Below are 54,789 nucleotides of genomic sequence, written 5' to 3'. Positions count from 1 at the left end.
GCGTGCCCCAATTCGCTGGCGCCAACCACCTCCACCACGATCCAGATGGCCTTCGGGGACGCGCTCGCCATCGCGCTCATGGAAATGCGCGGCTTCTCGGCGGACGACTTCCATAAATTCCATCCCAATGGCCGGCTCGGCGCGCAGCTCGTCAAGGTGCGCGAACTCATGGCCTCGGGCGGCGACGTCCCCCGCGTGGAGGAGGACGCCTCGCTGCTCGACGCCACCATCGAAATGACCCGCGCCCGGCTTGGCGGCACGGCGGTGGTCAACGGCAAGGGCGAACTGATCGGCGCCTTCACCGACGGCGACCTGCGCCGCACCGTCACCGGCACCCGCCACATGAACGAGCCGGTCGGCCGCTACATGACGGTCAGGCCCGTGTCGGTCGGCCCGGAAGAACTGGCTTCCGAAGCGCTCCGCCTGATGCACGACCATAATATCACGCTCCTCTTCGTCTGCGAAAAGGACCGCCTGGTCGGCGCGCTCCACATGCACGACCTCCTCCACGCGGGCGTCGCCTGAGCGCCATTCGCCCCAGGGACGACCGCACTCCCGCAAAGGCGGAAGCCGGGGCGGGCAAATTCGGGGTTCTTCAGCCTGATCGATTTGGGTGGAAAGCCGCCATTAAGCCCCTCCCCTTCAGGGGAGGGGTTGGGGTGGGGGCGTGCCTCTACAGGCTGAGTTTGCGCGTGGGGCACGCCCCCACCCTTGAAGGGGAGGGCAACACCGCGCGTCCGCTCCTGGCCATGTCCCCCATCCCGATCCGTCCACCCAGCCCGGTCCCGCCCCCTGACCGCCTTTCCGCACATGCCCCTTCACGCAGCTCCTCAACGGCATTGCTCCTGAAATGACCCCGCCCACCCTCATCGTCATCCCCGCCCGCGCCGGCTCCTCCCGCCTCCCGCGCAAGCCGCTGCGCCTGATCGCGGGCCGCACGCTGCTGCACCGGACCATCGCCATGGCCCGCGCGGCCACGACCGGCCTCTCCGACATCCAGCTGCTCGTCGCCACCGACGACGAGGAAATCGCCGCCCACGCCCGCGCCGCGGGCTGCGACGCCGCCCTGACCGACAGCGCCATCGCCACCGGTTCCGGCCGCGCCCTCGCCGCCGCCCGCCAGTGCGACAGCCAACCCCGCTTCATCGTCAACCTCCAGGGCGACAGCCCCTTCCAGCCTCAGGACGCCCTCCGCGCCGTCATCGCCGCGCTGGAATCCGGCGCACAGGTCGCCACCCCCGTCATCGCCCTCGACTGGCCCGCGCTCGACGCGCTGCGCGACCACAAGACCCGCTCGCCCTTCAGCGGCACCACCTGCGCCCGCGCGCCCGACGGCCGCGCCCTCTGGTTCTCGAAAACCATCATCCCCGCCATCCGCAACGAGGACGCCCTGCGCCAAAGCCAGCCGCTTTCCCCAGTCTGGCGCCATGTCGGCCTCTACGGCTACACGCTCGAAGCCCTTACCCGCTTCGAAGCCACGCCCCCCACGGCGCTCGAAAATCTCGAAGGCCTCGAACAGCTCCGCCTGCTCGAACTCGGCATCCCCGTCACCACCGTCCCGGTATCCCCGCCGGTCTTCGACAGCTCCGGCATCGACACCGAAGCCGACATCGCCCGTGTCGAGGCGCTGATCGCCGCCCATGGCGACCCCACCCCCTGATCCTCAACATCTTCCGTTCGTTTCGAGCGAAGTCGGGAAACATCATCAGTCCATGCGCCGCATCTTCATCATCCGCCACGGCAACACCTTCGAAAGCAGCGCGCAGGCCCGCCGCATCGGCGCGCGCACCGATATTCCGCTGGTGGAAAGCGGCCATGCCCAGGCCGACCGCCTCGGCGTCTGGTTCGCGGCGCAGAACTTGCCGATCCGCCGCCTCCACAGCAGCCCGCTCCTCCGCGCCCGGCAGACCGCCGCCAGCATCGCCGCCGCCACCGGCCACGCCAGCGACGGCTCCCTTCCCTGGCTCAACGAGATCGACCACGGCCCCGACGAAGGCCAACCCGAAGCGCAGGTCCTGACCCGCCTCGGCCCCCAGGCCCTAGCCGCCTGGGACGAACAGGGCATCCCGCCCAAGGACTGGAAAGTCGACGCCGAACCGCGCATCGCCGCCTGGAGGCAATGGTTCGCGCAAGCAGGGGAGGGCGCCGACCTCCTCATCACCAGCAACGGCGCCGCCCGCTTCGCGCTCCTTGCGCTAGGCCTGCCGCTCGCCGACCTCAAACTCCGCACCGGCGCCTTCGGCGAACTGACGGTGGGGGGAGGGGGCGAGGTCGATCTCATCCGGTGGGACGTCCGCCCATAACCGCCGCCGAAAGCCCAAAACGGCAACCAACGGCAGTCAGCAAACCCCCATTATCCCTCTCCCTCAAGGGAGAGGGCTGCGCAGACTTGGCAGCTTGCTGCCTAGTCGTAGCTGGGTGAGGGGGATGCGATCCAACGGATCGCGCGGGCCACAGGCCCGCCCCCTTCATCCAACTCCGCCCAGGCTCCTTACGTCGCCCCGGCTCAATCCTTCCGCTGCGGCACCGTGAAAGTCCCCGACACGCGCCCGCCCGAGCCGCTCCCGGAAATCCCCGGACCGCCGCCCCCGGCAGCCCGCCCGTCCACGGTCGAGCGCCCGCTGGTCAGGTCGATCACCAGCCGCCCCCCGGTCAGCCGGTTCGCCCCCTGCGTCAGCGACACATTGCCCAGCATGGTGATCAGCCTGCTGTTGAGGTCGTAGATCGCGACATTGCCCTTCGCCGTCTGGTCCGCCTTGCGCACCACGACATTGCCGGACGCATCGATCCGGTCGATCTCCACGCCGCCCGGCCCGGTCCCGCCCCCCGGCTGGTTCCGGTAAGCCACCGTCATCCGCGCCGCATTCAGCGTCATGCCCGCCTGCGTCACCTCGACATTGCCCGACACCACGACGCGGTCGGCGCGGTCCTGCACCTCGATCCGGTCGGCGGTGAAGTTGACCGGCGCATTGCTGTCATGATTCTTCAGCACCTGCGCGTCCGCCCCCGCATACAGGAGGCCCGCCGCGCCCAACGCGCCCAGCGACAGCAAAAGAAGGGGCTTTCTCATCACCTTTGCCCTTTGAGACCATTTTGTTCGATACGCAAGCTCGCCCGCCCGTTCAGCGTCACCGTCCGCGCGCTCAGGTCAGCCTCCAGATGGTCGCCGCTGAACGTCCCGATGGGTATCCGCCCGTCGACCCGCCCCGCGCTCTGCATCCGCCGCGTCTTCAGGTCCACGCCCACGTCCCGCGTGGTCATCCGGTATCCGCCCTCCGACTGGAACTGCACCGGCCCGTCGATCGCGACCCGTTCCGTATCCATGTCGTACCGCCCCTTCTGCGCCCGCAGCAGCGCCTGCCCGTCGGACAGCAGGATCCGCGCCGACATGTCGTTAAGGTCGACGATCGGCTCGCGCGAACTCTTCTGCACGGCAGAACCCGCCCGCAGGGAAAAGGGCTGTCCCTTGCTGTCCTCCCCGCGATAGAGCGCCTCGGTCACGCGCATCCGCTCCTTCGCCACCTCGACCTTGTTCTTGTCGAGCACGAAGCTCACCTTGTCCCCCCCGGTGAAGGGCGCCGTCGCCAGCAACGCCGCCAGCACGCCCACCGACACCGGCAACCAGTTCTTGAGCAGCCCGACCAGCCGGTCGTGGCTCCCCCCCGGCCGCGCCCAGTGACGGCGCACATTGCGTTGCTGATCGGCCTGTATCGACATGGGTTCAGCCCTCACATATGCGCGAAGATGTCGATCTCCGGCCAACCCGCCAGGTCCAGCTCCGCCCGGTGCGGCAGGAAATCGAAACAGGCCTGCGCCAGTTCCATCCGCCCCTCGCGCACCAGCCGCTTGTCCAGCTCCGCCTTCAACGCATGCAAGTACCGGACGTCCGACGCCGCATAATCCTTCTGCGCGTCCGACAGCACGGGCGCGCCCCAGTCGCTCGACTGCTGCTGCTTGCTGATCTCCTGCCCCAGCAGCTCGCGCACCAGTTCTTTAAGGCCATGCCGGTCGGTATAGGTCCGCACCAGCCGCGACGCGATCTTGGTGCAATAGACGGGCGCCGCCACCACGCCCAGATAATGGCGGATCGCCGCAATGTCGAAACGCCCGAAATGATAGAGCTTCAGCCGCTCCGGATCGGCCAGCGCCGCGCGCAGGTTCGGCGCGGCATAATCGCTGCCGGGGTTGAAGCGGACCAGATGCTCGTCCCCCCCGCCGTCGCTGATCTGCACGACGCACAGGCGGTCGCGGGGCGTGATCAGCCCCATGGTTTCGGTGTCGACGGCGATCGGGCCGGGGGCAAGGACGCCCTCGGGCAAATCCTCTTCATGGAAATGGACGGTCATGACTCCCCTCTATGGCCAAAGCCGCCGGTTCGCAATCGCCCCTTGGCGACCGGGAACGAAAGGCGACCGGGGCGGTCGCAAAGCCGCCATTTTCAGGCCTTTTACCCGCCTCAAAAATCATTCGCCTGTCCCGGAAAAGTTGATATAGTGATTCCCAAACCGCGCGTGAGCGGTGGATTCTGCATGTCATTCGCCCGACATGCTTGTCTGGTTTAGTCTGGGGCGAAGCGAAAGTGACCAACAGGGCATGAGTTTTGATAGAGGTCGCCGCGGCGGGCGCGGCAAGGACAAGCGCGACAGTTTCGGCGACGACAGTTTCTATGAAGGCGGCCGTGGCGGCTTCGGCGGTGGGTTCGACCGCGGCGGTTTCGGTGGTGATCGTGGTGGCTTCGGCGGCGGCGACCGCTTCGGTGGCGGCGGCGGTGGTGGCTTCGGCGGCGACCGTGGCGGTTTCGGCGGCGGCGGCGGTGGCGGCGGCTTTGGCGGTGGTCGCGGCGGCGGCGGCGGTTTCGGCGGCGGTGGCCGCGGCATGCCCGCGCAGGTCGTCGGTGAAGGCACCGGCGTGGTCAAATTCTTCAACGGGCAGAAGGGCTTCGGCTTCATCGTCCGCGACGATGGCGGCGAAGACGTGTTCGTCCACATCAGCGCCGTCGAGCAGGCGGGCCTGACGGGCCTGGCCGAAGGCCAGCCGCTCGGCTTCACCCTGGTGGATCGCGGCGGCAAGGTGTCGGCCACCGATCTCAAGATCGAGGGCGAACCGCTCCCCGTCACCGAACGCGCCCCCCGCGAACCCCGCGCCGGCGGCTTCGGCGATCGTCCGGGCGGCGGCGACCGCGGCCCGCAGCGCCAGCTCACCGGCGAACGCGCCAGCGGCACGGTCAAGTTCTTCAACGCAATGAAGGGCTTCGGCTTCATCCAGCGCGACGACGGCCAGCCCGACGCATTCGTGCACATCAGCGCCGTAGAACGCGCCGGCATGAGCGCCCTGAATGAAGGCGACCGCCTCGACTTCGAACTGGAAGTAGACCGCCGCGGCAAATATGCGGCCGTCAACCTTCAGACGAAGGCCGACTAAAGAACGGCCTGCCCGCTTTAGGGAGAGGATAAAAGGGGTCGCCTGCCCGGCGGCCCCTTTTTGTTTGCCTGCTAACTTGGGCTTCGGCAGCTTTGCGCCCGTCTTCGCCGTTCGGACCGCTTGCCGCTATTCCCGAAAGCTGCCACCATTTTTGGAAGCATTGCTATCGCGTCTTAGAACAGAAAATTGGTTGCTGTTGCAGTCGATGATGGCGTCACAGGTGGAATTTTCGTGGAAGCCAGATGAAAGACACATTACGGATAGAACGCCTGCGATTTGTAGCTGGCAGTGCACCTGACCAACCTCCTCTTGAAATTGAATGCCCAAATGTGACCATACTGGTTGGACCGAACAGTGCAGGCAAAAGCCAGACCTTGCGCGAAATTGAGGCGTATTGCTCGGGCCTAGAAGTGTCGTCTGTCCTTTTAGACCAAATCGAAATTGCCATGCCCCAAAACGGTGAGGCGATTGATCGAATGATGATGGTGTACCGGACGGAAGCCCCCCAAGGGCAGGGAGTGCAACCAGGAATTCTCTGGTTTTTTCGCCCACGATCTAGAAATAACGAGCAAGAGCTTAGAACTCAAATACAGAGTACGAGCTTTGTTGATTGGCATAAAAACAATCAAATTTTACAACTTCGTCAGTATTTTGTTCGATTTTTCACTACTCGACTTGATGGTCGCACGCGGTTTGAGCTGATCGACCCAAAGCCAACGGGAGATCTTGATCGCCCGCCCGAAAATCTGCTGTGGCATCTCTTTAAGTCGAAAAAAATTCGCGAAGCAGTTCGTAAGTTCACTGAGCAAGCTTTTGGGAAATTTTTTGTTGTTGATCCAACCGGTATGACTACTTTCCGTGTTCGTCTGAGCAACCGGGCTCCAAAAAGTGACACTGAAGAGCAGGCGCTTGATGATAGTGCACGTCGGTTTCATGGGGATGCCCCGATTATTCAATCGCTCGGTGATGGCGTTCAAACATCGGTTGGTCTTGTTGCCGCAGTTTTGGGATTGCCAGATAAGATCATTTTAATTGACGAGCCGGAGGCATTCTTGCATCCGACGCTCGCTCGGCGCGTCGGAAAAGTGCTCGCAAAAGCGGCACGGGACCGCGAAGCTTCACTGATTATGGCAAGTCACAGTTCAGAGTTGCTGCTGGGCTGTATGCAATCTGAACCTAATCTTCGAATTGTGAGGCTGACCTATACCGGTGGATTAGCAAGTGCACGCTCGCTCGATCCCACGGAAATTCGGCAGTTAATGAATGACCCGCTTCTTCGTTCGGCACATAGCTTGAGGGCACTTTTCCATCGCGGAGCAATTATTTGCGAAGCCGATGCGGATCGGGCTTTTTACGAAGAAGTCAATGCGCGCATGAGCGCTGATGATCGAGGCATCGAAGATTGCATCTTTATGAATGCACAGAACTGGCAAACAATACCTCGTCTAGTGGAACCGCTGCGACGTTTGGGGGTGCCTGCACTCGCTGTATTCGACTTTGATGTTCTTATGAGCAAGGATTTTGCATCGATTTGGCAATTGGTGAATTTAGATGCCGCATCGCTTCACGGTCTACAAGAAGAGCGGGCATCGATAAAATTAGCTATGGAGAAAGCTGGTCGCGCCAACTGTAAAAAACTTGGTCTTGATGCCTTAGGTTCCGACAAAAGCGCTGCGGAAGATTTACTCAGTCGATTTGCATCCTTTGGCGTCATGTTTGTACCGGTCGGCGAATTAGAGTGTTGGCTGAAGACTAAAATTCCGGAACAGGTTTCAAAGCAAAATTGGTTGATGGCCATGTTCGAAGCAATGGGGGCCGACCCAGAAGATGCGCTTTATCTGAAAGCCGGGGTTGATGATGTGTGGGCATTTATTGAGACGGCTCGACTCTGGGTTGACAATCCTGAGCGTCAAGGCATGCCAAACTGAGGAGATGAGAGATTTTCCTAATTGAATTAGAGGAGGGCGGCTTTCTGCTAAACGGCGCCCTAAGCCGACATTCCGCCACCGGCCAAATCCCCCCTCAAACCCGCCGAAACGGAAACGGCGCCACCGTCCGCTCATAGCCATGCAGATCCAGCGCCCGCGTCACCGGCGGCAGGGCGCGATCCGGACACCCCCGCCGCTCGCACAGATGGCAGGTCGGCCCCACCCCGGTCGCCGCGCCCTTCTCCAGATCGATCCCGTCGGCATGCACGATCCGCGCCCCATGCTTCGCCTCGCAGCCCAGCGCGATCACCGACCGCCCCCGCGCGCCGCCCTCCTTGGGCAAGCCCACCGTCAGGCTGACGAAGCGCCGCCCGTCCACCGTCTCGATCAGTTGCGTGTGCACCGCATCCGGCGCCTGCCCCTCATGCGCGTCCCAGCGCGGACAGGTGCCCCCCAGCCGCGCAAAGGGCCACGCCTCCCCGTCGAAGCGCTTCGACACGATGCCCGCCCGGTCCACCTTCGCCATGAAGAAGGGCACGCCCCGCGCCCCCGTCCGCCCCAGGCTGGTCAGCCGATGCGCCAATTGCTCCATCGACACGCCGAAGCGCGCCCGCAGCAGCGGCAGGTCGTGCCGGCTCTGCTCCGCCGCCTTGGCGAAACGGTCATAGGGCATGATCAGCGCCGCCGCCGCATAGTTGGTGAGCGCGATTCCGGCGAGGCGGCGGCTGTCCTCGTCCGGCGGCCCCGCCCGCGCCACCTGCCCGCTTATCGCGTCCGCCAGTTCCTGCGCGCAAAGCTGATAGGCCACCGCGAACAGCCGCCCCGAAGAGGCCAGCCGCTCGCTCAGCAACAGCCGCCGCCGGTGCATGTCATAATGGCGCAGCGTTCCCGCCAGCACATCCTCCCGCACGATCTGCACGGCCATGCCATGCCGCTCCTTCAGCCGCGCCCGGATGCCCGCCTGCAAGGCCGATGGATCGTCGCCCAGTTCCCCCGCCAGCGACTCCGCCGCCGCATCCAGCTCCGCGAAATGATTGCCCGCCCGCGCGATCGTCTCGCGCAGCCAGTCGAGCGGCGCATGCAGCGGCGCCACGCTCCCCGGCGCCCCCGCCAGTCCGGACGCCACCTGCTCCGGCAGGCGCCGCAAATCGCTGAGCGCCCGGTAAAATCGTCCGATAGCCTCGCTCACCCCCGGATAATTTTCCGCGACCTCCAGCACTTCGTCGCGGGCGATGCCGATGTCGCGCACCAGCGCGTCGGACAATATCTCCCCCAGCGCGCTGGCGGCCCCTTCCTGCGTGCTGGCGACGAAATCGCGAATATCGATGTCATAGACATTGGCCAGCCGCAGCAGCATCTGCGCCGTCAACGGCCGCTGGTTACGCTCCAGATGGTTGAGGTAACTGGGCGACACCCCCAGTTCCTCCGCCATCCGCGTCTGGTTCAGCCCCAGCTCCCGCCGCAAAACCCGCAGCTTCGGCCCCAGATAAAGTTTCCGATCATCCGCCATACTGTCATTATGTCAAAAAATGACAATATGAACAAGTCACCGCATGACACCGCTTCACTAATCGGCCTTCATTGACCGACTCGTTCATGGTTTGATGCGTCATCCCAACGGAAAGGAAGACCCATGGAAACGACCGAAGCACCCCAGCCCGCCCGCTCCCGCGCGGTTTTCTCCCAGGAGGATTTCGGCCTGATCCGAACCGCCATCGCCCATTATCTGCGCGAGGTTCAGGACAAGCCGGAATCTGTCAAATACGCCAATCTCTACCACCGCCTCGGCCGGGTGAGCTGAGCGTTTCAGGGTTCAGGAGAGGGAAGGGCGCGGCGGAAAAACCGACCGCGCCCTTTTCCCGTCAGAACAGCCGCGTCAGCCCGTAAAAGGCCGCGCCGATCACCGCCGCCGCCGGCAGCGTCACCACCCAGGCGACGATGATGCTCGACGCCACGTTCCACCGCACCGCCGACAGCCGCCGCGAAGCCCCGACGCCCACGATCGCGCCGGTGATGGTGTGGGTCGTCGACACCGGCACGCCCAGATGCGTCGCCAGGAACAGCGTCAGCGCCCCGCCGGTCTCCGCGCAAAATCCCTGTCCGGGCGTCAGCCGCGTAATCTTCGACCCCATGGTGTGGACGATCTTCCACCCGCCCAGCAGCGTCCCAAGGCCCATCGCCGCCTGACAGCTCAGCACCACCCAGAAGGGCACGTGGAACCCGCCCGTCAGCATGCCCTGCGAATAGAGCAGCACCGCGATGATCCCCATCGTCTTCTGCGCATCATTGCCGCCATGCCCCAGCGAATAGAGCGACGCCGACACAAGCTGCATCTTGCGGAACACCCGGTCCGCCCCCTGCGGCGTGAAGCGCCGGAAAATCCAGCTCACGACCAGCACCAGCAGCAATGCCAGCACCAGCCCGATGGCGGGCGACAGCACGATGGCGGCGCTGGTCTTGAACACCCCGCTCCACACCACGGCGGAAAGTCCCGCCTTGGCGGTTCCCGCACCCAGCAACCCGCCGATCAGCGCATGGCTGCTGGAGGAGGGGATGCCCAGTCCCCAGGTGATGAGGTTCCAGGCGATGGCCCCCATCAGCGCGCCGAAAATCACCGCCGGATCGATGATGCTGGCATCGACAATGCCCTTGCCCACGGTCTCCGCCACATGCAGCCCGAAGAAGAGGAAGGCGATGAAGTTGAAGAACGCCGCCCAGGCGACCGCATATTGCGGCTTCAACACCCGCGTCGACACGATGGTCGCGATCGAATTGGCGGCGTCGTGCAGCCCGTTCAGGAAATCGAACAGCAGCGCGACCCCGATCAGCGCGATCAGCAGCGGAAAGGCGATATGGGCTTCCATCTATCTGCTCTGGCCGGATCAGGCGTGGTCGATGACCAGGCCGGAAATCTCGTTGGCGACATCCTCGAACCGGTCTGTCACCTTCTCCAGATGGCTGTAGATTTCGTTGCCGACGACGAAATCCATCGGATTGCCCTGCCGCGCCTGGTTGTAGAGCGCTTTCAGCCCCGCCTCATGCAGGATGTCGGCATGCCCCTCCAGCTTCACCAGCCGTTCGGTCAGGTCATGCAGCCGCGCCGAATTCAGGTTCAGCGACCGCAGCAGCGGCATCGCCTCCGCCGTGATCCGCGCGCATTCGACGATCAGGGCGCTCATGTCCTGCATCTGCGACGGAAATTCCTTCACCTCGAACAGCGCGATGGCTTTCGCCGTCTGGTTCATCTGGTCGATGGCGTCGTCCATCACCCCGATCAGCCCCGTAATGGCGCTGCGGTCGAACGGCGTCACGAAGATGCGGCGCACATCCTGCAGCACTTCGCGGATGATGTCGTCCGCCTCATGCTCCCGGTCCGAAATCTCCTTGATGTGGGCGTCGATGTCCGGCCCGCCCTTCAGCAGCTTGGCGAGCGCATCGGCGCCGGCGACCAAAGTCGCGGCATGATCCTCGAACTGCTCGAAAAAGCGCCCTTGCTTGGGCATCAGCGCGTGAAACCAGCGCAGCATTCCAGTCCTTTCGCTTTGCCATTCCTTGACCCGCAGCAACGTCCGCACGAACAGGCCCGGGTCCCGGGGCGGTTCGCGGAAAGCGGCGATGATGGATTGCAGATCGGGTTCGTCGACAGCCTTTGCAGCTTCGGCAACGGGGAACCAACGCAGTTCCCGCTGCCCTTGTTCGGGCCATTGCGACAACTGGCCCGTCACCGCAAGCGGGAAAACCTCGACCGTCGCCTCTTTCGTGTCGCCCCGCCGCCGTTTCTTGTCATAGCGATAGCGGCCGAGCGGCGCGGGGCAGGCAATGCCGTGAATGCCCGCCTCTTCATAGGCCTCCAGCTCTGCGGCGCGGTGGCCGGCCATGCCCTTGATGCGATTGCCCTTGGGAATCACCCAGCGCCGCGTATCGCGAGAGGTGATCAGCAGGATACGCATCGACCCGTCGGGGCCGGTCGAATAGGGAAGGGCGGCGATCTGACGCATTCAGCCGCCCTTATACGCCCGCCGGCGCATCCGATCGAGTTTCGCCCACCCCTGGTCCATCCGCGCCTTGTAACGAAATCGTCACATTGCGCAATCAACCAGGTTATCAGATCGACAGGCGGGCCGTCAGGCGGATGTCCCGTCCCGCCAGGGGGGCGTAATCCTTCAGGAAACTGGCCGCCCGCCGCGCCTCCACATCGAAGATGTTGTTGGCGGAAAGGGTGATGGTGGTCCGGTCGTTGCCCTTGAGCGGCTTGAAGGAGAGCGAGGCGTTGACCAGCGTGAAACCGTCGGTCGGCGTTTCGGTGTCCGCGATGCGGTTCTGGGCGAAGCTACGCTCGACCTCGCCCCGCAGGCTCAGCCGGTCGCCCTGCAATTCCACGCCGCCCAGCAGGCGGAGCGGGGGTATGCGCGGCGCCGGACCCGATCCGATGATGGTGGCGCGCACATAGTCGGCCACGCCATCCAGGTTGAGGGCATAGCCGCCGATCTGCCCCAGCTTCACCGTGCCTTCCGCCTCAAAGCCGAGATAGCGGGCATTCGCCTGCAGATTCTGGTAGCAGGGGAAATCCAGCGGTTCTCCGCCATTGGCGGCCATGCAGACGCTGTCGTCGGCCAGCGTATCGTAGATATAGCCGTCGAACCAGTTGTGATAGGCGGAAAGCGAGAGGGTATAGCCATTGCCCTGGCCGCGCAGCGTGCCTTCGATGCCCCAGCTCTTTTCCAGCCCGAAATCGGGATTGCCGAGTTCAAAGGCCTGCGTTCCGGCATGGTTGCCGCGGGCGAACAGCTCCTCGGCCGAAGGAGCGCGCTCCGTGCGGGACAGGTTCAACCCGACCCGCCAGCCAGGAGCGAGTTCCTGGCTGATCCCCAGCGAACCGGAAAGTGCATTGAAGCTGCGATGATAGGCGGGATTGAGCAGCGTCTCGTCCGCATCGGCCCCGACCCGCGTATGTTCATAACGCCCGCCCAGCTCGATCCGGGTGGTGCCGAGGTCGAAGGATTGCAGCGTGAAGAAGCCCAGTTGCTCCGTCTCGTTGCGCGGCAGGAATTTTTCTTCCCCCACCACGTGGAAGTTGCGTGCAAAGAACTGCGCGCCGATCGCGCCGTCCCAGCCGCCGCGCCTGGCCTGAACCAGTTCCAGCCGGGATTCGATCGACTGGTTGTAGAATGTCGTGCCGACCTCGCCCGTCTCCTCTATCTCCTGATGCTGATAATCGGCGAAGCCCGCGCGCAGGCGGATCGATTCCAGGAAGCCGCCATTGACGGGCAGTTCGGCGCGCAGGTCGGCCCGATCCTGCTTCATGTGCAGCCGCACCTTTTCCGCTTCGCCATCGGGATCGAGCGAATAGCGGACCGGCACGCCGTAGAAATTGTCGGTATGCGCCACCGAAAAGCCCAGATTGCCGCCATCGGTGATGAGCGCCGCGCCGCCCGCCACCTCCCATGTCCGCGCCGCGCTGTTGGGCAACTTGTCGCGCAGGGTGGCAAGGTCGCGGATTTCCGGATCGCTGCTGGCGTTCGCCTGGGCCCGCAGGGCGGGGGTCAGGATATAGCTGCCGGTGTCCAGATCGCCGCTCTTGGAATAGCTGCCGTCGAAATGGACTACGAACTTGTCACCGATGGGGGCCTCGATCTCGCCCGATCCAGTGCGTTCATTGGCTGCGCTGCCATGGGTGGCGATGCCGTCGACGTGGATCGGTTCGTCCGGCACGCGGCGGGGGATGCGGCTGTCGATCACATTGACCACGCCGCCAATGGCGGAGGAGCCGTAGAGCAGCGCCGCAGGGCCGCGCAGCACCTCGATCCGGTCGGCGGTGAGGGGGTTGATCGCCACGGCATGGTCGACGGAGGTGTTCGACACGTCGAAGCTGCCGATGCCGTCGGTCAGGATGCGCACGCGCTCGCCCTGGAAGCCGCGCAGCACGGGGCGGGAAGCATTGGGACCGAAGGAGGTTGCCGAGACGCCTGGCTGGTGCGCCAGAGTGTCGCCGATGGTGGGGCGCAGCGCCCGGGTCAGTTCTTCGCCGGATACGACCGACGTTCCTGAAAGAATATCGCCCTGCCGGCGTGGAATGATGGCGGTGACGACGATGTCCGCTCGTTGATCATGATAGGCTTGGGGCGCCGCGTCGGCAGGTGCGTCCTGAGCAAAGACGGGAAGGGCGGCAGACAATGCGGAAAAGGCGCAACCGGCACGCAACAGTGCGGAACGATACATTCGGTTCGTCATCCTTCAATGGGAGGAGATGCGCTCTCCTATCTGAAATGATATAGCATATCAATACTGCTTGGCGCGGGATCGATCGCTTGCCCGCGAAATCGGCTCAGCCAGTCGCAGCGGATGATCAGAGAAAGAGGAATTCCGCCAGCGCGGCAGCCGCGGCCGGGCTTTCGGGGCGGAGAGCCTGCCGCACTTCGATGGCCGGGAGCGGACGTTCGAGCGCGATCCGCCTGATCCCGGTCATCCGGCCCAGATCGCGGGCAAGGGGGCCGAAGGCGGCGAAGCAGCCCGCCCCTTCGCGCAATATGGTCATGATGTCGAACAGATTGTCGGTCTCCAGCACCGGATCGCCCAGCCGGACGCCGCCGCGCAGCAGCGCCTCGTCGATGATCCGCCGCAGGCCGTTGCGCGGCTCCATCGCCAATGTCGGCATGGCGGCAAGCTCTCCGGTCGCAACGCTGTCGCGGCGGGCGAGCGGATGGTCCGCGCCGGCATAGAGGTTGATCTGCTCCGACCAGCCATAGCGGGAGGATGGCTCATCCGTCTCGCCCAACGCATAGAAATAGGCGATGTCGGCCTTTCCCCGGCGGAGCGTCCAGGCAGCTTCGTCGGCCAGGTGGATCGTCAGGTCGAGCGTGATGGCGATGTCGTCATTCGCGGCCTCGAACGCGGCCAGCGCTTCCTGGAAATGGCCGAAGACCGGGGCGGGCGCGGCCAGGACGATGCTTTGCCGCGATGGCGCCGATTCCGACGGAGGGGCGGCGGGGATCATGCCATCCGCCTGATCGACCCCCCAGTTTTCCGGCTGATCCTGCGACAACAGGGTCATGGCCTCCGCCGTTTTCCGACCGGCGGCGGTCAGGCGGGGGGCGCCGGCAAGATCGTCGAAGAGGCGGTAGCCCAGACGCAGCTCCAGCGAGGCCAGATCGCGCGCGACATCATCGGGTGTGATCCCCAGATCGCTGGCGCAGCGTGAGAGGCTGCCCGATGCCACCATCTGCGCGAATATATCCAACTGGCGCAGGGAAGGCGTGGCCATGGCCCCTGATAGTGCAAATATCGCGCGGGGTTAAGGCCGATATTGGGTGAATATCGCTTTGGCATATTGACGAAGGCCGCCCAAAGATGGCAGGGCGCTCAGCCTGACGGGCGGGTATAGCTCAATGGTAGAGCACTAGCCTTCCAAGCTTGTGATGCGGGTTCGATCCCCGCTACCCGCTCCATCCCCTCAGGGAGGCCCGTCCACGCCCATGGGCGACATCGTCAATCTACGACAGGCGCGCAAGGCGAAGGCTCGGGCGGACAAGGAACGCCAGGCGCAGGGCAATCGCATCAAATTCGGTCGCACGAAGGCGGAACGTCTGGCGCAGTCAGCGGAAGAAGAACGGAACAGGCGGCTGATCGAAGGCGCGCGCCGTGACAATAGGGATGATAGTCCCAAATAATAGATCGCTGATTCTGAACCACAGGCAAGAATATAAAGACTAAAACATCATCCATCAAAATGAACGAATGTTCATATTGGCCATGTTCGGATCGTTTCGTCGGCCCTTTGGCTCGCTTGATCGGGAATAGCCTTCAGGCTTTGCGCTGAATCGTGAGGCTCGCGGGTTTGATCATGGCTATGACTGGAAACATTCGCTCACTTCGCCCCGCCAGGGCCGCGATTGCCGCTGTTCTGGCTTTCAGTTCGCCTCCGCTGCTCGCGCAGACCATCGTGCCGCCGAGCCAGCCGGTGATTGTCAATCCAGCCGCGGAACCGGAGCAATCGCCGGCTTCGTCCGCTCCAGCATTTGCGCCCGCTCAGCCTGTGGTTCAATCGACGCCTTCGGTCGAACAGCGGCTGGATGCCGCCATTGCGGCGTCGCAGGCGGAGGAGAAGGCGCAGACTGCGGTAGCGGCTCCGGTGGAGCGGCGCGCACCAAGGCCAGCGACCCGAACGGCAGCGCGGACCGAGCCTGTCGCGTCCCCGCAACGCGCTACGGCCCCGGTACAAAGCGAAGCGCCTGTCCCGGCGCCTGTACAGGCGGCCGCTCCGCCGGCAGCCGCCGCTCCTGTCAGGCCGGCGCCAGTTCCTCCGTCGCAAGCCGGGATCGATCCCGCGCTGCTTTGGGCGCTGGGCGGCGGCTCGCTGCTGATGGCGGGCCTCGCGGGCGCTGCCCTGTTGCGCAGGCGCAAGCGTCGTGAGGAGCAGTGGGAAGGCCAGGAGCATTGGGAGGGCGAGGTGATCCAGCCCATGCCTGCGGCACCAGCTCCCGCCATGCCGCTGATGACGCCACCGCCCGTGATTGCTCCTGCGCGGAGCGAGGAGGAAAGCAGCTTGGAAGCGATGGTTGCTGCGCCGCCCAGCCCGGAAAACCCGTTCCGAACCCACGCCAAGCGCATGACTCGCGCAAAATTCCTCCTCGCGCAGCGGCAGAAGCAGGCGGCGACCCCGGCGGCGGAGGAAACCATGGCAGCGCCGCCAGTATCGGCCAGGCCCGCGCCTGCGGCCACGCAGACGGTCTATCGTTTCGGTTCCGACCGGCGCCGCGACAGCGTCTTCAAGCCGCGGACGAGCTGAGCCCGATTCGATTCCTTGAGGGAAGGGGATGCCGGTTCCGATCGGCATCCCTTCGTCATGCGATAGTTCCGCCGTTGCGGTTGCGTTGGATCGCCCGGCCTGATACCGGCCCGCCGGTAATTGCATGGCCGCCCAGGCCCGCTTCAAGGAAAGTTGCCCATGTCCGACCAGATCAACCGCATCGTTCTTGCCTTCTCAGGTGGGCTGGATACCAGCGTGATCCTGAAATGGCTGCAACAGACCTACCAGTGCGAGGTGGTGACCTTCACCGCCGATCTGGGACAGGGCGAGGAACTGGAGCCCGCCCGCGCCAAGGCGCGTCTGATGGGCGTCAAGGAAGAGCATATCTTCATCGATGACCTGCGCGAGGAATTCGTGAAGGACTATGTCTTCCCGATGATGCGCTCCAACGCGCTTTATGAAGGGCTTTACCTGCTCGGCACGTCCATCGCCCGGCCGCTGATCGCCAAGCGGCAGATCGAGATCGCGAAGCAGGTCGGGGCGGATGCCGTCAGCCACGGCGCGACCGGCAAGGGCAATGACCAGGTGCGCTTCGAACTTGGCTATTACGGCCTCGCGCCCGACATCAAGGTGATCGCACCCTGGCGCGAATGGGACCTCACCAGCCGCACCAGGCTGATCGAATTCGCTGAGAAGCACCAGATTCCGATCCCCCGCGACAAGCGCGGCGAAAGCCCATTCTCGACGGACGCGAACATGCTGCACACCTCTTCGGAGGGCAAGGTGCTGGAAGATCCGTGGGAAGAAACCCCGGACTATGTCTATTCGCGCACGGTGAATCCGGAGGATGCGCCCGACGCGCCCGAATATATCACCATCGATTTCGAGCGCGGCGACGGCGTGGCGATCAATGGCGTCGGCATGTCGCCCGCGACCTTGCTGGAAACGCTCAACGACTATGGCCGCAAGCATGGCATCGGCCGCCTCGATCTGGTCGAGAACCGGTTCGTCGGCATGAAGTCGCGCGGCATGTATGAGACGCCGGGCGGCACCATCTACCACCTCGCCCATCGCGGGATCGAGCAACTGACGCTCGACCGGGGGGCCGCGCACCTGAAGGATGAACTGGCGCCGCGCTATGCCGAACTCATCTATAACGGCTTCTGGTTCTCGCCCGAGCGCGAGATGCTGCAGGCGGCGATCGACTTCAGCCAGGAGAAGGTGACCGGCACGGTTCGCCTGAAGCTCTACAAGGGCGGCGTCTATGTCGTCGGCCGCAAGTCGCCCTATTCGCTCTACAGCGAGAAGGTCGTGACCTTCGAGGACGATGCGGGCGCCTATGACCAGCGCGACGCGGCGGGCTTCATCAAGCTGAACGCGCTTCGCCTGCGTCTGCTGGGACGCCGGGATCGTTGAATTTGATTGTCGTTCCCGCGAAGGAGGTTTGGAACCGAAGCCAAGCCTCCGCTCGATACAAATTGCGACATTTTATCGGGTGACGTGACAAAATTGCGGGACAAAATTCCCCGATAAGCATCCGCAAGGACGGCAGCGCGCCGTTCGTGACAGACGCTTTGAAGGAAGATTTCCATGATCCGCAAATTCATGACCACGGTGGCGCTGGGCTCGCTGTTCGTCGGCGGGCTTGCTGCCTCGCACCTTGCTTTCGCTCAGGACGACAGCGCCGGACCGCGCGGCGGTGGCATGCTGATGATGGCCGACGCCAACAAGGACGGCGCCGTCACAAAGGTGGAACTGACCGCCGCCCTCGAAGCCCGCTTCGCCAGGCTGGACGCCAACAAGGACGGCAAGCTCGACCAGGCGGATCGCGACATCCTCCGTCAGCGGAGGCTCGATGAACGCTTCGCCGCGCTGGACACCGACAAGAATGGCCAGATCAGCAAGGCGGAATTCGCCGCCGGGCATCAGGGCCGGGACGGCATGCACGATCGCATGGGCAAGCCCGGCGGGCCGGACGGCCATGGCTGGGGTCATCGCGGTTGGGGAAAGCATGGTGGCGGACAGTATGGTGGGGCACAGGGCATGCGCGGCGGTTCGGGCGATGAAATGAAGAAGGACGGCACCATCACCAAGGCCGAATTCATGGCCCGCCCGCTCGCCATGTTCGACAAGGCCGACGCCAATCATGATGGCAAGGTGACCGCCGATGAGATGAAGGCGGCGCGGCAGGCCTTCCGCGACGGCTGGCGCGACCGCAAGGGGCCGCCGCCCGCCAATTGAGGCAGGGGTGAAGGCGTCGATTGCGCGCCTTCGCCCTTCCCACCCGCATCCAGCCATGACAAGAACCGGACCATGAGCGAACGACCCCATCTGCTGCTCGTCGACGACGAGCGCTCGATCCGCGAGCCGCTGGCGCAATATCTCGGCCGCAACGGCTTTCGCGTGACGGCCGTCGAAAATGCGTCGGAAGCGCGGATGCGCCTTAACGCCAACGCCATCGACCTGGTGATCCTGGACATCATGATGCCGGGCGAGGACGGGTTGTCGCTCTGCCGCCACATCCGTGAGACCAGCGAGATTCCGGTGATCCTGCTGACTGCGAAATCGGAGGAGACGGACCGTATCGTCGGGCTGGAAATGGGCGCGGACGATTATGTGCTGAAGCCCTTTTCCCCGCGCGAGCTGGTCGCCCGCATCAAGGTGATCTTCCGCCGCGTCGCGACCGGCGGGCAGCGGGTCACGGCCCCCGATGGCGCAACCTATGCCTTCGCCAACTGGCTGCTCAAGACGCAGGAACGCACGCTGGTCGACGGCGAGGGGGTGGCGTTGCCCCTATCCACGGCGGAATATAATCTGATGCTGGCCTTCGCCACCCGGCCCAATCAGGTGTTGAGCCGCGACCAGTTGCTGGACATCACCCAGGGGCGGGAGGCCAATGCCTTCGACCGGGCGATCGACAACCAGATCAGCCGCCTGCGCAAGAAGATAGAACCGGACCCGAAGAACCCGACCCTCATCAAGACGGTCTGGGGCGGCGGCTATACCCTGTCCGCGGATGTGCGGAAGCTGTGAGGCGGCTGCGCCTTTGGCCGCAGAGCGTCGTCGGCCAGATCATCATCCTCGTCGCGCTGGCGCTGTTCGTGGCGCAGGCGATCAATTTCACCCTGTTGCTGCGCGAGCGCCAACGGATCGAGCTGACCGCGCAGACCGCGCCGGGCGTCTATCGCATCGTCGACGCGCTCGACAACCGGCCGGACCGGCGCGGCGGCGGCGAGGCGGATCGGCGGGGAAGGGTGCGCTTCCTGAATGCTGCCCCGCCCTTGCCGGGGCAAGCCCGGCCGGACGTCGAGCGCCGCGCGAGGGCGATGTTCGACGATGTCGGCCTTTCGGTCCGCTCCATCCGTGCGGCTGAGCAGCCGCAGCTGCTGCCGCTGCGGCGCTGGGACAATTTCCGCATGCGCGCGGCCGGCGGCAGGCATGATCATGTGCATATGACGCGTCTGGCGATGGCGGTCGAATATCAGCCGGGCAAATGGGCGCTGACGCAGACGCGCATCGGGGACCGGCCGCCCCGCTTCGGCGGATGGCTGGTGGGGCAGACGCTGATCCTCTACGCGATCGTGCTGCTGCCGCTGCTCTGGGTCGGGCGCAGGCTGGCGCGGCCGTTGAAGCAGTTGACCCTTTCGGCGGAGCAGTTCGCCCGCACCGGATCGGCCGACCCGGTGGAGGAACGCGGCCCCGGCGACGTGCGGCAGCTCACCATAGCCTTCAACGCGATGCGCAGCCGCATCTTTGCGATGTTGAACGAAAAGGACCGGATGCTGGGCGCCATCGGCCATGACCTGCGCACGCCCCTGGCCTCGCTGCGCGTGCGCGCCGAATCGGTGGAGGACGAGGGCGAGCGCGCCCGCATGTCCGAGACGATCGACGAGATGAACCGGATGCTGGAGGATATTCTCTCGCTCGCCCGCGCGGGGCGCAGCAGCGAAGCCCGGCAGAAGGTCGATATGTCGGCGCTGGCGGACGCCGTGGTCGAGGATTTTCTGGAACTCGGATCTCCGGTCGATCTGGCCGACAGCGATCGCGCGGTCGCCAATGTGCGTCCGCAACAGATTCGCCGCGCGCTGCGCAACCTGATCGAGAATGCCATCGTCTATGGCGAGCGGGCTCATGTCTCGGTCGAAAGAGGGGATGGCACCATCCGGCTGATCGTGGCGGACGATGGACCCGGCATATCGGAAGACCGGATGGAAGAGATGATGGAGCCCTTCACCCGGCTGGAGGGCTCGCGCAATCGGGACACTGGCGGGGCCGGCCTGGGGCTGGCGCTGGTTCGGGCGATCATGACCGAACATGGCGGCGCGCTGAAGCTCGCCAACCGGGCGCAGGGCGGATTGGAAGCGAGTCTGGTCCTACCGGCCTGAAAATGGCGATTTTCAGCCGAAGTTCACAGTGTATGCGCGCGCATGCCCGGGCGCGCGTAGGCGCGTCGCGCAATGCGTCGGACGTTTCAAAGAGGGGTGGGCGATAGGCCGGCCGGCGGACAATAGGACAGGCCGAATTGGGTCATGTCGGGGAAATAGGATATTTTGTCAGGAGTCTGTTGCGCTTGAGTCACATGCTCCTGCGGGGGGCTTGGCGCAAGGTCGGGAGCAGAATGGCTGGAAATTGGCCAATCCAAGACATTCCCCTCCCGTAAACGGGAGGGGTTAGGGGTGGGCGCGAGCGTAGCGAGCTTCTGACTTAGCCGTTGCAAAACAGCGCAGATGCCGCGCCAGCCCACCCCCTAGCCCCCTCCCGCCTGCGGGAGGGGGAATGTCCGCAATCCACCCAAGGCAGCCGGGTCGGTTCAATGCTTGCCGGGCTTGTTCGACGTCCCCGGTGCTGTCGGGTTGATCAACTGCGCGCCTGCGGGGAGGCTGGTGCCGCCCATGTCGAGCTTGCGCGCTTCGGTCCGCGCCATGGTCATCGGGTTGTCGCGTTCCTTGATCGCGGCCCTGGTTTCGGCGTCGGGCTGTTCGTCCGCATCGCCGTCGTTCGCGCCGCGGCTCCACCCCAGGATGATCGACATGCGCCGGTTGCGCGGGTCGTAGACGTCGCCCTTCGCGAAGGGTTCGCGATCGGCCACGCCCTCGATCCGGGCGAAGCGGTCGTTGCCGATGCCGCTGGCGGCGAGCGCCTTGCGCGTCGCTTCGGCGCGGGCGGAGGAGAGCATCCAGTTGTTCATCGTCTGGCCCGCGCTGTATGGCAGGCCGTCGGTGTGCCCGCGCACGATCAGCGGATTGGGCATGGTCCCGATCGTCGCCGCGACCTCGTTCACCAGTTCCCGCGCCTGCGGCAGCAGGCGGTCGGTGCCCATGGCGAACATCGCGAAGTCCGCCTCGTCTATCAGGTCGATGCGCAGTCCTTCGCGCGTTTCGGTGAAGCGGATGTTCTTCAGCAGCTTGCGGATGCCCTGGCGGCGGGCCATGCGCGCCTCCAGTTCCTTCCTGATCGATTCGAACTTCACCCGGTCGGCGGCCTTGGTGGCCTTGCCGCCCTGGTCCTTCGTGCCCGATGCGTCGCGCGGGATGGTGATGGCGAGATTGCCCTGACCGCCCGTGGTCGGATAATTTTCCTTCGCCGTCATGCTGTCGCCGCCGAACATGCCGTTCGACCCGGCCGAACCTTCCTTGAGCTGCACCAGGGTCGGCGTGAAATAGTCGGCCAGCCCCTTGCGCTGCTTTTCCGTGGTCGCGCCCAGCAGCCACATCAGCAGGAAGAACGCCATCATCGCCGTCACGAAGTCGGCATAGGCGACCTTCCACGCGCCGCCATGATGGCCGCCATGACCGTCGACGACGATCTTCTTGACGATGATCGGTCTGGGTTCGGGCTCGTTCGCGCCGCGCTTCTTCTCGGCCATGGCTTATTTGCCCCGCATGCCGTCGAACACTTCGGCGAAGGCCGGCTGGTTCGCATGGGTCAGGCTGGAACGCGCGGCCTCGATCACCAGCGGCTGCGGATGGCCGTGCAGGGAGGCGACGATGATCTGCTTGACGACATGGTACATGGACCCGTCCGCCTCGATCACGGCGCGGCAGCGGTTGGCGAAGGGATTGACCATGCCATAGGCGAGCAGAACGCCGAGGAAGGTGCCGACCAGCGCCGAACCGATCATGCCGCCCAGGATCGCCGGGGGCTGGTCGATCGAGCCCATGGTCTTCACCACGCCCAGCACCGCCGCGACGATGCCGAGGGCAGGCAATGCGTCCGCCAGCCCCTGGAGGTTGTCCGCGGGACGCAGCGCTTCATGATGATGGGTCTTGAGCGCATTATCCATGACTTCCTCGACCGCATGGGGATCGAGCGTGCCGGAGGAGACGACCACCAGACGCAGCGTGTCGCTGATCAGGTGGATCAGGGTCTTGTCGCCCATCAGGCGCGGATATTCGGAGAAGATGGTCGAGCTGGCCGGGTCCTCGATATGCGGTTCCAGCGCCACGGGCCCTTCGACGCGCAGCGTCTTCATCAGCTTGGAAACGAGGAAGATGCAGTCGAGAAAGTCCTGCTTCTTGTATTTCGGCCCCTTGAACACCTTGCCCAGGCCGCCGCCCAGCGCCTTCAGGTCGGACCCCGAATTGCCGATGATCAGCGCGCCGACGGCCGCGCCGCCGATGATGATCATTTCATGTGGAAGCGCGTGCAGAACCGGGCCGATGTCGCCGCCTGTAAAGATGAAGCCGCCGAACACCATGGCGAGCAGCACGACCAGGCCGATGATTGCGAACATGATTATCCCCGAAATTCTGCCCGAAGGCGCCGTCTTGATCGAAGCATCGCATGAAAGACGCTCTCGATTGGTTAATACGGCTTGGCGATGCCGTGGTTTAGGGCGCGACCGAAAAATCGATGGCGATGTTTCCGGGCGAAAGATCCTTCTGTTTCGGAAGGTTCGTCCAAGCCATGGCGTGTTCCTGCCCGGGCAGGAACATGATGCCATGGGATCGCTTCAGGCGCCTATTTGATCAGGTCGAACAGGGTCTGCTGGTTGATCCGGGCGAAGGCGGACTGCGCCGCCTCAAGCTGGAGCAGCTTGGCCGATACCGAGGAGATCACATCCTGCAGGTCGGTCGATTCCAGGCCTGCGCGCCGTTCCTTGAGGTCGAGGTCGACATTGGTGAGGCGCGTGCCGATCACGTCCAGCCGGTCGCTGCGCACGCCCTGCTTGGTCTGTTCCAGGACGATGTGGTTCTGGGCCGCCTTGATCGCGTCGAGCCCGGCCGCGACGTCGCTGTCGGTCCCGCTTTGCAGCGCGGCGATGCTCTGGCCCAATATGGCGTCGAGCGTCATCGGCGTGCCGTTGACGTCGATCCCTTCGGACACTTCCTGCCGCGTGCCGACCACCGCGAGGTTGAGGCCGCGGCTGACCGGGACCAGCACGCTCTGCCCATCGTCGAAGGCAGGTACGCCGCTGTAATCCTTCTGGTTCAACAGCGAATCGATGGTCGACCGGATCGTCGTCATTTCCTGGACGATGGCCGTCTTGTCGGTCGTGCTGAGCGATCCGTTGCGGGCGCGCGTCATCAATTCCTGCGCGCGCGTCAGCAGGGAGTTCATCTCGCCCAGATTGGCCTCCGCCGTGTTGGCGCGGGCCGTGCCGGTGCTGATATTCGACTGCCAGGCGGCCTGTTGCGCCTGCGCCCGGCCGATGTCCGACACCTGCACCCAGGCGAGCGCGTCGTCCGACGGCCTGTTCAGCGTCTGGCCGGTCGAGATGGCGGTCTGGCCATCGACGATGTCCTGCGACAATTTCTGCTGACGGCGAATCTCGGCCAGAAGGATCTTGTTGGTGATGCCGACCATGGTCCCGTTGCTCCCGTTCAGATGATCTGCAGAATGGCGTCGACGGTTTCCTTCGCGACCTGAAGGATCTTGGCGCTGCCCGAATAGGCCTGCTGGATGCGCAGCAGTTCGGCCGCCTCCATGTCGAGGTCGACGCCGCTTACCGCTTCGCGGGCGGCCACGGCCTGGTCGCTGCGGTTCTGCGCCGTGGTCTGCTCCGCCTTGGTGGAGGAAAGCAGGTTGGCGTGGGTGGCGATCAGGTTGGTCCAGCCCTGTTCGACGCTGCCATTGCCGCGCAGCACGGTCGATACGGTCAGCAGATTGCCGTTGGGCGTGCCGTCGGCGGCCTTGGTCGCAAGCTGCGCCGGGTCGGTGATGAGGGCGGCGACGGTCGCAGCCGTCGTTCCGGACAGCAGCGGCGCGCCCGCCGCGCCCGGACTGCCGTTGGTCAGCCCCTGCGCATGCCAGTTGTTCATATTGGCGACGAACTGCTGCGCCAGCGTATCGAGGCTGGTGCGGCGCTGCGACACCGTGCCGGCGGCGGAGAACAGCCCGCCCAGCGTGCCGCTCGTCGGCGCGGCCAGGGCGGCGCCGCTGCCGGTCGCAAGCGCCAGCGTGCCGTTGGTGTTGACGGTGAGGGCCAGCGGCGTGGCGCTGCTCCCCTGCACCAGCGTCTGGCCGTTCAGCGTCACCTGCGCCTGGTCATGCGTGCCGAAACCGATGTCGATGTTGAGATTGGTGGACAGCGTGCCCAATGCCGCGTCGCGGCTGTCGAGCAGTTGCGCATAGGCCGATGTGCCCGGCTGCGCGCGCAGCAGGCTGTTGTTGATGTCCGCGAGGGCGGAGAGGGCCTGGTTGATCGTCGTCACCGAAGCCTGCGCCTCGGTCGCGATGCCGCTGGACACCTGCACCAGGTCGGCCGAGGTCTGGTTGAAGGCCTGGGCGACGCGGCCGATGCTGTCCAGCGTCGTCACCCGCAGGGAGTTGTCGGTGGGGCTGGCGGCCAGCTTGTCCATGTTCTGGAACATGCCCGTCATGAGCTGGCCGATGCCGGTTTCCGTGTCGTTGAGCGCCGTTTCCGAATCGGTCAGCCAGCGCATCCGCGCGACCGCGCTGCCAAGCTGCATGTTGGTGTAGCGCACCGTCGCGTCGAGATAGGGATCGGTCGCGCGGTTGACGCTCTTGACCTCCGTCCCGCCGAAATTGGCGCGGGAGATGTAGACGGCCATGGTGGCGGTGGACGAACCGGATTCGATGGTCGTCACCGAACGGCGGGAATAGCCCTCCGTGCTGGCATTGGCGATATTCTCGGAAATCGCGGCCATGGCGGTCCGATAGGCCTTGGTGCCCGATGCGCCGATGATGAAGAGATCGCTCATTCGGCCTTATCCGCGGCATTTGAGCCGGCAGGCGCGACGGCTTTGGCGCCGAACTGGCGCATCAGCATCTCCGCTATGCCCAGCGTGCCGTGGCTCGCCATGCTGTCGGCGGTGCGGGCGTCGGCCATGTCGCGGAACTGGTCGGTGGCGCTGGAATCGCTGATGCCCTCCGCCAGGCTGGCCGAGCGCATCGCGCCCATCATCTGGCGCAGGAAGATCGCCTCGAACTGCTGCGCCGCCTTTTGCAGCGCGGCCCTGTCCTGCGTTCCGCCCGCCGGAGCCGTCGTTTCCGAAGTCGCACCAATCCGCATCACAACACCACCAGTTCAGCCTTGAGCGCCCCTGCCTGCTTGAGCGCTTCGAGGATCGCGACCATGTCCGCGGGGGAGGCGCCGATGGCGTTCACCGCTTTGACTATATCGGCCAGAGAGGCTCCACCTTTAAAATTAATCATCGGTTTCTTTTCCTGATCGATCGAAATCGAACTGGATTGCTCCACCGCCGTCTGCCCTTGCGAGAAGGGGGCGGGCTGGACGATGCGGGGGGATTCGTTGACGCTGACGGTGATTTTCCCGTGCGCGATGGCGGCGGGATGGATCTTCACCGCGCCGTTGATGACGACGGTGCCGGTGCGGGCGTTGACGATCACCTTGGCCGGGGCGTCGGCGGGCGAAATCTCGATATTCTCGATCATGCCCATCATCATGATGCGGTCGGTGGCGCCCGGCGCGGCGTCGATGGTGATCGACACGGCGTCCACGGCCTTGGCGCGATGGTCGCCATAGGTGCGGTTGATGCCGTCCGCCACGCGAAGGGCGGTCGTGAGGTCCGCTTCGGACAGGTTGAAGGTGAGGGTGGGGGCGGTGTCGAAGCCGGTGGCGACGGCGCGCTCCACCGTCGCGCCGCCCGGGATGCGGCCGGCGGAAGGAATGTTGACCGACACCTGGCTGCCGTCCGCGCCCGACACGCCCAGGCCGCCGACGGCCAGATTGCCCTGCGCCATGCCGTAGATTTCATTGTCCGCGCCGCGCAGGGGGGTCATGATGAGGGTGCCGCCGCGCAGCGACTTGGCCTTGCCGAGGGCGGAGACGGTGACGTCGAGCCGCTGGCCGGGCTTGGCGAAGGCAGGCAGGTCCGCCGTCACCAGCACCGCCGCCGCATTTTTGAGAGCCGGGTTGATGCCCTGCGGCAGCGTCAGGCCGAAGCGCGAGACGACGCCCTTCATGCCCTGCGTCGCATAGTCCAGGCTGTCGTCGCCCGTGCCCGCCAGGCCGACGACGATGCCGTAGCCGGTGAGCTGGTTGGGGCGCACGCCCTGGAAATTGCCGAGGTCCTTGATCCGCTCCGCATGGGCGGGGGCGGCGAGGAAGGTGAGGGCGGTGAGAAGGGCGAGTATTACGCGACGCGCTAAACGCTTGCCCAACCACACGCCGTCATTCCCGCGAAGGCGGGAATCCATCTCCCGACGTTGCACCAGACGCGAGGTCCGGAGATGGATTCCCGCCTGCGCGGGAATGACGAAGTTGGGGAGGCGGGCGAAGGACGTCATGGCGTGCATGTCCATCAGAAGGGGCTGATCATGGAGAAGAAGCGCTGCAGCCAGCCCTGGCGGCTGGCGCGGGCGATTTCCCCCTTGCCGGTGTAGATGATCTTCGCGTCGGCCACGCGGGTCGAGGCGATGCGGTTGTCCGGGCCGATGTCGGCCTGGCGGACGAGGCCGCTGATCTGGATATATTCGTCGCCGCGATTGAGCGTCAGCGCCTTTTCGCCCTTCACCAGCATCGTGCCGTTGGGATAGGTCGCCGCGATGGTCACGGTGATCTCCCCATTCAGGGCATTGGACTGGGTGGCGGCGCCCTTGCCGGTGAAGCTGTTGCTGCCGCTGGAGCCGATGTCGCTGGCGGAGAAGATCTTGGAGAGCGGGCCGGTGCTGGGCGGGGTCAGGGCGATGCTGCCGTCGCGGCTGGTGTCGGCGCTGTTGCTCTTGGTCGCCTGGGTCCGTTCGACCAGCACGATGGTGATGATGTCGCCCACGCTGGTCGCCCGCGCCCCGCTGGTGAGCGGGGTATAGCCTATCGACGCCTGGAAGATCGAACCGTTGGCGGCCGGGGCGGCAGGGGCGGCAACGACCGTGGGGGCATAAAATTGCCGTTCGGCATCGCGCTTCTTGCCGGCCATGGCCGGGGATGCGGCGAGGGCGGTTCCGAAGAGGAAGAAAATGGCCGTTCTGCGCATCATCCGGCTCACAGCTGCTGGTTGACGTACTGGAGCATTTCGTCGGTCGCCTTGATCATCTTGGAATTGACCTCATAGGCGCGTTGGGTCTCGATCATGTCGACCAGTTCCTCGACCACGTTGACGTTCGAGGTTTCGAGATAGCCGGAGCGGACGACGCCGCGCCCGTCCAGCCCCGCGACGCCGACCTGCGGCGTGCCGCTGGCGGCGCTTTCCTTCAGCAGATTGCCGCCGACCGCCTGAAGGCCGCCCGGGTTCATGAAGCTCGCCAGTTCGATCTGGCCGAGCTGGGTCGGTTCGGCCTGCCCCTGAAGCGTGGCGGAGACGGTGCCGTCATTGCCGATGGTGACGCTGGTGGCGCCTTCCGGAACCGTGATCTGCGGGATCAGCGGCAGCCCTTCGCTGGTGACGACGACGCCTTCCGCCGTGGTCGTGAAATTGCCGGCGCGGGTATAGGCGATGGAGCCGTCCGGCTGCTGCACCTGGAAATAGCCCGAACCCTCTATCGCCATGTCCAGCGTGTTGCCGGTCTGGTTGAGCGTGCCCTGGCTGTTGATCTTGGCCGTGCCCTGCATCGCGACGCCCGAGCCGAGGTTAAGGCCGGTGGCGAACTTGTTCTCGCTGTCGCTGTTCGCGCCCGCGGCCACGATCTGCTGGTAGGCCAGCGTTTCGAAATCGGCGCGATCGCGCTTGAAGCCGGTGGTGTTGACGTTCGCCAGGTTGTTGGCGATCACGCGCATCTTCGTGTTCTGCGCGTCAAGGCCGGTGCGGGCGACATGAAGGGCTGCGTTGGTCATGGCTCAAAATCTCCGTAGGGCCGTCAGGCTTGCCTGTCGAAAAGCAAGAGCCGTGCCAAATTAACCATCAGTCCAGGCGCATCAGCGATGCGCCGCCATCGTCGAGCTGCTTGGCGGTGTCGATCATCTTGACCTGGGTTTCCCAGGCGCGGCTCGCCTCGATCATCTGCACCAGCGCTGAGGTGGCGTTGACGTTCGACCCTTCCAGCGATCCGCCGGTCACGCTGGCGAGCGGATCGTCGGGCAGCGCGCCGCCATTGGCTTCGCGGAACAGCCCGTCCGTGCCCTTGGCGATGCTGGAGCCGACCGGGCTGACCAGCTTCAGCTTGTCCACCTGTTGCGGATTGGCGGGGTCGCCGCCCTGCGGCACGCCCCAGATGCTGCCGTCTTTCGCGATGGAGATGCTGTCCATCTGCGGCAGGGTGATAGGGCCGCCTTCGCCGAGCACGGGCAGGCCGTCGCCGGTGGTCAGCAGGCCGCTGTCGCTGACCTTGAGGTCGCCGCGGCGCGTATAGGCTTCGCTGCCGTCCGCGGCCTGAACGGCGAGCATCGCATCGCCGTTCATGGCCACGTCCAGCGGATTGCCGGTTTCGGTGACCGCGCCTTGCGCCATGTCGGCGGCGATCACCTGTTCGGACGCCTGCGCCCGCGTGTCGAAGGTGCTGCCCTTGATCCAGCGCGTCTCGGCATTGGCGATTTCCGCGCGGAAGCCGGTGGTGTTGACGTTCGCCAGATTGTTGGAGATCGCCGCCTGCCGCGCCATCGCGCCGCGCATCGCGGTGAGTGCCGTGTTGACGAGCCGGTCCATGGGGGTGTCCTGTTGTTGACTGCGGGCGCTGATTTATTTCCGTCACCCCCGCGGAGGCGGGGATCCATCTTCCAGCGTTGCCGCTTTGTGCGAGGTCGGGAGATGGGTTCCCGCGTTCGCGGGAATGACGGTTCAATTCATGCGGAAGCTTAGGTCCGCATGTTGACGATGGTGGTGGACAGCGTGTTCGCCGCCTCGATCGCCTTCGAGTTCGCCTGGAAGTTGCGCTGGGCGGAGATGAGGTTCACCAGTTCCTCGGTGATGTCGACGTTGGAGCGTTCCAGCGCGCCGGAGCGGACCGAGCCGAACAGGCCGCTATTGCCGGTGCCCAGCATCGGCGTGCCGCTCGCGTTGGTCGCGGTCCAATGGGCGTCGCCGCTCTGGCGCAGCCCTTCCTGGCTGTTGAACGCGGCGATGGCGGTTGCGCCCAGATAGACGGTGGAACCGTCGGCATAAACGCCGGTGATCTTGCCTTCTTCCGACACGCCCACGCTGGTGAGCTGGTTGCCGGTGCCGCCGTCGGGCCAGTTGGTCGGAATCTTGAGGTCGGTCAGCGATGTCGGGGTCAGGGTGCCCGTCACCGTCGGCGCGCCGGTAGTGGGATTGAGCGGGATCACCTGAAGCCGGGCGCCGGTGGTGTCGACGACATAGCGGTCCTCCTCCACCGAGAAGGCGCCGTTGCGGGTATAGCCCACCTGATTGTCGGCGCTGCGCTTCACCGTGAAGAAGCCTTCGCCGGTGATGGCGAGGTCCAGCGTCTTGTCGGTGGTCTCGATCGTGCCCTGGGTGAACTGCTGGCTGATGCCCTGGGCGCGCACGCCCTGGCCGGCGACCTGCGTCGTGGTCTGCATCGGCGCGGCGGCGAAGATGTCGCCGAACACGGCCTTGCTCTTCTTGAAGGCGGTCGAGTTGACGTTGGCGACATTGTTCGCCGTGGTCGACAGGTCGGTCTGGGCGGCCTTCAGGCCGGAAAGCGAGATGTAGAAGGACATGGCGTTGCTCCTTGGGTGAAAAGGAAAATCGGTGTGAAAAGGATTGGTCGGTTAGGCGAGCGAGATGGCGTCGGACGGCGAATAGGTGCCGAGCGCGGTGATCAGTTTCGACGAACTGCCGTCGGCGGGTGACTGGACGGCGGCGATGGTGGCCCAGCTCGCGACGCGGCTGGGGCTGGCGCCGTTGACCTTGATCTTCAGCGCGTCGGTGGCGATGGTGTTGCCGGCTTCATCCTTGCCGTCCCAATAGAAATTGATGTCGCCCTTGGGCTGGTCGCCCAGTTCGATCGTCTTGACGACATTGCCGTTGCCGTCGATCAGGTCGACGCTGGCGTCGCTGGTCGCGGCGGCAAAGCTGACCTGGCCCATATATTGGCCGGCCGCATCGGGCGCGGCGATGTTGCTCTGCACCAGCATCGACTTGCCGATCCAGCTTGCCGCGTCGCCAAGGCGCGATCCGGTCAGTTGCGACGCCAGATTCTTCAGCGTCTGGTTCATTTCCGCGATGCCGCTGCTGTTGGTGATGGTCGCCATCTGCGCGACCATCTGGGCGTTATCGACGGGTTCGAACGGGTCCTGCGTCTGCATCTGCGCGGTCAGCAGGCGCAGGAAGTCCGCCTGGCCCATTTCCGACTTGCCCGTGCCGACATTGGCATAGGGGTTATAGACGGACAGGCCCGCGCTGTCGGTGGCGGTCGTGGTCGTCATTTGCCGATCCTTATGGTTTCCATCATCAGGGACTTGGCGGTGTTCAGCACCTGCACGTTGTTCTGGTACATGCGGGCGGTCTCGATCATGTCGACCAGCTCCGCGCTGCTATCCACGGCGGCTTCCCAGACATCGCCATTCTTGTCGGCCAGCGGATGGTTGGGATCGTGGCGCTTGGTGGGCTGCGCATTGGTGGTGACGACATTCTGGACCTTGACGGTCGAGACGCCGGGGCTGTCGGTGACGGACTGGAACACCGGCTTGATCGCGCGATAGGCCTCCGCCGCGCTGCCGGTGACGTTGCCGGCGTTCGCCATGTTGGAGGCGGTGGCGTTGAGCCGCACAAGCTGCGCGCTCATGGCGCGGCCGGCGATGTCGAAGACGTTCAGGGGGCCATGGCCGCTCATGCTCATTCTCCCTTAAGCGCGCGGGTGATGGTGTTGATGCGGCCCTCCAGGAAGGAGAGGGTCGTGCGATATTTGACGGCGTTTTCCGCAAACAAAGTCTGTTCGGTGCTGAGTTCGACCGTGTTGCCGTCGAGGCTGGGTTGCAGCGGCACGCGATAGCCCATCGAATCGTCGACGGCCTGCGACACGTCGGCGGCGGATTTGCCCTGCCGCGTCGTGGCTTCCTTGAGGGCGGACTCGAAATCGATGTCGCGCGCCTTGTATCCGGGCGTCGAAGCGTTCGCGATATTGGACGCGAGCAGGGACAGGCGCTGCGAGCGAAGCGCCAGCGCCTTTCCATGTATCCCGAACAATCCGTCTTCCAGCGACATTGTCGTCTTTCCGCTTTTTTCCGCCCCGATGGGCCTAAAACTTCCGTCTCCCCCGCCGTTCTGAGGCCTGATGGCGTGAACTGCGGGTGATCCAGCCTGATATTCGCAAGAGCCGTGCCAATTTGCGTGGGTGACGCATCGGCATGGCGGAAAATGGCGGAAATCTGGGGGATTGCGTGAGGATGGCGGCAAGGGCGGCAAAATTTTGCCGGCGGGTGGCAGCGCTTTGCCGCCGGCCGGCCGGGCGTAAGCGGGGACGTGAAGATGATCGGGATCATGGCGCATTTGTTCGACCCCCTGACCTTGCTGGCCATGGTCGCGGGGATCGGGCTGGTGGCGCTGTTCCAGAATGGCGCGCGGGCGCTGGGGCGGGCCTTTGCCGCCCTTGTTCCCCTGTTGCGCGCCGATCCAGCGAAGGACCGGGATGCTGCGCGGGCGGCCATGCTGAAGATCGATCAGGTCGCGCAACTGCGCGGCCTTGCCTGCACGGACCGGGTGAAGACGGCCAATCCCTATCTGACCGAAGCCGCGCGCAAGCTCGCCAATTGCGAGAAGACGGAGCAGTTCGAACTGTGGGCCGCGCAATCGCTGGCGGACCGGGCGCAGCGCCATGGCTCTGCCTGCAAGGTCTGGCTGTCCATCGCGGATGCCGCCCCGGCCCTGGGCATGGCGGGCACGATCATCGGCCTGGTCGGCATGTTCGCCGCGATGGACGATCCGGCGGCGCTGGGCCCCTCCATGGCCCTGGCGCTCCTCACCACCTTCTATGGCGTGGTCATTGCCAATGTCATCGCCGCGCCCGTAGCGACGCGGCTTGCCGACCTGTCGGAACGGGAACTCGCCTGGCAGAAGGAGGTCACTGATCGCATGGCCGCCATCGCGCGGCGGGAAAATGTGCCGATGCGCCGCGCCTCGATCCGCGAGGTGGCATGAATATCTCCGCCCTTGCCGGGGCGCGGCGCGGCCGCTGGGCGATCAGCTTCGCCGACCTGCTGCTGTTGCTGCTCGGCTTTTTCGTCATGCTTCAGGCCAGCGGCCAGCGGCGTGACGCCATGCTGGCGCAGGTGCGGCAGCAATTTGGCGGCCATGCCAGCAGTCCCATGGAAATCCACGCCGCCGAACTGTTCCTGCCCGGTGAAGCGTTGCTGACGCAGCAGGGCCGGAAGCGGCTGAAGATCGTGGCGGATCGCTTTGCGCTGGGGCGCGAGCGGCTGGAGGTCAGCAGCCGCGGCACGGATGTGGGGCATCAGCGCTTCGACGGCTGGGACCTGTCGGCGGCGCGCCTCGGCGCCGTGGCGCGGGCGCTGAAGGCCGAAGGCATTGGCGGCGACCGGCTGGTGCTGCGCGGGCTGGACCAGTTGGATGGCGAGGGCGGCAAGGGGCAGGTGATCCTGATTGTCGCGGGGCGTTAGGCGTCGACCGCCCCAAAGCTGCTGCTGTTTTTTTTGGGCACGGCTCGCCTCCCCCCGCAGCAGCGTCCATTATATGGCACGAATTTTGCGTGATTCATGGTTAATCCTGTCCGCTTTCGGAGAGATACCGTGACGAATTTGCCCAAGATCCTGCTTCTGGCGCTGTCCGTTTCAGCGTCCGATCCTGCGCTGGCGCAGCAGAAGTTCGAGAATCTGGATCGGATCGACAGTCTGGTCGCGATGACCGTCGGCGCCAATCTGGGCGAACCGGGCGGGCCGATCGCGCCGGTCGACCGGCGTTTGCGGCTGGCCGCCTGTCCGGCGACGCCCAGCGTGGACGGGCCTGTCTTTGGCGCCGCCATCGTCAAGTGCGATGCGTTAGGCTGGCGAATCCGCGTGCCGTTGGTGGCCGGCGGCGCCGCTGCCGCTTCCGGGCCGGTGGCGCGCTACGCCCCTGCGCCGCGGGCGGCGCCCAGGGAGGCCGCCGTCAAGAAGGGCGACCCGGTGCAATTGATGGCGGGCAATGCGGCCTTCAGCGTCTCGCGCATGATGGTCGCGGACGAGGACGGCGCCGTGGGCGAGACGATCCGCGTGCGGGAAGACAGGAAATCCGCGCCGATATTGGCGCAGGTCGTGGAAATGGGAATTGTTCGTGTTCCGGGATTTAACAATTTTTGAACCCGGCCGTATATAGACTGTGCGGGACGAATGAAGGATTGAAACGATGATCAAGTCTGTCGGCCAGAATATCAGCGCCGCCATAGAGGCAGCCCGCCTGAAGGAAGGCGGCAGGACGACGCGCGCTTCTTCGACCGGTTCGGCCGCGACTTCCGCTTCTTCGGCCAGTTCGGCAAGCCCCGTCGCCCGCATGGCGGCCGAAGGCGCGCCGGTCGACATGGACCGCGTCGCCGCGATCAAGGCGGCCATCGCTTCCGGCAATTACCCCGTCGATCCGGCGGCGATCGCGGATCGCATGCTGGCGCTCGACCTGCCGGCGGCCGGTTGACCCCATGCCGCTCGGTCTTGCAGCGCTGGACGAGTTGGGCGCGGCTTTCGAAGAGCTGCGCGGGGCACTGGACGGCGTGGATGCGGCGGTGATCGAAGCGGCGACGCAGCGGATCGCCAAAGCCGCGTCCGCTGTTCGCGCCATCGGCGTATGGCGGTCCGACGAAGCGGTGAAGGATCGATTGAGGGCGCTCCAGCCGCTGATGGAATCGGCGCGGATCCGTACCAACCTGCTCGTGGACCATGCGAATCAGCGGCTTGCGATACTCGCGGCGCGCGGCGCGGAAACGGCGCCTCTGGTTTACGGGCGCTGAAAATCCGACCCTCCGAGACGTTGCAAGGGCGCCCGCTACGGCGCCCTTTTTGCTTTCCACTGACGGCGGACTGGGCTCCTGCCTGCGCAGGAGCAGGTGGGCGCGGCTTGATTTGACCGGAGCAGGCTCCATTCCCGAAAATCAAATTATGAGCGCGCGTTAACCAAATCTTGGCACGTCACTTGCTCTAATGACCCCCGGTACCAACGGGGATTGATCGAACCAGTGTCGGCTTTCGCAGACATCGCAGGAACGGGGGCGGCAACGGGCGCTTCGACGGGCAATCGCGTGACCAACGCGATCGCCATGGCCAGCCGGCGGACGGGCGTGGACTTCGCCTATCTGCTGGGGCAGGCGAAGATCGAGAGCAGCCTCAATCCCACCGCTCGCGCGACCACCTCCTCCGCGACCGGGCTTTACCAGTTCGTCGACCAGAGCTGGCTGGCGGTCATCGACCAGCATGGCGGCGAATATGGGCTGGGCTGGGCCGCCGACGCGATCAGCCGGGGCAGCAATGGCCGCTATTATGTGGCCGATCCCGACCTTCGCCAGCAGATACTGGACCTGCGCAAGCATCCCGAAACCGCATCCGTCATGGCCGCCCAACATGCCGCTGACAACAAGGCCACATTGGAGCAGCGGCTGGGCCGCGAGGCGGAACCGGTCGACCTTTACATGGCCCATTTCCTGGGCGTCGGCGGGGCCAGCAGGTTCCTGTCGATGAACGACCGCGTGCCCAATGCCGCCGCCGCCGGGATGTTCCCGGCCGCCGCCCGCGCCAACCGGTCCATCTTCTACGACAGGCAGGGCAACGCCCGCAGCTTCGCCGAAATCCGCGACCGCTTCGCCGCCAAGCTCCAGAAGGGCTTCGATTCGGTCGGCGGCGGCGACATTCAATATGCCGATGCGTCTTTGCCCTCCGGCGCGAAGACCGTGCAGCCCGCCGACTATGTGCGGATCGAAACCCAGCGCCTTGCGACCGCCGCCGACGTCACCGTCCGGCCCGAACCGCAGACGGCGCGCCTCGCCTATCTCATGCTCGCCACCCTCGGAAGGTAACGGCCCGATATGACTCCCGCCCAAGTCAAAGCGAAGATCTGGATGAGCGCCGCCAAGGGGGCGGTGCTGCCCATTGCGACGCTGATGGTCGTGCTGTTCATGATGGTGCCGGTGCCGGCGATCATGCTGGACGTCGGCTTCATCACCAACATCATGATCAGCCTGGCCGTGCTGATGGTGGCGCTGAACGCCGCCAAACCGCTCGACTTCTCCAGCTTTCCGACGGTGCTGCTGTTCGCGACGCTGCTGCGGCTGGCGCTGAACGTCGCGTCGACCCGCGTCGTGCTGGTGAACGGGCATGAAGGCACCGATTCGGCGGGCCATGTGATCGAGGCCTTCGGCCATTTCCTGATCGGCGGCGATTATGTCGTCGGCATCTTCGTCTTCGCGATCCTGATGATCATCAACCTGGTCGTGATCACCAAGGGCGCGGGCCGCGTGTCGGAAGTCAGCGCCCGCTTCACCCTGGACGCCCTGCCGGGCAAGCAGATGGCGATCGACGCCGACCTGAACGCCGGCCTGCTGACCCCGGAAGAGGCCAAGGTCCGCCGCCGTGAAGTGGCGACCGAGGCGGACTTCTACGGATCGATGGACGGCGCCTCCAAATTCGTGAAGGGCGATGCGGTCGCAGGCATCCTGATCCTGGCCATCAACATCGTTGGCGGCATCATATTGGGCGTGGTCAGCCACAAGCTCAGCATCGGGGAAGCTGCCCAGACCTATATCATCCTGGCCATCGGCGACGCGCTGGTCGCGCAGATTCCGGCGCTGCTGCTCTCCATCGCCGCCGCCGCCATCGTGACGCGGGTCGGCAGCGAGGACGATCTGTCGAACCAGATCACCAGCCAGTTCGGTTCGGGCAAGGCCTGGATGCCGGTCGCGGCGATCCTGACCTTCCTGGGTATCCTGCCCGGCATGCCGCACATGATCATCCTGCCCGCCGCCGCGGTGGCGGGCGGCATCGCCTGGCACCTCCGCAAGTCCAGCCAGCGCAAGGCCGCCGAACCCGAAGCCGCCGCCCCGCCGCCCAATCCCGCGCTGATCGAGTGGAACGACGTGTCGGACGGCGCGGTGCTGGGTCTGGAGATCGGCTATGGCCTGATCAGCCTGGTGGACGAGCGCAAGGGCGCGCCGCTGATGGCCCGCATCACCGGCATCCGCCGCCAGCTTTCGAAGGAACTGGGCTTCGTCGTGCCGATGGTCCGCGTGAAGGACAATCTGGCGCTGGAGCCGAACCAATATCGCATCACCATCGCCGGCGTCGTCGTGGGCGAGGACGAGATTTTCCCCGACGACCTGCTGGCGCTGGACAGCGGCGCGCTGGAGGGAACGGTGTCCGGCCGCGAGGCGAAGGACCCGACCTTCGGCCTCGACGCCGTCTGGATTTCGCCCGCCAAGCGCAGCGAAGCGGTGGTCGCGGGCTATACGGTGGTCGATCCGCCGACGGTGGTCGCCACCCATCTCAACCAGCTTATCGCCATGAACGCCAGCGAGATGTTCGGCTTGGACGAAGCGCGCAAGCTGCTCGACAACCTCAAGGACGCCGCGCCGCAACTGGTCGACGGCCTGACGCCGGGGCTGCTGAACCTGACGCAGATCAGCGCGCTTTGCCGCGCCCTGCTGGCGGAGGGCATTCCACTCAAGGATTTCCGCCGCATCTGCGAGGCGATGGTCGACGCGGCGCGGCCCGACATGACGCTGGACCAACTGGTCGAAGCGGTGCGCCAGCGCATCGGTTCGCTGATCATCCAGGGGCTGGTGCCGGTGAAGATGCCGCTGCCGGTGATCACGCTGGACGGCGATCTGGAAGCGTTGCTGGCGCAGGCGATGCGGGTCGCGGGCGATGCCCGGCACCCGATCGAACCCGCCCTTGCCAACCGCATCATAGAGGCGGTGGTCACGGCGGCCCGTCCGCTGCTGGGGCAGGCGCGCAACTTCGCCATCGTCACCTCGCCGCTGGCCCGCCGCGCGCTGGCCCGGCTGTTCAAGCCGCATCTGCCGGAGACGCCGGTGCTGTCCTTCCTCGAAATTCCCGATGGCAAGGGCGTGGAAGTCGTCGCCGTGGTCGGCGGCGAGCAGCGGCCCGCGCCGCGCCACGACCCCCTGCCGACACGCGAACGCGTTGCCTGAGGAGCCTGACCGATGTTCATGAATAGGGTCGTCGCCGGTTCCGATGCCAACACCTATGGCCGGTCCGCCCATGCCAATTCGCCCGAACGGCTGGCGCGCCAATATATGCCGCTGGTGCGCAAGATCGCCTGGCATGTCCATGGCCGGGTATCGAGCGCCATCGAGATCGAGGACCTGCTCCAGATCGGCATGGTTGCGCTGGTCGAGGCAGCCAATGGCTTCGAGGATCGGGGCCTTGGCTTCGCCTCCTATGCGCAGATGCGCGTGCGCGGGGCGATGATAGACCATCTGCGCCGCCATGCGACGATGACGCGTTCCGCCATGTCGCAGCGCAAGCAGTTAGGGGCCATCCGCAACCGGTTGGAGCAGAAGCTGGGCCGTGCGCCGCTGGAGGCGGAGATGTCCGCCGAAATGGGGCTGGACCCCGCCGCCTATCGCGAAGTGGCGGATGGCTGCGAGATGGTGCAGCATAGCAGCATGGACGAGGTCTATTCCGACCAGTCCATGTGGTTTGCCGATGTCGAGGATCGCGCCGACGATGTGATGGAGCGGGAATCGCTCAAAGCCGCGCTCGCCAAATGCATAGGCGACCTGCCGCAGCGGGAGGCGCTGGTGCTTCAGCTTTATTTCGTCGAGGAACTCAATCTGGAGGAGATCGGCGCGACGCTGGACATCGGCGCGGCGCGGGTGTGCCAGATCAAGAAGGCCGCGCTGGACAGGCTGCGCGAGAAATTGCGGGATTGGGACTGAGTCCCTTCGCTTTCCTTCAGACGTGCCGTGCTCCTGCGCAGGAACACGGTGTTTCAGGATCGACTAACTGTCGTTCGCGGCGTTGGAGAAGTCCTTGATCGGCGCATTGTCCAACTGCAACTGCCGATAGCGCGTCTTCTGGTAATTCTGCATCCGCCACCAGGGTTCCGCCACCTGGAACAGCCCGCTTTTCGCGACATGGCTGCCCCAATCCTTGCGCGCCGTGAAGGCCGCGAAGAAGGGCGCCAGCACCAGACCTGCCGCCACCGGCACGATCCAGCCCAGCGATGTATCGGACTCGACCGCCAGCAGCGTCAGCCCCATGCCCAGCAGGATATGCCATTTGAACAGCCAGATCGCCGGCAGCATCCGCATGCCGTCGCGGTCGCGGGTCTGGCCGTTCCAGCTGCTCTTGCGGCCCATCAATATGCCGAACAGGTTGATCGTCTGCGTGAGCATGCTGATCGGCGCCATCAGGATCGACAGCGCGATGTCCGCGATCACGCCGCGCATCATGCGCACTCCGCCGCCGAAACCGATGCGCCGTGCAGGATCGGCCAGCGCCCAGAGCAGCGCCAGCAGCTTCGGCCCGAACAGCAGCACTGCCGTCAGCGCCAGCAGCCCGCCCGACGGCAATATGGCGCTCGGCGGCCAGACGCCCGCCACCGCGCCGCCCAGCACCACCAGCATCAGCGCCAGCCACAGCGGCGAGGTGCAATAGGCCGACGCCCCGACGAAGAGCTGGAACTTGCTGACCGGGTGCATGCCCCTGATCTTCGAGAGCAGGGGGATATGCTGGATATTGCCCTGGCACCAGCGGCGGTCGCGGGTGGCGAGATCGGGCAGGGAAGGGGGAAATTCCTCGAAACTGTCGTCGGCCATGACGATATGCACGTCCCAGCCGCGACGGCGCAGCAGGGCCGCCTCTATCATGTCATGGCTCATGATATGCCCGCCGAAGGGCGCGCGCCCCGGCAGTTCGGGCAGGCCGCAGCTCTGCGCGAAGGCCCTGGTCCGCAGGATCGCATTATGGCCCCAGAACATGCCTTCCGACCCTGACCACCAGATCATGCCGGCGGCGGAAATGGGGCCGAACAGGCGGCTGGCGAATTGCTGCCAGCGGGCGAACAGCGTCGACGCGCCGACGATCGACGGCACGGTCTGGATCAGGCCGACATGCGGATGCCGCTCCATATCCGAGGCCAGCCGCGCCATGGTCTGGCCGCTCATCACGCTGTCCGCGTCCAGCACGATCATATAGTCATAGGCGCCGCCGAAGCGTTCGACCCATTCCGCGATATTGCCCGGCTTGCGCCCGACATTGAGTGCGCGGCGGCGGTAATGGACGGGGCGGGAAAAGCCCTTGCGCATCTTCAGATAGGCGGCGCGCTCCTTCTCCCCATTTTCCGGGTTGGAATCGGAGAGGATGAAGAATTCGAACCGCTCGCCCCCCATGACCTGTGCCAGCGAGCGCTCCATGATCGACAGGCGGCCGAGCACGCCCTGAAAATCCTCATTGCAGACAGGCAGCAGCACGGCGGTGCGCCCGCGCAGCGGCGCCGTCGACCGCGCGCGATAGGGACGGACGCCCGGGCCGCGCCCCATGGTCAGCAGCAGGAAACCGATCAGGCTGGTGGCGAAGCCGAAGGCGATCCAGGCGAAGAGCGGGATGAAGAGGGCGAGATAGACGCCCTCCCATGCCGAAATGCCGTCCAGGCCGATGGAACGCCGCATCTCATGCGCCGCCATGGAGGCGGGCAGCAGCGCCAGCAGCACCACCAGGGTGCGCCGGGCCCAGAGGTCGATGTTGAACGGACGGTGGGGCAGGTCGCGCGGGGTCGCGGAAAAATCCTGCGCGGGCATGGCCAGGGGCCTCTCCGGGGGAAGATGCTCGAACGCCCTGGCGGTCGCCATTCCGCCGGTCCTGTTGCTGTGCACGCCACCCGTTGCTTTCATGCCCGACTCGTTTCGCCAGATTTCACGGGCTCGAAACCCGTCACCAGAACCGCCTTGAACCCGGCTGGTTCCCTTGTCGCCCTTAATTCACGCGCCCAGCGGGTAATGCACATATTCGCTGAACGGGCGATTGCCAGCCCTGAGCTGGGCGCGGATATCGGTCGGCCTGCCCCGGTCCCGACGAATATCCAGGACCATCCGGAACATGTCCTTCTGGTGCAGGACCGGATAGCCGGCCTTCTTGACCAGCGTTCCGCCGGCAAGATCGACCCATATGTCCGGCCTGCTTCCGGTCGGCACGCCGGCGAAGTCGACCAGGAAACGGTCGACCCCGGCTTCGCCCGACTGCCCGGTCCAGATATTCTCCACCGTGGCAAGGCCGGCGGAAGCGGGGGCGCGGGCGGCGGACCAGTCCAGCCGATAGCTCGCCTCTATCCGGCTGCCCGCGCGGGTGGGCGCGGCGGGGGTCCAATAGGCCGCGACATTGTCGGTATATTCGCTGTCGGTCGGAAAGGCATAGAGCCGCACCTGTCCGGCGCCCAGCGGCTTGCGGCTGGTCGCCCACAGGGAAGGCCGCCGTTCGTAGAAGACGCCGTCATCCTGATAATGGTCGAAATTGCGGTCGCGCTGGAGCAGTCCGAAGCCCTTGGGATTGCGCTCCTCAAACACATCGACGCGGGGGGCGGAGGGATTGACCAGCGGACGGCAATGGACGGTCCCATCCGCGCCGGCGATGGAGAGCAGGTCGGAATCGTGGATTTCCGGCCGCCAGTCGGTGCGGGTGCGCCGGTCGGCCTGATCGTACCAGAACATGCTGGTCATCGGCATCAGCCCCAGTTCCGCGATCGCCTTGCGCGTGAACAGCACGGCGTCGACATCCTGCCGCACGCCCTGCGGCGTCAGTTCATTGGCAAAGCGGAAGGCGCCGGTGAGCGATGCGCTGTCCATCAGCGCATAGACGGTGACGCTGCTGCGCCCGGTCCGCTCCAGCCAGAAATGGGTGAAGCGGGGAAATTCCTCCTTCCCCGCGATGCTGGTGTTGATGGCGACGGCGCGGGCCGATAGCCCGAACTGCCTTTCGGCGGGGGCGCGGAAATAGGTCGCGCCCAGAAAGGACAGCCAGTCGCCGTCCCGCGCCTGATTCATGATGCGGAAGCCGGCAAAGCCCGCATCGGGCCCCAATGCGCGCACCGCATTGCCCGGCGGCGCGTCGAACATGGCGGGATCGTAGCGCAGCGGCGTCGCCCGGCCTTTTTCGACCAGCGCGATCTCCACCGGCTGCTGCACCGTGCCGCTCAGGGGGAACAGGCGGATGCCGGTATCGTCGCCGCTTTCGTTCCAGATGGTCCGCTCGTCACGGAAGCGCGCCTCGTTGAACGCATCATAGCCGATCCTGTCGGCGCCGGGGAAGAAGGGCGTCACCATGAACGCGCCGCGGGCGAGGCGCTGTGCCCGGGCGATCAGCATGGTCCAGGAAAAGGCCTCGGCCCGGTTCTGGGCCAGCACGGAATGCGGCAGCAGCAGCGCAGCGCCGGATGCCGCGATCATTGCGCGGCGTCCGATTCCTGTCGAAGAATTGTTGGTCATGGCCGTCATCATGGGTGTGACAACCGCCAATGCAAGTGTTTCGATCCCGCATTGATTGGAAACCGGCCGATCGACAAATGCGATGAAGCCTCCGCCCGGGGGGACGGAGGCTTCGTTATGCTGGTCGTTTCATCGAAGTTTTTACCCCCGGCGCGGTGGGGACTGTAAATGCGCCGGGGGCGGCATGACCGGCCGGGGTGACCAAAACCCCAGCCGGTCAATCTGAGTGTCGCAGCTTAGCTGATCAGCTTCAGCACGCCCTGCTGGCTCTGGTTCGCCTGGGCCAGCATCGCGGTCGAGGCCTGGCTCAGGATCTGCTGCTTGGCGAGCGCGGTCGTTTCGGCCGAGAAGTCGGCGTCCTCGATGCGGCTGCGGGCGTCGGTCAGGTTGGTGACGTTGGCCGTCAGCGTGTTGACCGTCGATTCGAGGCGGCTCTGCGTCGAACCCAGCGTGGCGCGGGCGGTCGAGACCGACTGAAGCGCCGTGTCATAGAGCGCCAGGGTGGCGGTGGTCGCAGCCGAGCCGCTCACGGTGGCGGCGCTGGCGCCGACGACGGCCGAGAGGTCGATGCCGCCGACGGAGAGCGAGACCGAGTCGGCCGCGGTCGAACCGGCCTGGATCGTGATCGTCGCCGCCGTGGTCGGGAACAGCGAGATGCCGTTGAACTTGGTGTTGGTCATCACGCTGTTGATCTGGGTCGACAGCTGGTCGAGTTCCGAGGTGATGTTCGCCTTCGAATTGGTGTCGTTGGTGCCGTTCAGCGCCTGGACGGTCAATTCACGCATACGCTGCAGCATGTTGCTGACTTCGCCCAGCGCACCTTCCGCCGTCTGGGCGAGCGAGATGCCGTCATTGGCGTTGCGGATGCCCTGGGTCATGCCGCGGATCTGCGAGGTCATGGTCGATGCGATGGCAAGGCCGGCCGCGTCGTCCTTCGCGCTGTTGATGCGCTTGCCGGTCGACAGGCGTTCCATCGCGGTGCTGAGCGCCTTGCTGGCCTGGGCCGAAGCATTGGATGCACGCAGCGCCGAGGAGTTGGTTCCGATAACAGTCATTTTGATACCCTTTCGTTCGTTCAGGTCGCTGCCATCAGGCTGCTTGCGGCCTCGAAAGGGGATAACGGCACCGGAAAAAAAGCTTTTAGGGCGGGGATGATTTTTTCTGCTATTTTCTTGAAAAGGCCCGTAAACAGGGCATTCGAGCCCCTTTGCGGGGGCCGATATATCCATGAAGCGGCGAAAAGTTCCGCGCCGGCGGAAAAAAATTGCCGTTATGCGGCAAGGGGTTTGCCGCATTAACCATATGCTAACCACAGTCGGGCAGTTTCACCCCATCGAAGGGGTCAGGGGCGTGCGGGGGCACAAGCCGGCCAAAACATGGGGACAAGTTCATGTCATCGTTGGACGTGAGCCGAGGAGTCTGCGCGCTCGTTCCGGGCCTGCAGCACTGGCTGGAAAATGCGTTCTTTACCGTCCGGATCGTGGACGCCCAGAGCCCGCGCGAGCGGGAAGACCGGCGCGTGTTGCTGGCCACCGAAATCGGCCATGCGACCCATCGCGACATATTGATCAACCTGATCGACGGCCTGCCCTCGCTGGTGCCTGCCGCCAACGGCCTGCCTGCCCGCGTCGCCTTCGGCCTTGAGGATATGGGTTTCGCCTTCGCGCTGATCGCGGAGCTGGCCCGTCCCGCTGCCGTTCCTGCGGTGGGCGACGCCGGCAGCACGCGGCTGATGACGCTGGCCGGCCGCGTGGCGCGCAGCGACGCCACCGTGCTGATCCAGGGCGATACGGGCACCGGCAAGGAAGGCATGGCGCGCTTCCTTCATGCCCAGTCGGGCCGCGTGACCCGCGACTTCATCGCCGTCAATTGCGCGGCGCTGCCCGAAACCATGATGGAAGCCATGCTCTTCGGCCACAAGAAGGGGAGCTTCACCGGCGCGGCCAATGCGTCCGAGGGCCTGTTCCTGGCGGCGGACGGCGGCACGCTGTTCCTCGACGAAATCGCCGAACTGCCGCTCAGCCTTCAGGCCAAGCTGCTGCGCGCCCTCCAGGAAGGCGAGGTGCTGCCCGTCGGCGCGACTCATCCGGTTCCGGTCAATGTCCGCATCATCGCGGCCTGCAACCGCAACCTTGCCGCCGAAGTCGCTGCCGGCCGCTTCCGCGAGGATCTATACTGGCGCCTCAATGTCATGCCGCTGGAGCTGCGTCCGCTGGCAGAGCGTCCGGGCGACATCGCCGCCATCGCCGCCGCCATGCTGCTGCGCCAGCAGGATGCCTTCGTCTGGCCGACCGCCGCGGCGCTGGAAAAGCTGACCGGCCATGTCTGGCCCGGCAACGCCCGCGAGCTGGGCAATGTCCTTCAGCGCGCCGTGGTCCTTCGCGACGGCGACCGTATCGATGCCGACGACCTGCACATCACCGGCGCGCCGCAACTGCGCATCGTGGAGCAGGTCCTGGCGCCGGCCGATCCGATCCGGCTGCGCGACGTGGCGCATAACAGCAAGCTGGAGGCGGTCCGCGCCGCCCTGCGCGAAACGGATGGCCATCGCGCCGCCGCCGCCCGCAAGCTGGGCATTTCCGAACGTACGCTGCGCTATCGGCTTGCCGAGATGCGCGAGCGGGCGGCGGCCTGAGGAGGAATAGGGCATGTCCGGAATTTCTCCGACCGATAGCGTGATGGCGATCCGCAACGCCATCCTCCAGAAGAACGCGGCGCTGCGCGACGTGGCCCAGACCGGCAATGTCGGCCCTGGCTCCGCGGTCGGCACCAATGGCGCAACCGCGCCGGGCGGCTTTACCGACGCGCTGAAATCGGCGCTGGAGCAGGTGAACGGCCTGCAGAACCAGGCGGGCGAAGCAGCCGCCTCGTTCGAACGGGGGGAAACCACCGATATTGCCGGGGTCATGCTGGCCAAGCAGCAGGCGTCCGTCAGCTTCGAAGCCACCCTTCAGGTCCGCAACAAATTGCTGTCCGCATACAAGGACATCATGAGCATGCCGGTGTAATATGAGCGAGAACGCACTCACCCCCTCCGTCGGCGGCGCCGCCGCTCTCCCGGCCACCAGCCCTGCCTTTCCGGGCGGCGCGAAGGGCGTCGATGCGCTGAAGGCGCGCTTCACCGGCTTCATGAAGCAGCCCGCCGTGGCGAAGAGCCTGCCGCTGCTGGGCCTGCTGGGCGTCGTCGCGACCGCTGGCGCGGCCTGGCTCGCCCTGCGCGAACCGCCGCAGCGCGACCTGTTCCGTGCCCTGCCCGATGCCGACAAATCGGCGGTTGCGAGCGTGCTGGACCAGAACGGCATCCGCTACGACTTCGACAATTCGGGCAGCATGACCGTTGGCGAGGACGATTATTTCAAGGCGAAGATGATGCTCGCCGCCCAGGGCCTGCCCAAGAGCGCGCCCGACGGGAACAGCATGATCGACAGCCTGCCCATGGGCGCATCGCGCGCGGTGGAAGGCGAAAAGCTGCGCTCCGCCCGCGAAATGGACCTGGCCCGCACCATCGAGGCGATCGACAGCGTGGAGAGCGCCAAGGTCCACCTTGCGGTCGAGCCGCCCAGCGTCTTCCTGCGCGAACGGTCCAAGCCCTCCGCATCGGTGATGCTGCGTCTTGCCTCCGGCCGGTCGCTGACCGACCAGCAGGTCAGCGCCATCGTGCATCTGGTGGCTTCGTCGATCCCGGAACTCAATCCGGAGGACATATCGGTCGTCGATCAGAATGGCCGTCTGCTCAGCAATAACGACAGCAACGCCGCCGACGACCGCCAGTTGGCCGTCCAGACCAGGATGGAGGATCGCTATCGCCAGTCGGTGATCGCGCTGCTGACGCCGATTCTGGGCGCGGGCAAATTCTCGACCGAAGTGCATGCCGAACTGAACTTCGCGGAGCGGCAGGCGACCCGCGAAACCTATCCGCAGGATGAAGCGCGTCTTCGCAGCGAACAGGGCACCTGGGCATCCGACCCGCGCGGTCAGGGCGCGGGCGGCGAAGCGAGCGGCATTCCCGGCGCGCTCAGCAATCAGGCGCCGGTCAATCCGACCGTGACGCAGACCAATCCCAATGGCCAGGCCGTCGCGCAGGGCGCCACCAGCGCCCAGACCGCAGCCCAGCCCGGCACGCCGCCCAATCCGCTGATGAAGACCGAGGAAACCTTCAACCGCAGCTTCGAACTGGGCCGCGAGGTTTCCGTGACCAGGGACGCCATCGGCACGGTCAAGCGCCTGTCGGTCGCGGTCGCGCTCGACAACGGGCCCGACGGCAAGCCGCGTTCGGCGCAGGAGATCGCGGCCTTGGAGGCTTTGGTGAAGGGGGCGGTCGGCTTCGACCAGGCGCGGGGCGACGTGGTGGCCCTTTCCGCCCGCAGCTTCGCCAAGGAAGAAGTGGTTCAGGCGCCCTGGTATGAAGCGGGATGGGTGTCGCCGCTGGTGCGCAATGTCTCCGCGCTGCTGGTCGCCCTGCTGGTGATCTTCGGCATCGGCCGGCCGCTGCTGAAGCGCCGCGCCGCCGCTCAGGCCGCCGCCGCCGAACAGGTCGCCGCCGAGGGCCAGAAGATCGGCCGCGAAATCTCGACCGAGATCACCCGTCAGGCGACGGTCAACCCGGATGGGTCGACGCCGGTCACGCTCGATATGATCTCCTCCACTTACGACTATGCCCAGCGCGCCGACCTGATCCGCAATTTCGTGAAGCAGGACCCCGATCGCGCGGCGCTGGTCGTCCGCGACCTTCTGAAGGAAGGGAAGAAGGAAAATGCCTGACGCCGCCACCGCCACGGCGCTGAAGGGCAGCGCCGCCGCCGCCGTCCTGCTGATGCTGTTTGACGAGGATGAGGCCGCGCAGATCCTCTCGCGCCTGGAGCCGGACGAAGTGCGCCAGCTTGGCTATGCGATGTACGATGTGGCCGACGTGCAGGTCGAGGAAGTCAATGAGGCGCTCGATCATTTCGTCACCAAGGCGAAGAAGCGCACCACCATCGGCTATGGCGCGACCCGCCATATTCGCGGCGCGATGACCAAGGCGCTGGGCGAGGAGCGGGCCGAGAACATGCTCGCCCGCATCACCCCGCCGACCCGCTCCACCCAGCTTGAGATGCTGAAATGGATGGACGCCAAGGAGATCGCCGTGCTGATCGAGGCGGAGCATCCGCAGATCATGGCCATCGTCCTCGCCCATCTGGAGGCGCCGATCGCCGCCGACGTGCTGCAATTGCTGCCGACCGAATATCAGGAAGAGGTGGTCTACCGCATCGCCACGCTGGGGCCCGTGTCGAACGAGGCGCTGGACGATCTGGAGCAGCTCCTGCTGCGCGGCAATATGGCCAAGAAGCAGGGCGGCGCCTCGCAGCGTGGCGGCACCATCGAGGCGGCGGCGATCATGAACAATGTCCGCAAGGAGAATGAGCAGCGCATCATCAAGGCGCTGGCCAAGCGGGACAAGATGGTCGCCCAGACGATCGAGGAGGAGATGTTCGTCTTCGACAACCTGATCGACATGGACGACAAGAATATGGGCACGCTGATGCGCACCGTCGACAGTTCGATCCTGGTGGTCGCGCTGAAGGGCGCGAACGACATGCTGAAGGCGAAGATATTCGGTTCCATGTCCGCCCGCGCCGCGCAGGCCATTGCCGACGAGATCGAGGAACGCGGGCCGATCCGCCTGGCCGAGGTCATCGACGCGCAGAAGCTGATCATCGCCACCGCGCGCCGCATGGCCGATGCGGGCACCATCATGCTGGGCGGCAAGGGGAATGATTTTGTCTAAGCTCTGGAGCAATGCGGAGGTCGCCAGCATACCGCTGGGCGGCATGGGACAGGTGACGAGCGGCGGCTTCCGCAGCCTGTTCGCGCCTGCGCATGCCGCGCCCGGCCAGCCGGTGCATGACAGCATTCCGGAAAGCGAAGAGGATGTGCTGGAACAGGCGCGGATCGAAGCCTTCGCCATGGGCTTCGACGAAGGCAGCCGCGTGACGGCGGAAGCCCATGCGGCCGAGACGCAGGCCCGCCAGCAGCTTGCCCAAGCGCTGGAACTGCTGGCGCCGGCGCCCAGCGGCATGCTGTCCACCATGCTTTCCGCGACCGTGGTCCGGCTGGTGGAGCAGATCGTGGGCGAGGTCGAGATCGACATCGAGCGGCTGCTCCAGCGCTGCGACAGCGTGGCCGCCTTCATCGAGGATAATGACGAAAAGGGCGCGCTGCACCTGCATCCCGACGACATCGAACTGTTGGAAGGCGAGAGCATCGGCGTGAAGCTGGTGCCCGACGGCGCGATGCAGCGCGGCTGCGTGCGCCTTGAAACCGCCGACGGCTGGGTCGAGGACGGCCCGGATGTGCGCCTGTCGCGCCTGCGCGCCCTGCTGGACGATATGGAGGGCAAGGCCTGATGATCCGCGCCTCGCTGGCCCAGGCGGAAACGCTGTTCGACCATATGCAGGTGCAGAACCGGCAGCCGCGCCATGTCGGCCGGCTGGTCAGCCATGATGCGGGCATGCTGGAAGTCACCGGCTTTCGCCGTCCCATCGGCGCGGGCGCGCGGGTGATCGCTTCGGACGGGACGGTCTGCCGCGCCGAGGTTGTGGGCTTTCGCGGCGACAGGACGCTGCTGGTGCCGCTCGACAGCGACGCGCCGCTGGAAAATGGGGCGCGGGTCGAACCGGATTCCCAGGCGACCATGGTGCAGGTGGGCGAAGGCCTTATCGGCCGCGTCATCGACGCCATGGGCCAGCCGCTGGACCGCAAGGGGCCGATCATCGCGGGCGGGTCGTGGCCATTGAACGGCGTCAAGGGCAATGTGCTCGACCGGGGCCGCGTCACCGAGCCGTTCGACCTGGGCGTGCGTGCGGTGAATGCGCTGCTGACCGCCGGACGCGGCCAGCGCATCGCGATCATCGCGGGGTCCGGCGTCGGCAAGTCGGTGCTGATGGGCCAGATGATCCAGGGCGCCGAAGCCGACATCGTCGTCGCGGGCCTGATCGGGGAGCGCGGACGCGAGGTCAGCGATTTCCTGGAGACCAAATTGAAGGGCGCGATGCACAAGAGCATCGTCGTCGCCGTCCCCGCAGACCATCCGCCGGTGCTGCGCCTGCGCGCCGCGGCCCGCGCCACCGCCATTGCCGAATATTTCCGGGCGCGGGGCAAGAAGGTGCTGCTGCTGATCGACAGCCTGACCCGCTGCGCCCATGCCCAGCGCGAGATCGGGCTGGCATTGGGCGAACCGCCCGCGATGAAGGGCTATCCGCCCTCCGCGCTGGCGCTGATCCCGCGTCTGGTGGAGCGCGCCGGCGTCGACGCCCGGACTGGCGGGTCGATCACCGCGCTCTACACTGTGCTGGCCGATGGCGACGATACGGACGATCCGATCGTCGATGCCGCCCGCGCCATTGTCGACGGGCATTTCGTGCTGTCGCGCCATCTGTCGGAACAGGCGATCTTCCCGGCGATCGATGTCGGCAAGTCGCTGTCCCGCGTCATGGCGGATGTCGTGCCGGACGAGCATCGCCTTGCCGCCGCCGCCTATCGCCGCCTCTGGGCCGCCTATGAGGAAAATCGCGACCTCATCCTGATGGGCGCCTACCGCCCCGGCAACGATCCGGTGATCGATGAAGCCGTGCAGCGGCGACAGGAAGTCCTCGACTTCATTCGTCAGGATCAGAAGAGCTTCATCGACCTCGACACCAGCGCCCATGCCCTGATCGCCGAGTTCGGCGCGTGAAGGGCGAAGTCGCCCGCCGCCAGCGCGTGCTGCGCGTCCGCCATGTCCAGCATGCCATGGCCGCGGCCGAAACCGCCCGCGCCCGCGACGAGGCGGAGGGCCTTGCCCGCAATGTCGAGCGGCTGCGCAATGTGCGGAACGATCTTTTTACCGGGCAGGGCGTCGCAACTGGCGCGAATTTTGCAGCGATGCAGGAACTGGCGGGCCGTCTGGAACAGGCGGGGCGCCAGTTGGATGGTGCGCTCTACGATGCGCGCCGCAAGGTGGAGGTCAAGGAAGGCCTTTCCCTCGCGGCCAATCGGGATCGCGAAATCGCCGTGAAGCTCAAGGATCGCGCCCGCGCGGACCTGGAGGAATGGCGGGAGAACAAGCTTGCGGCGCTGCCGCGCTATCGCCGGATGCAGAGGACAGGAGATGTCTGACGTGAACATGCTGACCAGCCTCAAGGCGCTGCTCTTTTCCTCGGCGGCGACGTCGATGCCCGCCGATGGCGCGGCTGCGTCGGCCGTGCCTGCGGAGGGGGCGGCGGATTTCGCCAAGCTGCTGAACGGCACGATGGCCGCTTTGCCCGAAGCGCAGGAAAGCGCGGGGATCGCTGGCCCGCCGCAAGGGATCGCCCCGGCGGCCGCGGATGAAGCCGAGGGCATGGAGCCCGCACCGCCCAAGGCGGGCAAAGCCGATGGCGGCGATCCGGAGGTCGAGACGGCTTCCCCCTTGCCCTTCGGTCTGGCCAACGCATTGAGGGCGGTGCAGAGCCACCGCAAGGATTCGCTGCCGCTGCCGCCCGGACTTGCGAGGAAGATCGACGCGCCAGCCGAGGCCGCCGTTCGGGAGACGGCGCCTGCGGTGGATGCTGGCCCTATGGTGGATGCCGGCCCTGCGGTGGATAGCGGTTCCGTTGAGGAGGTCGCGGCGGAAATGCCTGCTGCGGCGCCGGTCGCGATGGAAGAGGGCGAGGTCGGCGGGCCGGAACTGCCGGTCGCGACGCCCGATCCCCAGACCAAGGCCCCGCGCCCCGGCAAGGAGACCAAGCCGGAGAAGGTGGAGGCCTTGCCCGAAGCCGCGGCGGTGGAGCATGCCGACGAGCCGGTGGAAGCGGAGCCGGGCGACAGCGACAGGCCGAAGGAGCAGGCCGAGGCGGCACAGGCTCCGGCAACGGTCGTCGCTGCTGTCCAGATGCCGGCCTCGCCAAGCGTTCCGGCGCAGGCGCTGCCGCCATCGACGGCCCCGGTCGCGCAAACGGCGCCCGCCAAGCCGGATCGCGGCAAGAATCTGCCGGTAGCGGCGCCCTTGCCGCCTCAGTCTGCCGGACAGCCGGTTCCCGCCCAGTCGACGGTTGAACCGACTCCCGTGGCGGACGCCCCTGTGCAGCCAGCCATTGAAGCGCCTGCGGCATCGGCCGACCAGCCGGAAGGCCCGGTTCCCGCTGCGCATCCCGGCAGCGCCCCGGTGAAGTCCGAGGCGCTCGCCCTGCTCCAGCTCGTGCGCGATCAGGTCGCTGCCCGCCAGCCGGGCACGCCGGTCCGCGCCGGGGAACCGCTCGCGGCCCGCGTCGAAACGGGCAGGGCCGCCACGCCGGTCGATGCCGTGCCGGCCCATGCCGTCCAGCATGACCCGGTCGATGCCGTGCCCCCGATGCCGCTCGCCCAGCCCGTTTCCGCGCAGCCGGTGCCGTCGGCCGTCGCGCCGCCGCCGGCCGACCTGTCCGCCAGCCTTGGCGCGCAGATCGTCGACATGGGCGTTTCCGGCCAGTGGATCGACGGCCTCGCCCGCGAGATTGCCGGGCTGTCCGCGAACGGTGCGCAGGGGCGGTTCCAGATCAACGCCGACCAGCTTGGGGCCGTGCAGGTGGACATCCGCCAGGGCAGCGACGGCGCGGCGGTCAGCCTGACCGTCGCCAGCGAAGCCGCCGAAATGGCGCTGCGCCAGGACAGCGACCGTCTGCGCCTTGATGCCGGACTTTCGGCGGTGCGCATTGCCGAGGTGAAGATCGAACGCGCGCCTCCTGTCGCGGAAGCGGCCCGGGCGGACAGCGCCAATCAACAGCAATCCTCCCAGCAGCAGGGCGCGCAGCAACAGGGTTCCCAGGGCGCGAACGCATGGGCGAACAACGGCCAGAACATGGCGCAATCGCAGGGACAGGGTCGTTGGCGTCCCCAGGAAAATAGCGCATTCGCCCCTAAAAATTCCGGCGATCCGGCCGTTCTTAACCATGACGAGCTGCGCCATGCCGGCAATCCCGCCGCGCGCGCGCGCTATGCCTGACGACATGGATTGCGGGGGACTTTGACCGATGAGTGACGACGCCAAGCCGAAGAAGAAAAAGGGCGGTGGGATGAAGATGATCCTGCTCATCGTCATCGCCATGGTCGTTGGCGGGGCGGGCGCGGCCGGCGGTCTTTACGCCGCGGGTTTCTTCAGCCCGAAGGAAGAAGGGCCGAAGGAAGATCCGAACAAGCCCGTGCTCGTGCTGGCGGGGGAAAATGCCGAGGAAGTGGCGAAGGCCCATGGCTATGCCGGCGGCGGCGGCGGCGGCGGCGAAGGCGGCGGGCATGAGGGCGGCGGCGGGGGTCATGCCCCTTCGGGCGTCCATGTCCCGGCCAAGGGCATCGACCTGCCCAGCCCGGCCAATCCTGCGGCCTATCAGGCGACCTATTTCCAGCTTCAGACGCCGTTCACCTCCAACATGTCGGATACGGACGCCTTTGCGCAGATTTCCATCGCCGTTTCGACCTATTACGACATTCGCGTTGTCGAGGCGATCAAGGTCCATGAGATGGCGATTCGCAGCCAGGTCCTGATGATGCTGGCCGAACAACCGGTGGAGGCGCTGTCGACGCCGGAGGGGAAAAGGGCGCTTCAGGGGAAGATCAAGGGCATTATTAACGACATTCTGAAGCAGAAGACGGGCTATGGCGGCGTCGATAACGTTTATTTTACCAATTTCGTTATTCAATAGGGCTGCCTGATCGGCGGGAAGTCCCCCGCCCGGGACGGCTGGGGACTGAAATGACCGACGTTCAAGCCTACGCCTTCGGGCGGGGGGAATCGCAGGCGCCGCTGATGCTGTCGGGGCTGGACCGGCTGGGCGAAAAGCTCGGCCGGCGTTTGCGCGCCCTGATCGAGCCGATCGCCGGGGTTCGCCCGCATGTCGCCGCGCAGGACGCGCGCGCGCTGGAATTCGGCGCCTGGGCGCATGAGGTGCCCGGCTCCTCCAGCATCGGCGTCTATCGCCTGGCGCCGCTCAAGGGGCAGGTGCTGCTGCGGCTCGATGCGGCGATGATCTCGACGCTGGTCGACTGTTTCTATGGCGGCATCGGCAACCGTGCCCTGCCGCCGCGCGGCGAGTTCACGCCGACCGAAGATCGCCTGATCGCGCGGATTTCCGATGCCTTCATGGCCCGGCTGGTGGAATGCTGGAGCGACATGTTGGCCATAGAAGCCGGTCTGATCGTCCGGGAAACCGGCATCGGCTTCGCCGCCGCGGCCCAGCCGGGCGAGCAGATGGTGCTGCAACGCTTCCTGATCAGCATCAGCCGCGATGCCGAATGGCCCGTCGACCTGCTGTTCCCGCTGTCCGCGCTGCGCGCCGTCGAGTCGTTGACGGGCAGCCGCATCCCGATCGACGACGAACGCGCCGACCCGGTGTGGCAGGCGCGTATCGCCCACCGCATGCGCGACATCCGCCTGCCCGCCCGCACGGTGCTGGCGCGCCCCGACCTGTCCCTGGCCGAACTGATGCAGCTCAAGGCCGGCGACATCATTCCCGTCACCATCAACCGCAGCCTGCCGCTGATCGTGGGCGACCGTATCGTCGCGCACGGCTCCATCGGCGAACAGGATGGCCGCGCCGCATTCCAGATCGAAAAGCTTGCACAGGAAACCGGACAATGAGCGACATGAGCGAAGCCCCCCGCCTTGACAGCGTGGGCGAGGACAGCATTTCCCGCATGGTGAACAACCGCCAGTTCCGGTTGCTGGCCGACATTCCCGTCCGCATGTCGGTGGAGGTCGGGTCGACCTCGCTCCGGCTGGCGGAGGTCATGGATCTGAGCGAAGGAAGCGTCGTGGAACTGGACCGCCAGGCCGACGACCTGCTCGACATCATGGTCAACGGCGCGCTGATCGCCAAGGGAGAGGTGGTGACGGTGAACGGCCGCTACGGCATCCGCATCGTCGAAATCGCGGCTGCCGAAAGCCGGCTGGCGGGCGTCGAGCGGCGCGGCTGAAGCGCAGGCGGCAGATTTACCGCTTGCCTTGCGCGCCAATCTTTCGGAACGGATGACGAATTAACCATCTTCGCGGAAAGCCCTCATGATCTGGTATTTCGTCAAGCTGCTGATTTTATTGCCTCTGGTCGGCGGCATGGCCTTCGGCGCGCTATGGCTGTGGCGCAAATATCAGCCGGGGATGATGGCGGGGCAGAACGACCGGTCGCTCAAGGTGCTGGAAGCGCTGCCGATGGGGACGTTCGGCAAGCTCGCCGTCGTGGAGTTCGAGGGGAAGAAGATCCTGCTTTCCGTGACGCGGGGGCGGATCGAGAAGATCGCGGAAGGCGACCCTTATCGTGCCGGGCGCTGACCTGCTTGCCACCGTCATTCCGGCGCAGGCGGGAACCCATCTCCGGACTTCGGGTCCGCAGGCTGCTGCCGGGAGATGGGTCCCCGCCTGCGCGGGGATGATGAAATGGGGCGTGGTGGCGCTGCTGCTGCTGACCCTGGTCCTTGCCATGCCCGCCTTTGCGCAGGCCGCGCCCGCCGCCCCGGCGCCCGTCGACAATGGCGGCGCGCTGAGCCGCGCCATGGGGCAGATCAGCGGCGACGGCCGTTCGCTGTCCCTATCGCTGCAGATCCTGATCCTCATGAGCCTGCTGACGGTGTTGCCGTCGCTGATCCTCATGATGACCAGCTTCACCCGCATCATCATCGTCCTGTCGCTGCTGCGTCAGGCGCTTGGCCTGCAACAGACGCCGCCCAATCAGGTGCTGGTCGGCCTGTCGCTGTTCCTCTCCCTGTTCGTGATGCGGCCGGCCATCGACCAGATCAACGCCCAGGCCTTCGATCCCTATGGCAAGGGGCAGATTTCCATCGAGGAGGCGGTGGGCCGTTCGGGCAAGGTGCTGCACGGCTTCATGACCAAGCAGACCCGCGAGACGGACCTCAAGCTCTTCTCCAATCTGGCGGAGGCGCCGGCCTTCCGCTCGCCCGCCGACATTCCCTTCTCCATCCTGCTGCCGGCCTTTGTGACGTCGGAACTGAAGACCGCTTTCCAGATCGGCTTCATGA

58 protein-coding genes and 1 tRNA gene (2 of these 59 running past the window's edge) are annotated in these 54,789 nt (G+C 65.6%); 35 read left to right on the top strand and 24 right to left on the bottom strand.

Annotation, left to right across the window (positions count from 1 at the left end):
* The 3 genes from LDB29_RS14200 to LDB29_RS14190 all read left to right on the top strand — a co-directional run.
* Positions 1–525, top strand: the 3' portion of a protein-coding gene (locus LDB29_RS14200) for an SIS domain-containing protein (protein ID WP_044661368.1). 483 nt of this gene lie to the left of the window's left edge; 525 of the gene's 1,008 nt are visible here — the last part of the coding sequence; its start codon lies off the left edge, out of view; it ends in the stop codon at positions 523–525.
* Between the two features lie 325 nt (positions 526–850).
* A complete protein-coding gene (locus LDB29_RS14195) occupies positions 851–1,660 on the top strand; it encodes a 3-deoxy-manno-octulosonate cytidylyltransferase (RefSeq protein WP_025552214.1) in 810 nt (269 codons plus the stop codon).
* A 52-nt stretch (positions 1,661–1,712) separates the two neighbouring features.
* Positions 1,713–2,303: a histidine phosphatase family protein gene (locus LDB29_RS14190; RefSeq protein WP_025552212.1), complete on the top strand. Its 591-nt coding sequence runs from the start codon at positions 1,713–1,715 to the stop codon at positions 2,301–2,303.
* Between the two features lie 203 nt (positions 2,304–2,506).
* Here the strand turns inward: LDB29_RS14190 and LDB29_RS14185 are convergent, their stop codons facing one another.
* Genes LDB29_RS14185 through LDB29_RS14175 form a run of 3 tightly spaced genes read right to left on the bottom strand, consistent with a single transcriptional unit; the run spans position 2,507 to position 4,346 of the window.
* Positions 2,507–3,070: an LptA/OstA family protein gene (locus tag LDB29_RS14185; protein ID WP_025552210.1), complete on the bottom strand. Its 564-nt coding sequence runs from the start codon at positions 3,068–3,070 to the stop codon at positions 2,507–2,509.
* On the bottom strand, positions 3,070–3,717 hold the full coding sequence (locus LDB29_RS14180; RefSeq protein ID WP_044661371.1) for an LPS export ABC transporter periplasmic protein LptC: 648 nt from the start codon (positions 3,715–3,717) through the stop codon (positions 3,070–3,072). Before LDB29_RS14180 ends, LDB29_RS14185 begins: the two co-directional genes overlap by 1 nt.
* An 11-nt stretch (positions 3,718–3,728) precedes the next feature.
* Positions 3,729–4,346 carry a ribonuclease D gene (locus tag LDB29_RS14175; protein ID WP_025552208.1) on the bottom strand — a complete coding sequence of 206 codons (618 nt, stop codon included), beginning with the start codon at positions 4,344–4,346 and terminating at the stop codon, positions 3,729–3,731.
* Positions 4,347–4,593: 247 nt separating this feature from the next.
* Between LDB29_RS14175 and LDB29_RS29290 the strand changes: the two genes are divergently transcribed.
* Together LDB29_RS29290 and LDB29_RS14160 are read left to right on the top strand one after the other, a co-directional pair.
* Positions 4,594–5,421: a cold-shock protein gene (locus LDB29_RS29290; RefSeq protein ID WP_048576282.1), complete on the top strand. Its 828-nt coding sequence runs from the start codon at positions 4,594–4,596 to the stop codon at positions 5,419–5,421.
* Positions 5,422–5,663: 242 nt separating this feature from the next.
* A complete protein-coding gene (locus LDB29_RS14160; RefSeq protein WP_257554469.1) occupies positions 5,664–7,349 on the top strand; it encodes an ATP-dependent endonuclease in 1,686 nt (561 codons plus the stop codon).
* A gap of 94 nt (positions 7,350–7,443) precedes the next feature.
* On the opposite strand, the gene LDB29_RS14155 is transcribed toward LDB29_RS14160, so the two are convergent.
* Positions 7,444–8,859 carry a short-chain fatty acyl-CoA regulator family protein gene (locus tag LDB29_RS14155; RefSeq protein WP_025551113.1) on the bottom strand — a complete coding sequence of 472 codons (1,416 nt, stop codon included), beginning with the start codon at positions 8,857–8,859 and terminating at the stop codon, positions 7,444–7,446.
* Between the two features lie 123 nt (positions 8,860–8,982).
* On the opposite strand from LDB29_RS14155, the gene LDB29_RS14150 reads away from it, so the two are divergent.
* The gene (locus LDB29_RS14150) at positions 8,983–9,150 is read left to right on the top strand and encodes a hypothetical protein (protein ID WP_007682549.1); all 168 of its coding nucleotides are present in this window, start codon (positions 8,983–8,985) and stop codon (positions 9,148–9,150) included.
* Positions 9,151–9,211: 61 nt separating this feature from the next.
* Here LDB29_RS14150 and LDB29_RS14145 read toward each other — a convergent pair whose 3' ends face one another.
* From LDB29_RS14145 to LDB29_RS14130, 4 genes are all read right to left on the bottom strand, one after another.
* Positions 9,212–10,213, bottom strand: coding sequence for an inorganic phosphate transporter (locus LDB29_RS14145; protein ID WP_044661375.1), 1,002 nt, complete (start codon positions 10,211–10,213; stop codon positions 9,212–9,214).
* Between the two features lie 18 nt (positions 10,214–10,231).
* Positions 10,232–11,347 carry a DUF47 family protein gene (locus LDB29_RS14140; RefSeq protein ID WP_044661376.1) on the bottom strand — a complete coding sequence of 372 codons (1,116 nt, stop codon included), beginning with the start codon at positions 11,345–11,347 and terminating at the stop codon, positions 10,232–10,234.
* Between the two features lie 106 nt (positions 11,348–11,453).
* Positions 11,454–13,568: a TonB-dependent receptor domain-containing protein gene (locus LDB29_RS14135; protein WP_025551111.1), complete on the bottom strand. Its 2,115-nt coding sequence runs from the start codon at positions 13,566–13,568 to the stop codon at positions 11,454–11,456.
* Positions 13,569–13,695: 127 nt separating this feature from the next.
* Positions 13,696–14,610, bottom strand: coding sequence for a LysR family transcriptional regulator (locus LDB29_RS14130; RefSeq protein WP_025551109.1), 915 nt, complete (start codon positions 14,608–14,610; stop codon positions 13,696–13,698).
* 110 nt (positions 14,611–14,720) lie between these two features.
* On the opposite strand from LDB29_RS14130, the gene LDB29_RS14125 reads away from it, so the two are divergent.
* The 7 genes from LDB29_RS14125 to LDB29_RS14095 all read left to right on the top strand — a co-directional run bounded on the left by LDB29_RS14125 (position 14,721) and on the right by LDB29_RS14095 (position 20,480).
* Positions 14,721–14,794, top strand: a tRNA-Gly gene (locus tag LDB29_RS14125).
* A gap of 27 nt (positions 14,795–14,821) precedes the next feature.
* Positions 14,822–15,016, top strand: coding sequence for a DUF4169 family protein (locus LDB29_RS14120; protein WP_025551107.1), 195 nt, complete (start codon positions 14,822–14,824; stop codon positions 15,014–15,016).
* A 179-nt stretch (positions 15,017–15,195) separates the two neighbouring features.
* The gene (locus LDB29_RS14115) at positions 15,196–16,134 is read left to right on the top strand and encodes a hypothetical protein (protein ID WP_255308952.1); all 939 of its coding nucleotides are present in this window, start codon (positions 15,196–15,198) and stop codon (positions 16,132–16,134) included.
* Between the two features lie 159 nt (positions 16,135–16,293).
* On the top strand, positions 16,294–17,511 hold the full coding sequence (locus tag LDB29_RS14110) for an argininosuccinate synthase (protein ID WP_025551103.1): 1,218 nt from the start codon (positions 16,294–16,296) through the stop codon (positions 17,509–17,511).
* A 174-nt stretch (positions 17,512–17,685) separates the two neighbouring features.
* Positions 17,686–18,336, top strand: a complete 651-nt coding sequence (locus LDB29_RS14105; protein ID WP_025551101.1) for an EF-hand domain-containing protein — start codon at positions 17,686–17,688, stop codon at positions 18,334–18,336.
* Positions 18,337–18,408: 72 nt separating this feature from the next.
* Positions 18,409–19,128 (top strand): response regulator, encoded by a 720-nt coding sequence (locus tag LDB29_RS14100; RefSeq protein WP_025551099.1) that lies wholly within the window; start codon positions 18,409–18,411, stop codon positions 19,126–19,128.
* Entirely contained in the window at positions 19,125–20,480 is a 1,356-nt protein-coding gene (locus LDB29_RS14095; protein WP_099186367.1) for an ATP-binding protein, read from the top strand. Before LDB29_RS14100 ends, LDB29_RS14095 begins: the two co-directional genes overlap by 4 nt.
* Positions 20,481–20,905: 425 nt before the next feature.
* On the opposite strand, the gene LDB29_RS14090 is transcribed toward LDB29_RS14095, so the two are convergent.
* Both LDB29_RS14090 and motA read right to left on the bottom strand, forming a co-directional pair.
* Positions 20,906–21,961, bottom strand: coding sequence for a flagellar motor protein MotB (locus tag LDB29_RS14090; RefSeq protein ID WP_099186366.1), 1,056 nt, complete (start codon positions 21,959–21,961; stop codon positions 20,906–20,908).
* A 3-nt stretch (positions 21,962–21,964) separates the two neighbouring features.
* Positions 21,965–22,828, bottom strand: a complete 864-nt coding sequence (motA, locus tag LDB29_RS14085; RefSeq protein WP_007682571.1) for a flagellar motor stator protein MotA — start codon at positions 22,826–22,828, stop codon at positions 21,965–21,967.
* Here motA and LDB29_RS14080 point away from each other — a divergent pair.
* On the top strand, positions 22,827–23,063 hold the full coding sequence (locus tag LDB29_RS14080) for a hypothetical protein (RefSeq protein ID WP_128830725.1): 237 nt from the start codon (positions 22,827–22,829) through the stop codon (positions 23,061–23,063). The genes motA and LDB29_RS14080 overlap by 2 nt on opposite strands.
* Here LDB29_RS14080 and LDB29_RS14075 read toward each other — a convergent pair.
* From LDB29_RS14075 to flgB, 11 genes are all read right to left on the bottom strand, one after another.
* Positions 23,056–23,901, bottom strand: a complete 846-nt coding sequence (locus LDB29_RS14075; protein WP_025548605.1) for a flagellin — start codon at positions 23,899–23,901, stop codon at positions 23,056–23,058. The two genes, LDB29_RS14080 and LDB29_RS14075, sit on opposite strands and share 8 nt — an antisense overlap.
* Positions 23,902–23,918: 17 nt before the next feature.
* A complete protein-coding gene (gene flgK / locus LDB29_RS14070) occupies positions 23,919–25,259 on the bottom strand; it encodes a flagellar hook-associated protein FlgK (protein WP_025548604.1) in 1,341 nt (446 codons plus the stop codon).
* Positions 25,256–25,570: a rod-binding protein gene (locus LDB29_RS14065; RefSeq protein ID WP_025548602.1), complete on the bottom strand. Its 315-nt coding sequence runs from the start codon at positions 25,568–25,570 to the stop codon at positions 25,256–25,258. Before LDB29_RS14065 ends, flgK begins: the two co-directional genes overlap by 4 nt.
* On the bottom strand, positions 25,570–26,808 hold the full coding sequence (locus LDB29_RS14060; protein ID WP_244968622.1) for a flagellar basal body P-ring protein FlgI: 1,239 nt from the start codon (positions 26,806–26,808) through the stop codon (positions 25,570–25,572). Before LDB29_RS14060 ends, LDB29_RS14065 begins: the two co-directional genes overlap by 1 nt.
* A gap of 14 nt (positions 26,809–26,822) precedes the next feature.
* Entirely contained in the window at positions 26,823–27,497 is a 675-nt protein-coding gene (locus LDB29_RS14055; protein WP_373278224.1) for a flagellar basal body L-ring protein FlgH, read from the bottom strand.
* Between the two features lie 5 nt (positions 27,498–27,502).
* A complete protein-coding gene (gene flgG / locus LDB29_RS14050) occupies positions 27,503–28,291 on the bottom strand; it encodes a flagellar basal-body rod protein FlgG (protein WP_025548597.1) in 789 nt (262 codons plus the stop codon).
* 67 nt (positions 28,292–28,358) lie between these two features.
* Complete coding sequence (locus LDB29_RS14045; RefSeq protein WP_025548595.1) at positions 28,359–29,099, bottom strand: flagellar basal body rod protein FlgF; 741 nt, start codon at positions 29,097–29,099, stop codon at positions 28,359–28,361.
* 149 nt (positions 29,100–29,248) lie between these two features.
* On the bottom strand, positions 29,249–30,091 hold the full coding sequence (locus tag LDB29_RS14040; RefSeq protein WP_025548594.1) for a flagellar hook-basal body complex protein: 843 nt from the start codon (positions 30,089–30,091) through the stop codon (positions 29,249–29,251).
* Positions 30,092–30,142: 51 nt separating this feature from the next.
* A complete protein-coding gene (locus LDB29_RS14035; protein ID WP_025548592.1) occupies positions 30,143–30,799 on the bottom strand; it encodes a flagellar hook assembly protein FlgD in 657 nt (218 codons plus the stop codon).
* Positions 30,796–31,206 (bottom strand): flagellar basal body rod protein FlgC, encoded by a 411-nt coding sequence (gene flgC / locus LDB29_RS14030; RefSeq protein ID WP_025548590.1) that lies wholly within the window; start codon positions 31,204–31,206, stop codon positions 30,796–30,798. Before flgC ends, LDB29_RS14035 begins: the two co-directional genes overlap by 4 nt.
* 2 nt (positions 31,207–31,208) lie before the next feature.
* Positions 31,209–31,577 carry a flagellar basal body rod protein FlgB gene (gene flgB / locus LDB29_RS14025; protein WP_025548588.1) on the bottom strand — a complete coding sequence of 123 codons (369 nt, stop codon included), beginning with the start codon at positions 31,575–31,577 and terminating at the stop codon, positions 31,209–31,211.
* 264 nt (positions 31,578–31,841) lie between these two features.
* Between flgB and LDB29_RS14020 the strand changes: the two genes are divergently transcribed.
* The 8 genes from LDB29_RS14020 to LDB29_RS13985 all read left to right on the top strand — a co-directional run bounded on the left by LDB29_RS14020 (position 31,842) and on the right by LDB29_RS13985 (position 38,247).
* On the top strand, positions 31,842–32,510 hold the full coding sequence (locus LDB29_RS14020) for a MotA/TolQ/ExbB proton channel family protein (RefSeq protein ID WP_025548587.1): 669 nt from the start codon (positions 31,842–31,844) through the stop codon (positions 32,508–32,510).
* Entirely contained in the window at positions 32,507–32,989 is a 483-nt protein-coding gene (locus LDB29_RS14015) for a flagellar motor protein MotB (protein ID WP_025548585.1), read from the top strand. Before LDB29_RS14020 ends, LDB29_RS14015 begins: the two co-directional genes overlap by 4 nt.
* A 129-nt stretch (positions 32,990–33,118) precedes the next feature.
* Complete coding sequence (locus LDB29_RS14010; protein ID WP_025548583.1) at positions 33,119–33,667, top strand: flagella basal body P-ring formation protein FlgA; 549 nt, start codon at positions 33,119–33,121, stop codon at positions 33,665–33,667.
* 46 nt (positions 33,668–33,713) lie between these two features.
* Positions 33,714–33,995, top strand: a complete 282-nt coding sequence (gene flgM, locus LDB29_RS14005; protein WP_025548582.1) for a flagellar biosynthesis anti-sigma factor FlgM — start codon at positions 33,714–33,716, stop codon at positions 33,993–33,995.
* 4 nt (positions 33,996–33,999) lie between these two features.
* The gene (locus LDB29_RS14000) at positions 34,000–34,308 is read left to right on the top strand and encodes a hypothetical protein (protein ID WP_025548580.1); all 309 of its coding nucleotides are present in this window, start codon (positions 34,000–34,002) and stop codon (positions 34,306–34,308) included.
* Between the two features lie 225 nt (positions 34,309–34,533).
* The gene (locus LDB29_RS13995; protein ID WP_025548579.1) at positions 34,534–35,367 is read left to right on the top strand and encodes a hypothetical protein; all 834 of its coding nucleotides are present in this window, start codon (positions 34,534–34,536) and stop codon (positions 35,365–35,367) included.
* A gap of 9 nt (positions 35,368–35,376) precedes the next feature.
* On the top strand, positions 35,377–37,497 hold the full coding sequence (gene flhA / locus LDB29_RS13990) for a flagellar biosynthesis protein FlhA (protein WP_025548577.1): 2,121 nt from the start codon (positions 35,377–35,379) through the stop codon (positions 37,495–37,497).
* Between the two features lie 12 nt (positions 37,498–37,509).
* Positions 37,510–38,247 (top strand): sigma-70 family RNA polymerase sigma factor, encoded by a 738-nt coding sequence (locus LDB29_RS13985; protein ID WP_025548576.1) that lies wholly within the window; start codon positions 37,510–37,512, stop codon positions 38,245–38,247.
* A 63-nt stretch (positions 38,248–38,310) separates the two neighbouring features.
* Here LDB29_RS13985 and mdoH read toward each other — a convergent pair whose 3' ends face one another.
* The 3 genes from mdoH to LDB29_RS13970 form a co-directional block, all read right to left on the bottom strand.
* Positions 38,311–40,203, bottom strand: a complete 1,893-nt coding sequence (mdoH, locus tag LDB29_RS13980; protein ID WP_061936564.1) for a glucans biosynthesis glucosyltransferase MdoH — start codon at positions 40,201–40,203, stop codon at positions 38,311–38,313.
* Between the two features lie 87 nt (positions 40,204–40,290).
* Complete coding sequence (locus tag LDB29_RS13975; RefSeq protein WP_025548574.1) at positions 40,291–41,802, bottom strand: glucan biosynthesis protein; 1,512 nt, start codon at positions 41,800–41,802, stop codon at positions 40,291–40,293.
* A 224-nt stretch (positions 41,803–42,026) separates the two neighbouring features.
* Positions 42,027–42,845 carry a flagellin gene (locus LDB29_RS13970; RefSeq protein WP_025548572.1) on the bottom strand — a complete coding sequence of 273 codons (819 nt, stop codon included), beginning with the start codon at positions 42,843–42,845 and terminating at the stop codon, positions 42,027–42,029.
* 335 nt (positions 42,846–43,180) lie between these two features.
* Here LDB29_RS13970 and LDB29_RS13965 point away from each other — a divergent pair, with 335 nt between their 5' ends.
* From LDB29_RS13965 to fliP, 13 genes are all read left to right on the top strand, one after another.
* Positions 43,181–44,425: a sigma-54-dependent Fis family transcriptional regulator gene (locus tag LDB29_RS13965; protein ID WP_025548571.1), complete on the top strand. Its 1,245-nt coding sequence runs from the start codon at positions 43,181–43,183 to the stop codon at positions 44,423–44,425.
* 13 nt (positions 44,426–44,438) lie between these two features.
* Positions 44,439–44,798 (top strand): flagellar hook-basal body complex protein FliE, encoded by a 360-nt coding sequence (fliE, locus tag LDB29_RS13960; protein ID WP_025548568.1) that lies wholly within the window; start codon positions 44,439–44,441, stop codon positions 44,796–44,798.
* 1 nt (position 44,799) lies between these two features.
* Positions 44,800–46,551, top strand: coding sequence for a flagellar basal-body MS-ring/collar protein FliF (fliF, locus tag LDB29_RS13955; RefSeq protein WP_025548567.1), 1,752 nt, complete (start codon positions 44,800–44,802; stop codon positions 46,549–46,551).
* Positions 46,544–47,557 carry a flagellar motor switch protein FliG gene (fliG, locus tag LDB29_RS13950; protein WP_025548566.1) on the top strand — a complete coding sequence of 338 codons (1,014 nt, stop codon included), beginning with the start codon at positions 46,544–46,546 and terminating at the stop codon, positions 47,555–47,557. The genes fliF and fliG overlap by 8 nt, the downstream gene beginning before the upstream one ends.
* A complete protein-coding gene (locus LDB29_RS13945) occupies positions 47,544–48,176 on the top strand; it encodes a FliH/SctL family protein (RefSeq protein WP_037482187.1) in 633 nt (210 codons plus the stop codon). Before fliG ends, LDB29_RS13945 begins: the two co-directional genes overlap by 14 nt.
* Positions 48,176–49,504: a FliI/YscN family ATPase gene (locus LDB29_RS13940; protein WP_025548563.1), complete on the top strand. Its 1,329-nt coding sequence runs from the start codon at positions 48,176–48,178 to the stop codon at positions 49,502–49,504. Before LDB29_RS13945 ends, LDB29_RS13940 begins: the two co-directional genes overlap by 1 nt.
* Positions 49,501–49,926: a hypothetical protein gene (locus tag LDB29_RS13935; protein WP_025548561.1), complete on the top strand. Its 426-nt coding sequence runs from the start codon at positions 49,501–49,503 to the stop codon at positions 49,924–49,926. The genes LDB29_RS13940 and LDB29_RS13935 overlap by 4 nt, the downstream gene beginning before the upstream one ends.
* Positions 49,919–51,769: a flagellar hook-length control protein FliK gene (locus tag LDB29_RS13930; protein ID WP_193666667.1), complete on the top strand. Its 1,851-nt coding sequence runs from the start codon at positions 49,919–49,921 to the stop codon at positions 51,767–51,769. Before LDB29_RS13935 ends, LDB29_RS13930 begins: the two co-directional genes overlap by 8 nt.
* Before the next feature lie 28 nt (positions 51,770–51,797).
* Complete coding sequence (fliL, locus tag LDB29_RS13925) at positions 51,798–52,463, top strand: flagellar basal body-associated protein FliL (RefSeq protein ID WP_140042535.1); 666 nt, start codon at positions 51,798–51,800, stop codon at positions 52,461–52,463.
* 50 nt (positions 52,464–52,513) lie between these two features.
* Positions 52,514–53,398 carry a flagellar motor switch protein FliM gene (locus tag LDB29_RS13920; RefSeq protein WP_025548558.1) on the top strand — a complete coding sequence of 295 codons (885 nt, stop codon included), beginning with the start codon at positions 52,514–52,516 and terminating at the stop codon, positions 53,396–53,398.
* Positions 53,395–53,733, top strand: coding sequence for a flagellar motor switch protein FliN (gene fliN, locus LDB29_RS13915; RefSeq protein WP_025548556.1), 339 nt, complete (start codon positions 53,395–53,397; stop codon positions 53,731–53,733). Before LDB29_RS13920 ends, fliN begins: the two co-directional genes overlap by 4 nt.
* An 85-nt stretch (positions 53,734–53,818) precedes the next feature.
* Positions 53,819–54,085, top strand: coding sequence for a flagellar biosynthetic protein FliO (locus LDB29_RS13910; protein ID WP_025548555.1), 267 nt, complete (start codon positions 53,819–53,821; stop codon positions 54,083–54,085).
* 97 nt (positions 54,086–54,182) lie between these two features.
* Positions 54,183–54,789 carry the 5' portion of a flagellar type III secretion system pore protein FliP gene (gene fliP / locus LDB29_RS13905; RefSeq protein ID WP_025548553.1) on the top strand. The gene runs 173 nt beyond the window's last position, so 607 of the gene's 780 nt are visible here — the first part of the coding sequence; its start codon is at positions 54,183–54,185; its stop codon lies beyond the right edge, outside the window.

It is taken from the genome of Sphingobium sp. CFD-2 (genome assembly GCF_024611135.1).
Lineage (GTDB): Bacteria > Pseudomonadota > Alphaproteobacteria > Sphingomonadales > Sphingomonadaceae > Sphingobium > Sphingobium fuliginis.
Note: the sequence above shows the minus strand (reverse complement) of the source record. Positions and strands in the feature narration are given on the sequence as shown.

Bases quoted from the DNA above. Each gene is read 5' to 3' on its own strand.
- LDB29_RS13910 (WP_025548555.1), top strand. From the start codon at position 53,819: ATGATCTGGTATTTCGTCAAGCTGCTGATTTTATTGCCTCTGGTCGGC.
- LDB29_RS14130 (WP_025551109.1), bottom strand. From the start codon at position 14,610: ATGGCCACGCCTTCCCTGCGCCAGTTGGATATATTCGCGCAGATGGTG.
- LDB29_RS14115 (WP_255308952.1), top strand. From the start codon at position 15,196: ATGACTGGAAACATTCGCTCACTTCGCCCCGCCAGGGCCGCGATTGCC.
- LDB29_RS14015 (WP_025548585.1), top strand. From the start codon at position 32,507: ATGAATATCTCCGCCCTTGCCGGGGCGCGGCGCGGCCGCTGGGCGATC.
- fliN (WP_025548556.1), top strand. From the start codon at position 53,395: ATGAGCGACATGAGCGAAGCCCCCCGCCTTGACAGCGTGGGCGAGGAC.
- LDB29_RS13970 (WP_025548572.1), bottom strand. From the start codon at position 42,845: ATGACTGTTATCGGAACCAACTCCTCGGCGCTGCGTGCATCCAATGCT.
- LDB29_RS14155 (WP_025551113.1), bottom strand. From the start codon at position 8,859: ATGGCGGATGATCGGAAACTTTATCTGGGGCCGAAGCTGCGGGTTTTG.
- LDB29_RS13985 (WP_025548576.1), top strand. From the start codon at position 37,510: ATGTTCATGAATAGGGTCGTCGCCGGTTCCGATGCCAACACCTATGGC.
- LDB29_RS14190 (WP_025552212.1), top strand. From the start codon at position 1,713: ATGCGCCGCATCTTCATCATCCGCCACGGCAACACCTTCGAAAGCAGC.
- flgB (WP_025548588.1), bottom strand. From the start codon at position 31,577: ATGTCGCTGGAAGACGGATTGTTCGGGATACATGGAAAGGCGCTGGCG.
- LDB29_RS14110 (WP_025551103.1), top strand. From the start codon at position 16,294: ATGTCCGACCAGATCAACCGCATCGTTCTTGCCTTCTCAGGTGGGCTG.
- LDB29_RS14075 (WP_025548605.1), bottom strand. From the start codon at position 23,901: ATGGTCGGCATCACCAACAAGATCCTTCTGGCCGAGATTCGCCGTCAG.
- motA (WP_007682571.1), bottom strand. From the start codon at position 22,828: ATGTTCGCAATCATCGGCCTGGTCGTGCTGCTCGCCATGGTGTTCGGC.
- LDB29_RS14100 (WP_025551099.1), top strand. From the start codon at position 18,409: ATGAGCGAACGACCCCATCTGCTGCTCGTCGACGACGAGCGCTCGATC.
- LDB29_RS14020 (WP_025548587.1), top strand. From the start codon at position 31,842: ATGATCGGGATCATGGCGCATTTGTTCGACCCCCTGACCTTGCTGGCC.
- LDB29_RS14195 (WP_025552214.1), top strand. From the start codon at position 851: ATGACCCCGCCCACCCTCATCGTCATCCCCGCCCGCGCCGGCTCCTCC.
- LDB29_RS13945 (WP_037482187.1), top strand. From the start codon at position 47,544: ATGATTTTGTCTAAGCTCTGGAGCAATGCGGAGGTCGCCAGCATACCG.
- LDB29_RS29290 (WP_048576282.1), top strand. From the start codon at position 4,594: ATGAGTTTTGATAGAGGTCGCCGCGGCGGGCGCGGCAAGGACAAGCGC.
- flgK (WP_025548604.1), bottom strand. From the start codon at position 25,259: ATGAGCGATCTCTTCATCATCGGCGCATCGGGCACCAAGGCCTATCGG.
- LDB29_RS14105 (WP_025551101.1), top strand. From the start codon at position 17,686: ATGATCCGCAAATTCATGACCACGGTGGCGCTGGGCTCGCTGTTCGTC.
- LDB29_RS14145 (WP_044661375.1), bottom strand. From the start codon at position 10,213: ATGGAAGCCCATATCGCCTTTCCGCTGCTGATCGCGCTGATCGGGGTC.
- flgC (WP_025548590.1), bottom strand. From the start codon at position 31,206: ATGAGCGGCCATGGCCCCCTGAACGTCTTCGACATCGCCGGCCGCGCC.
- LDB29_RS14135 (WP_025551111.1), bottom strand. From the start codon at position 13,568: ATGTATCGTTCCGCACTGTTGCGTGCCGGTTGCGCCTTTTCCGCATTG.
- LDB29_RS14120 (WP_025551107.1), top strand. From the start codon at position 14,822: ATGGGCGACATCGTCAATCTACGACAGGCGCGCAAGGCGAAGGCTCGG.
- LDB29_RS13930 (WP_193666667.1), top strand. From the start codon at position 49,919: ATGTCTGACGTGAACATGCTGACCAGCCTCAAGGCGCTGCTCTTTTCC.
- LDB29_RS13965 (WP_025548571.1), top strand. From the start codon at position 43,181: ATGTCATCGTTGGACGTGAGCCGAGGAGTCTGCGCGCTCGTTCCGGGC.
- flgG (WP_025548597.1), bottom strand. From the start codon at position 28,291: ATGACCAACGCAGCCCTTCATGTCGCCCGCACCGGCCTTGACGCGCAG.
- LDB29_RS13975 (WP_025548574.1), bottom strand. From the start codon at position 41,802: ATGATGACGGCCATGACCAACAATTCTTCGACAGGAATCGGACGCCGC.
- fliG (WP_025548566.1), top strand. From the start codon at position 46,544: ATGCCTGACGCCGCCACCGCCACGGCGCTGAAGGGCAGCGCCGCCGCC.
- flgM (WP_025548582.1), top strand. From the start codon at position 33,714: ATGATCAAGTCTGTCGGCCAGAATATCAGCGCCGCCATAGAGGCAGCC.
- LDB29_RS14160 (WP_257554469.1), top strand. From the start codon at position 5,664: ATGAAAGACACATTACGGATAGAACGCCTGCGATTTGTAGCTGGCAGT.
- LDB29_RS13940 (WP_025548563.1), top strand. From the start codon at position 48,176: ATGATCCGCGCCTCGCTGGCCCAGGCGGAAACGCTGTTCGACCATATG.
- LDB29_RS13920 (WP_025548558.1), top strand. From the start codon at position 52,514: ATGACCGACGTTCAAGCCTACGCCTTCGGGCGGGGGGAATCGCAGGCG.
- LDB29_RS14000 (WP_025548580.1), top strand. From the start codon at position 34,000: ATGCCGCTCGGTCTTGCAGCGCTGGACGAGTTGGGCGCGGCTTTCGAA.
- flhA (WP_025548577.1), top strand. From the start codon at position 35,377: ATGACTCCCGCCCAAGTCAAAGCGAAGATCTGGATGAGCGCCGCCAAG.
- LDB29_RS14055 (WP_373278224.1), bottom strand. From the start codon at position 27,497: ATGATGCGCAGAACGGCCATTTTCTTCCTCTTCGGAACCGCCCTCGCC.
- LDB29_RS14065 (WP_025548602.1), bottom strand. From the start codon at position 25,570: ATGCGGATTGGTGCGACTTCGGAAACGACGGCTCCGGCGGGCGGAACG.
- mdoH (WP_061936564.1), bottom strand. From the start codon at position 40,203: ATGAAAGCAACGGGTGGCGTGCACAGCAACAGGACCGGCGGAATGGCG.
- LDB29_RS14040 (WP_025548594.1), bottom strand. From the start codon at position 30,091: ATGTCCTTCTACATCTCGCTTTCCGGCCTGAAGGCCGCCCAGACCGAC.
- LDB29_RS14060 (WP_244968622.1), bottom strand. From the start codon at position 26,808: ATGACGTCCTTCGCCCGCCTCCCCAACTTCGTCATTCCCGCGCAGGCG.
- fliL (WP_140042535.1), top strand. From the start codon at position 51,798: ATGAGTGACGACGCCAAGCCGAAGAAGAAAAAGGGCGGTGGGATGAAG.
- LDB29_RS14140 (WP_044661376.1), bottom strand. From the start codon at position 11,347: ATGCGTCAGATCGCCGCCCTTCCCTATTCGACCGGCCCCGACGGGTCG.
- LDB29_RS14080 (WP_128830725.1), top strand. From the start codon at position 22,827: ATGATTATCCCCGAAATTCTGCCCGAAGGCGCCGTCTTGATCGAAGCA.
- fliF (WP_025548567.1), top strand. From the start codon at position 44,800: ATGAGCGAGAACGCACTCACCCCCTCCGTCGGCGGCGCCGCCGCTCTC.
- LDB29_RS14090 (WP_099186366.1), bottom strand. From the start codon at position 21,961: ATGGCCGAGAAGAAGCGCGGCGCGAACGAGCCCGAACCCAGACCGATC.
- LDB29_RS14175 (WP_025552208.1), bottom strand. From the start codon at position 4,346: ATGACCGTCCATTTCCATGAAGAGGATTTGCCCGAGGGCGTCCTTGCC.
- LDB29_RS14045 (WP_025548595.1), bottom strand. From the start codon at position 29,099: ATGGACCGGCTCGTCAACACGGCACTCACCGCGATGCGCGGCGCGATG.
- LDB29_RS14035 (WP_025548592.1), bottom strand. From the start codon at position 30,799: ATGACGACCACGACCGCCACCGACAGCGCGGGCCTGTCCGTCTATAAC.
- fliE (WP_025548568.1), top strand. From the start codon at position 44,439: ATGTCCGGAATTTCTCCGACCGATAGCGTGATGGCGATCCGCAACGCC.
- LDB29_RS14180 (WP_044661371.1), bottom strand. From the start codon at position 3,717: ATGTCGATACAGGCCGATCAGCAACGCAATGTGCGCCGTCACTGGGCG.
- LDB29_RS14185 (WP_025552210.1), bottom strand. From the start codon at position 3,070: ATGAGAAAGCCCCTTCTTTTGCTGTCGCTGGGCGCGTTGGGCGCGGCG.
- LDB29_RS14150 (WP_007682549.1), top strand. From the start codon at position 8,983: ATGGAAACGACCGAAGCACCCCAGCCCGCCCGCTCCCGCGCGGTTTTC.